This window comes from Stenotrophomonas sp. 62841_Sma, assembly GCF_056482945.1.
The window spans coordinates 4,534,407-4,591,790 of sequence record NZ_CM151224.1 but is presented as its reverse complement, the minus strand read 5'-3'; the positions used below and the strand labels follow the sequence as shown (position 1 = coordinate 4,591,790).

Annotated in this window: 46 protein-coding genes and 1 tRNA gene (2 of these 47 running past the window's edge); 23 read left to right on the top strand and 24 right to left on the bottom strand. The window is 66.8% G+C overall.

Annotation, left to right across the window (positions count from 1 at the left end):
* The 3 genes from ACZK5G_RS21360 to ACZK5G_RS21350 form a co-directional block, all read right to left on the bottom strand.
* Positions 1-429 carry the 5' portion of a gamma carbonic anhydrase family protein gene (locus ACZK5G_RS21360; protein ID WP_478464731.1) on the bottom strand. Its footprint begins 102 nt before the window's first position, so the window shows 429 of its 531 coding nt (coding positions 1-429); it begins with the start codon at positions 427-429; its stop codon lies off the left edge, out of view.
* A 167-nt stretch (positions 430-596) separates the two neighbouring features.
* Complete coding sequence (mnmG, locus tag ACZK5G_RS21355) at positions 597-2,486, bottom strand: tRNA uridine-5-carboxymethylaminomethyl(34) synthesis enzyme MnmG (RefSeq protein ID WP_049400865.1); 1,890 nt, start codon at positions 2,484-2,486, stop codon at positions 597-599.
* A gap of 550 nt (positions 2,487-3,036) precedes the next feature.
* On the bottom strand, positions 3,037-3,522 hold the full coding sequence (locus ACZK5G_RS21350) for a hypothetical protein (RefSeq protein ID WP_019337023.1): 486 nt from the start codon (positions 3,520-3,522) through the stop codon (positions 3,037-3,039).
* A 159-nt stretch (positions 3,523-3,681) separates the two neighbouring features.
* Here ACZK5G_RS21350 and ACZK5G_RS21345 point away from each other — a divergent pair, with 159 nt between their 5' ends.
* Complete coding sequence (locus ACZK5G_RS21345) at positions 3,682-4,644, top strand: pyridoxal-phosphate dependent enzyme (RefSeq protein ID WP_049400864.1); 963 nt, start codon at positions 3,682-3,684, stop codon at positions 4,642-4,644.
* Entirely contained in the window at positions 4,629-5,273 is a 645-nt protein-coding gene (locus ACZK5G_RS21340) for a YdcF family protein (protein WP_032127185.1), read from the top strand. The genes ACZK5G_RS21345 and ACZK5G_RS21340 overlap by 16 nt, the downstream gene beginning before the upstream one ends.
* 256 nt (positions 5,274-5,529) lie before the next feature.
* Here the strand turns inward: ACZK5G_RS21340 and bioC are convergent, their stop codons facing one another.
* The 5 genes from bioC to bioB all read right to left on the bottom strand — a co-directional run bounded on the left by bioC (position 5,530) and on the right by bioB (position 10,367).
* Positions 5,530-6,414 carry a malonyl-ACP O-methyltransferase BioC gene (gene bioC, locus ACZK5G_RS21335; RefSeq protein ID WP_049400863.1) on the bottom strand — a complete coding sequence of 295 codons (885 nt, stop codon included), beginning with the start codon at positions 6,412-6,414 and terminating at the stop codon, positions 5,530-5,532.
* A 12-nt stretch (positions 6,415-6,426) separates the two neighbouring features.
* Entirely contained in the window at positions 6,427-7,206 is a 780-nt protein-coding gene (locus tag ACZK5G_RS21330; protein ID WP_478464729.1) for an SDR family oxidoreductase, read from the bottom strand.
* A gap of 29 nt (positions 7,207-7,235) precedes the next feature.
* Positions 7,236-8,015, bottom strand: coding sequence for a pimeloyl-ACP methyl ester esterase BioH (bioH, locus tag ACZK5G_RS21325; RefSeq protein WP_478464728.1), 780 nt, complete (start codon positions 8,013-8,015; stop codon positions 7,236-7,238).
* Between the two features lie 17 nt (positions 8,016-8,032).
* Positions 8,033-9,256: an 8-amino-7-oxononanoate synthase gene (gene bioF, locus ACZK5G_RS21320; protein WP_478464727.1), complete on the bottom strand. Its 1,224-nt coding sequence runs from the start codon at positions 9,254-9,256 to the stop codon at positions 8,033-8,035.
* A gap of 67 nt (positions 9,257-9,323) precedes the next feature.
* Positions 9,324-10,367 (bottom strand): biotin synthase BioB, encoded by a 1,044-nt coding sequence (gene bioB, locus ACZK5G_RS21315; protein ID WP_478464725.1) that lies wholly within the window; start codon positions 10,365-10,367, stop codon positions 9,324-9,326.
* 243 nt (positions 10,368-10,610) lie between these two features.
* Here bioB and ACZK5G_RS21310 point away from each other — a divergent pair, with 243 nt between their 5' ends.
* The 6 genes from ACZK5G_RS21310 to ACZK5G_RS21285 all read left to right on the top strand — a co-directional run bounded on the left by ACZK5G_RS21310 (position 10,611) and on the right by ACZK5G_RS21285 (position 14,943).
* Complete coding sequence (locus ACZK5G_RS21310) at positions 10,611-10,928, top strand: hypothetical protein (RefSeq protein WP_049400858.1); 318 nt, start codon at positions 10,611-10,613, stop codon at positions 10,926-10,928.
* Positions 10,929-11,070: 142 nt separating this feature from the next.
* Positions 11,071-12,414, top strand: coding sequence for a chloride channel protein (locus tag ACZK5G_RS21305; protein WP_478464723.1), 1,344 nt, complete (start codon positions 11,071-11,073; stop codon positions 12,412-12,414).
* A complete protein-coding gene (locus ACZK5G_RS21300) occupies positions 12,411-13,073 on the top strand; it encodes a hypothetical protein (protein ID WP_478464722.1) in 663 nt (220 codons plus the stop codon). The genes ACZK5G_RS21305 and ACZK5G_RS21300 overlap by 4 nt, the downstream gene beginning before the upstream one ends.
* Positions 13,074-13,170: 97 nt before the next feature.
* Positions 13,171-13,866 (top strand): ComF family protein, encoded by a 696-nt coding sequence (locus ACZK5G_RS21295; protein WP_478464721.1) that lies wholly within the window; start codon positions 13,171-13,173, stop codon positions 13,864-13,866.
* Between the two features lie 58 nt (positions 13,867-13,924).
* Positions 13,925-14,476, top strand: coding sequence for an HdeD family acid-resistance protein (locus tag ACZK5G_RS21290; protein WP_006399985.1), 552 nt, complete (start codon positions 13,925-13,927; stop codon positions 14,474-14,476).
* Entirely contained in the window at positions 14,473-14,943 is a 471-nt protein-coding gene (locus tag ACZK5G_RS21285) for a SecDF P1 head subdomain-containing protein (RefSeq protein ID WP_478464719.1), read from the top strand. The genes ACZK5G_RS21290 and ACZK5G_RS21285 overlap by 4 nt, the downstream gene beginning before the upstream one ends.
* Before the next feature lie 51 nt (positions 14,944-14,994).
* Here the strand turns inward: ACZK5G_RS21285 and ACZK5G_RS21280 are convergent, their stop codons facing one another.
* From ACZK5G_RS21280 to ACZK5G_RS21255, 6 genes are all read right to left on the bottom strand, one after another.
* A complete protein-coding gene (locus ACZK5G_RS21280) occupies positions 14,995-16,773 on the bottom strand; it encodes an MFS transporter (RefSeq protein WP_478464717.1) in 1,779 nt (592 codons plus the stop codon).
* Between the two features lie 152 nt (positions 16,774-16,925).
* On the bottom strand, positions 16,926-18,053 hold the full coding sequence (nagA, locus tag ACZK5G_RS21275) for an N-acetylglucosamine-6-phosphate deacetylase (protein ID WP_293792238.1): 1,128 nt from the start codon (positions 18,051-18,053) through the stop codon (positions 16,926-16,928).
* Entirely contained in the window at positions 18,050-18,826 is a 777-nt protein-coding gene (locus ACZK5G_RS21270) for a DeoR family transcriptional regulator (RefSeq protein WP_014038836.1), read from the bottom strand. The genes nagA and ACZK5G_RS21270 overlap by 4 nt, the downstream gene beginning before the upstream one ends.
* A 34-nt stretch (positions 18,827-18,860) precedes the next feature.
* Complete coding sequence (locus ACZK5G_RS21265; protein WP_478464716.1) at positions 18,861-20,195, bottom strand: D-tagatose-bisphosphate aldolase, class II, non-catalytic subunit; 1,335 nt, start codon at positions 20,193-20,195, stop codon at positions 18,861-18,863.
* A 16-nt stretch (positions 20,196-20,211) separates the two neighbouring features.
* Complete coding sequence (locus ACZK5G_RS21260) at positions 20,212-21,150, bottom strand: ROK family protein (RefSeq protein ID WP_478464715.1); 939 nt, start codon at positions 21,148-21,150, stop codon at positions 20,212-20,214.
* Positions 21,143-22,297, bottom strand: coding sequence for an SIS domain-containing protein (locus ACZK5G_RS21255; protein WP_032127084.1), 1,155 nt, complete (start codon positions 22,295-22,297; stop codon positions 21,143-21,145). Before ACZK5G_RS21255 ends, ACZK5G_RS21260 begins: the two co-directional genes overlap by 8 nt.
* A gap of 322 nt (positions 22,298-22,619) precedes the next feature.
* Here ACZK5G_RS21255 and ACZK5G_RS21250 point away from each other — a divergent pair, with 322 nt between their 5' ends.
* The 7 genes from ACZK5G_RS21250 to ACZK5G_RS21220 all read left to right on the top strand — a co-directional run bounded on the left by ACZK5G_RS21250 (position 22,620) and on the right by ACZK5G_RS21220 (position 37,674).
* Positions 22,620-25,973, top strand: a complete 3,354-nt coding sequence (locus tag ACZK5G_RS21250; RefSeq protein WP_478464714.1) for a TIM-barrel domain-containing protein — start codon at positions 22,620-22,622, stop codon at positions 25,971-25,973.
* A gap of 133 nt (positions 25,974-26,106) precedes the next feature.
* Positions 26,107-29,082 carry a TonB-dependent receptor domain-containing protein gene (locus tag ACZK5G_RS21245; protein WP_478464712.1) on the top strand — a complete coding sequence of 992 codons (2,976 nt, stop codon included), beginning with the start codon at positions 26,107-26,109 and terminating at the stop codon, positions 29,080-29,082.
* A gap of 65 nt (positions 29,083-29,147) precedes the next feature.
* Positions 29,148-30,503 (top strand): Gfo/Idh/MocA family protein, encoded by a 1,356-nt coding sequence (locus tag ACZK5G_RS21240; protein WP_182266865.1) that lies wholly within the window; start codon positions 29,148-29,150, stop codon positions 30,501-30,503.
* A 330-nt stretch (positions 30,504-30,833) separates the two neighbouring features.
* Positions 30,834-35,513: an RHS repeat-associated core domain-containing protein gene (locus tag ACZK5G_RS21235; RefSeq protein WP_478464710.1), complete on the top strand. Its 4,680-nt coding sequence runs from the start codon at positions 30,834-30,836 to the stop codon at positions 35,511-35,513.
* 503 nt (positions 35,514-36,016) lie between these two features.
* Positions 36,017-36,325 (top strand): hypothetical protein, encoded by a 309-nt coding sequence (locus ACZK5G_RS21230; RefSeq protein WP_478464708.1) that lies wholly within the window; start codon positions 36,017-36,019, stop codon positions 36,323-36,325.
* A 468-nt stretch (positions 36,326-36,793) separates the two neighbouring features.
* Complete coding sequence (locus ACZK5G_RS21225; protein ID WP_132810966.1) at positions 36,794-37,228, top strand: hypothetical protein; 435 nt, start codon at positions 36,794-36,796, stop codon at positions 37,226-37,228.
* Positions 37,225-37,674 carry an adhesin gene (locus tag ACZK5G_RS21220; protein ID WP_164080479.1) on the top strand — a complete coding sequence of 150 codons (450 nt, stop codon included), beginning with the start codon at positions 37,225-37,227 and terminating at the stop codon, positions 37,672-37,674. The genes ACZK5G_RS21225 and ACZK5G_RS21220 overlap by 4 nt, the downstream gene beginning before the upstream one ends.
* Positions 37,675-37,771: 97 nt before the next feature.
* Here the strand turns inward: ACZK5G_RS21220 and ACZK5G_RS21215 are convergent, their stop codons facing one another.
* From ACZK5G_RS21215 to ACZK5G_RS21205, 3 genes are all read right to left on the bottom strand, one after another.
* A complete protein-coding gene (locus tag ACZK5G_RS21215; RefSeq protein ID WP_478464706.1) occupies positions 37,772-39,649 on the bottom strand; it encodes an aspartyl protease family protein in 1,878 nt (625 codons plus the stop codon).
* 82 nt (positions 39,650-39,731) lie between these two features.
* Positions 39,732-40,859 carry a helix-turn-helix domain-containing protein gene (locus ACZK5G_RS21210; RefSeq protein ID WP_132810963.1) on the bottom strand — a complete coding sequence of 376 codons (1,128 nt, stop codon included), beginning with the start codon at positions 40,857-40,859 and terminating at the stop codon, positions 39,732-39,734.
* A gap of 72 nt (positions 40,860-40,931) precedes the next feature.
* Positions 40,932-41,008 (bottom strand) — tRNA-Arg (locus ACZK5G_RS21205).
* Between the two features lie 149 nt (positions 41,009-41,157).
* Between ACZK5G_RS21205 and ubiA the strand changes: the two genes are divergently transcribed.
* From ubiA to ACZK5G_RS21190, 3 genes are all read left to right on the top strand, one after another.
* Positions 41,158-42,051 (top strand): 4-hydroxybenzoate octaprenyltransferase, encoded by an 894-nt coding sequence (gene ubiA, locus ACZK5G_RS21200; protein WP_111178112.1) that lies wholly within the window; start codon positions 41,158-41,160, stop codon positions 42,049-42,051.
* Positions 42,052-42,627: 576 nt separating this feature from the next.
* Positions 42,628-44,052: a short-chain fatty acid transporter gene (locus tag ACZK5G_RS21195; protein WP_176510700.1), complete on the top strand. Its 1,425-nt coding sequence runs from the start codon at positions 42,628-42,630 to the stop codon at positions 44,050-44,052.
* 274 nt (positions 44,053-44,326) lie between these two features.
* A complete protein-coding gene (locus tag ACZK5G_RS21190) occupies positions 44,327-44,491 on the top strand; it encodes a hypothetical protein (RefSeq protein WP_180848063.1) in 165 nt (54 codons plus the stop codon).
* Positions 44,492-44,545: 54 nt separating this feature from the next.
* On the opposite strand, the gene ACZK5G_RS21185 is transcribed toward ACZK5G_RS21190, so the two are convergent.
* Positions 44,546-45,172, bottom strand: coding sequence for a YiiX/YebB-like N1pC/P60 family cysteine hydrolase (locus ACZK5G_RS21185; RefSeq protein WP_478464704.1), 627 nt, complete (start codon positions 45,170-45,172; stop codon positions 44,546-44,548).
* 82 nt (positions 45,173-45,254) lie between these two features.
* On the opposite strand from ACZK5G_RS21185, the gene ACZK5G_RS21180 reads away from it, so the two are divergent.
* The 3 genes from ACZK5G_RS21180 to ACZK5G_RS21170 all read left to right on the top strand — a co-directional run bounded on the left by ACZK5G_RS21180 (position 45,255) and on the right by ACZK5G_RS21170 (position 49,088).
* Complete coding sequence (locus ACZK5G_RS21180; RefSeq protein WP_329893942.1) at positions 45,255-45,767, top strand: hypothetical protein; 513 nt, start codon at positions 45,255-45,257, stop codon at positions 45,765-45,767.
* A 73-nt stretch (positions 45,768-45,840) separates the two neighbouring features.
* Positions 45,841-47,679: a M3 family metallopeptidase gene (locus ACZK5G_RS21175; RefSeq protein ID WP_478464702.1), complete on the top strand. Its 1,839-nt coding sequence runs from the start codon at positions 45,841-45,843 to the stop codon at positions 47,677-47,679.
* Positions 47,680-47,747: 68 nt separating this feature from the next.
* Positions 47,748-49,088 carry a TPM domain-containing protein gene (locus ACZK5G_RS21170; RefSeq protein WP_478466543.1) on the top strand — a complete coding sequence of 447 codons (1,341 nt, stop codon included), beginning with the start codon at positions 47,748-47,750 and terminating at the stop codon, positions 49,086-49,088.
* A gap of 1 nt (position 49,089) precedes the next feature.
* Here the strand turns inward: ACZK5G_RS21170 and ACZK5G_RS21165 are convergent, their stop codons facing one another.
* Together ACZK5G_RS21165 and ACZK5G_RS21160 are read right to left on the bottom strand one after the other, a co-directional pair.
* Positions 49,090-49,761: a VOC family protein gene (locus ACZK5G_RS21165; RefSeq protein ID WP_049400830.1), complete on the bottom strand. Its 672-nt coding sequence runs from the start codon at positions 49,759-49,761 to the stop codon at positions 49,090-49,092.
* A 105-nt stretch (positions 49,762-49,866) separates the two neighbouring features.
* Positions 49,867-50,682, bottom strand: a complete 816-nt coding sequence (locus ACZK5G_RS21160; protein ID WP_478464700.1) for an AraC family transcriptional regulator — start codon at positions 50,680-50,682, stop codon at positions 49,867-49,869.
* Between the two features lie 200 nt (positions 50,683-50,882).
* Here ACZK5G_RS21160 and ACZK5G_RS21155 point away from each other — a divergent pair, with 200 nt between their 5' ends.
* Positions 50,883-53,285 (top strand): TonB-dependent receptor plug domain-containing protein, encoded by a 2,403-nt coding sequence (locus ACZK5G_RS21155; RefSeq protein WP_478464699.1) that lies wholly within the window; start codon positions 50,883-50,885, stop codon positions 53,283-53,285.
* Positions 53,285-54,586: an aminotransferase class V-fold PLP-dependent enzyme gene (locus ACZK5G_RS21150; RefSeq protein WP_478464697.1), complete on the top strand. Its 1,302-nt coding sequence runs from the start codon at positions 53,285-53,287 to the stop codon at positions 54,584-54,586. The genes ACZK5G_RS21155 and ACZK5G_RS21150 overlap by 1 nt, the downstream gene beginning before the upstream one ends.
* A gap of 165 nt (positions 54,587-54,751) precedes the next feature.
* Here the strand turns inward: ACZK5G_RS21150 and ACZK5G_RS21145 are convergent, their stop codons facing one another.
* The 4 genes in view from ACZK5G_RS21145 to ACZK5G_RS21130 are tightly spaced (at most 55 nt apart) and all read right to left on the bottom strand, a layout consistent with a single transcriptional unit that may run on beyond the window.
* A complete protein-coding gene (locus ACZK5G_RS21145; RefSeq protein ID WP_478464696.1) occupies positions 54,752-56,266 on the bottom strand; it encodes an aminotransferase-like domain-containing protein in 1,515 nt (504 codons plus the stop codon).
* Between the two features lie 9 nt (positions 56,267-56,275).
* A complete protein-coding gene (locus tag ACZK5G_RS21140) occupies positions 56,276-56,875 on the bottom strand; it encodes a DUF6436 domain-containing protein (protein WP_329914493.1) in 600 nt (199 codons plus the stop codon).
* Positions 56,875-57,153 (bottom strand): hypothetical protein, encoded by a 279-nt coding sequence (locus tag ACZK5G_RS21135; protein WP_005414763.1) that lies wholly within the window; start codon positions 57,151-57,153, stop codon positions 56,875-56,877. Before ACZK5G_RS21135 ends, ACZK5G_RS21140 begins: the two co-directional genes overlap by 1 nt.
* A gap of 55 nt (positions 57,154-57,208) precedes the next feature.
* Positions 57,209-57,384, bottom strand: the final stretch of a protein-coding gene (locus tag ACZK5G_RS21130; protein ID WP_121504200.1) for an aminotransferase-like domain-containing protein. It continues 1,240 nt past the right edge of the window; the window shows 176 of its 1,416 coding nt (coding positions 1,241-1,416); its start codon lies beyond the right edge, outside the window — the gene reads right to left on this strand; it ends in the stop codon at positions 57,209-57,211.

The following is a 57,384-nucleotide window of genomic DNA, read 5'->3' as shown; positions in this document are numbered from 1 at the left end:
GCCGACCCACAGCTCGCCTTCGCCCACCACCTTGCCGGGGCCGATCACCGCACCGGCGCCGACGAAGCCATGGCGCTCCACGCGGGCGCCATCGAGGATGCAGGCGCCCATGCCGATCAGGCTGTAATCGCCGATCGTGCAGGCATGGATGATGCAGCCGTGGCCGACGGTCACGCCTTCGCCGATCAGGGTCGGGTAGCCGGCCTTGTTGTACGGGCTGTGGTGGCTGACGTGGATGATGGTGCCGTCCTGCACGTTCGTGCGTGCACCGATACGCACATGGTTGACGTCGCCGCGGATGACCGTGCCCGGCCACACCGACACGTCATCGGCCAGCTCCACGTCGCCGATGATGGTGCAGGCCGGATCGATGTACACGCGTTCGCCGAGGACGGGCATCTTGTCGCGGAAGGGGCGCAGCGGGTTCATCGAAGTCTCCGGAAATCAGGGCGTTCACGACGATGATACGCGCTCGGCCAATGGCGACCCCGCCGACACCCGCAACTGCCGGGATGCTTCATGCATCCGTGTCGACCAAGGTCGACACCTACCAGAGCTGGTAGCGCCGGGCCATGCCCGGCGAGCAAAGCGGTGCGTTACGCCACGCGTCCCCGGCGTGCGCGCTCCAGGTGCACCAGCAGCAGCGAGATCGCTGCCGGGGTCATGCCCGGAATGCGCTGTGCCTGGCCGATGGTCTGCGGGCGTACGCGCTCCAGCTTCTGCAGCGCTTCGGCCGACAGCCCGCGCACCGTCGCGTAATCGAAGGCTTCAGCGATCGGCGTGGCTTCATGCCGCTGCTGGCGCTCGATCTCCTCGCGCTGCCGGTCCAGGTAGCCGGCGTACTTCACACCAATCTCCACCTGCTCGGCCACCTTGCCGTCGGCCACGGCCGGACCCAGCGACGGCACCTGCATCAGCTTGGCGTAATCCAGCTCGGGGCGCTTGATCAGGTCCAGCACATTGGTCTCGCGACTGACCGCTACGCCCAGCGTCTCGTTCACTTCGCGGCCCAGTGCATTGGCCGGGGTTGCCCACAGCGCACCCAGGCGTGCGCGCTCGGCAGCGACGGCGGCCTGCTTGGTCTCGAACGCACTCCAGCGGCGATCATCCACCAGGCCCATTTCGCGGCCGGTCGGGGTCAGGCGCTGGTCGGCATTGTCCTCGCGCAGCTGCAGGCGGTACTCGGCGCGGCTGGTGAACATGCGGTACGGCTCGTTGGTGCCGTGGGTGATCAGGTCATCCACCAGCACGCCCAGGTAGGCCTCGTCGCGACGCGGGCACCAGCCGTCCAGCCCGCGCACCTGGCGTGCGGCGTTGAGGCCAGCCAGCAGGCCCTGCGCGGCGGCCTCTTCGTAGCCAGTGGTGCCGTTGATCTGGCCAGCGAAGAACAGGCCGTTGACCAGCTTGGTCTCCAGCGAGGCCTTCAGCCCGCGCGGGTCGAAGAAGTCGTACTCGATCGCGTAGCCGGGGCGGGTGATGTGTGCGTTCTCGAAGCCACGGATGCTGCGCACCATCTCCAGCTGCACGTCGAACGGCAGCGAGGTGGAGATGCCGTTGGGATAGATCTCGACGATGCCCAGGCCTTCGGGTTCGACGAAGATCTGGTGGCTGGCCTTCTCGGCGAAGCGCACCACCTTGTCCTCGATGGACGGGCAGTAGCGCGGGCCGATGCCTTCGATCTGGCCGCTGTACAGCGGCGAGCGGTGCAGCGCGTCGCGGATGATCTGATGGGTCTGTTCAGTGGTGTGGGTGATCCAGCAGCTGACCTGCTGCGGATGCTCGTCCACCGAGCCGAGGAAGGACATCACCGGCCGCGGCGAATCGCCGGGCTGCTCGTCCATCACGCTGTAGTCCAGCGAGCGGCCATCGATGCGCGGCGGCGTGCCGGTCTTCAGGCGGTCCACCTGGAACGGGCGCTCGCGCAGCCGCGCGGCCAGCGTGGTGGCCGGCGGGTCGCCCATGCGGCCGGCGGCGTACTGGGTCGGGCCGACATGGATCTTGCCGGCCAGGAAGGTGCCGGCGGTCAGCACCACGGCCTCGGCATCGAAGCGCAGCCCGGTCTGGGTGATGACCCCGCGCACGGCGTCGCCTTCGATGACCAGGTCGTCCACGGCGGCCTGGAACACGGTCAGGTTGGCCTGGCCCTCGACGATGGCGCGGATCGCCATGCGGTACAGGTTGCGGTCGGCCTGGCAGCGGGTGGCGCGCACGGCCGGGCCCTTGGAGGCATTGAGCGTGCGCCACTGGATGCCGGCGCGGTCGGCGGCATGCGCCATCGCACCGCCCAGCGCGTCGATCTCCTTGACCAGGTGGCCCTTGCCGATGCCTCCGATGGCCGGGTTGCAGCTCATCGCACCCACCGTTTCGATGTTGTGGGTCAGCAGCAGGGTGCGCACGCCGGTGCGGGCCGCGGCCAGCGCGGCTTCGGTGCCGGCGTGGCCACCGCCGATGACGATGACGTCGTAACGATGGAAGGACGGGTTCATGGGGGGCTGTTCAGCTGGGGGCGGGCGCGGACCGGGGGCGGCGCCGGGGTGGCGATTTTAGCGCCATTCGGGGCCGGGACGTCGGTGCCGGCCGGCCGGCGTCGAAATCAGCCCTAAAGTTGGCAGGATTTTTGCAGATAACCCAATAGCACCCATCGTGGCTGGCGCCGTAGGCGCCCGTGACCGGAATTGGAACAGGGGCCGGTACAGGCGCACGGTGGGGGAGCAGAGGGCCGGCAGTCGGGGGACTGTCCGGCCCTGTTTTTTTGCGGTTGTCGGGAAGGCGCCATCCACGCATGGCGTGGAGCTACTGACGCTGGGGCCCTCGGCGGTTGGCGACCCAACAAAACAAACGGCCCCGCATTGCGGGGCCGTCTGTCTTCAGAGGTGCCGACATCCGACAGGGCCGGAACAGGGGGGATCCAGATGTTCCTGTCGGATATCGACGTAGAGCTTTTTGCGGCGGCCCGTGTCGTTTTTGTCACTTTGTGACGTGGGCCGTCACTGTCCGCGTAGATTGCGGCTTAGACCGCGTGAAATGCAAGACGGTTCAGCGCTCAACTGTGCGCTGCGTCGCACGATCCATGTTGCGCCAGGGGGAACCGTTCATCCTCGGCGCACTCGGTGCCGGTGCCGGACGGGCCTGCGGCGGGGGCGCCGACGGCTGGGCGTTCGATTGCGGCGGGCGGCGCATGGAGTCCATGTTCCGCCACGGCGAACCCCCGTTGTACGACGGACGCGACGGCGGCGGCGGACGGTGCTCGCCGCCATTGCCCGGACGCGGCGGCGGGCGGTGGTTGTGCGGCGGACGGTAGATCGGGCGCGAGTAATACGGGTTGCCGTAGCCGCCGTAGTAGCCGCCATAGCCACCGTAGTAGGGGCCGTAGTTGTAGGGATAGCCGGCCGGGTAGCGGTATTCCACCGACGGCGCACCGTGGTAGTAGCTGCCGCTGCGGCCGCCGCCGACATAGTCGTAGGTGGTGCAGCCGGTCAGGGCCAGCAACAGGCCACCGGCAAGCATCAGGCGCATTTTCATGGTGGGTCCCCCCAGAGGACGGGTGTGCAGTCAGCTTCGGGCGCCAGCGTTGAATCGGCCCTTAATTCCGCCGGCCAGGATGAATGGAGGCGTAGGGCTGCATGCTGGCATGACCTGTGTCCCGGTCGCCAGCGCGGGGGCATACGTTAATCTTGCGTCATGAGCGATTCACTGTTGCCCCGCGCCGACGACGTCCTGCTTGCTGCCGCGAGGATCGCCCCGCATGCCAGCGTGACCCCGGTGCTGCGCTCGCACACGCTCGATGCGCTGGCCGGGGCACAGCTGGCCTTCAAGGCCGAGCACCTGCAGCGTGGTGGTGCGTTCAAGTTCCGCGGTGCCTGCAACGCGGTGTGGTCGCTGGAGGCTGATTCCGCCAGTGCCGGCGTGGTCACCCACTCCTCTGGCAATCACGGCGCCGCCCTGGCGCTGGCCGCACGTACCCGGGGCATTCCCTGTCACGTGGTGGTGCCGGAAGGTGCGGTGGCGGCCAAGCTGGCCAATATTGCGCGCCATGGCGCCACGCTCTGGCACTGCCCGCCGACCATTGCCGACCGTGAGGCCACCTGCGCCAAGGTGCAGGCCGACACCGGCGCGACCCTGGTGCATCCCTATACGAATCCGGCGGTGATGGCCGGGCAGGGCACCGCCGCCCTGGAACTGCTGCACAGCGACGGCCCGTTCGACGTGCTGGTGGTACCGGTGGGCGGCGGCGGCCTCGCCAGCGGCACTGCGCTGGCGCTGCAGCACGCCAGCCCGCAGACCCGTCTGGTGCTGGCCGAGCCGGCCGGTGCCGACGATACCGCGCGCTCGCTGGCCGCTGGCGAGCGCCAGGACGCGTTCACCCCGGACACGATCTGCGATGGCCTGCGTACCCTGATCGGCGCGCCCAATTTCGAACTGCTGCGCGCGGCCGGTGCCGAGGTGATCGTGGTCGATGACGCGGCGACGATGGCCGCGATGCGCCTGCTGTGGGAGGTGCTCAAGCAGGTGGTCGAGCCGTCCTCGGCCACCGTGCTGGCTGCGGTGCTGGCGCAGCCGCAACGTTTCGCCGGACTGCGCGTGGGCCTGGTGCTGTCCGGCGGCAACGTCGACCTGCCAGCGCTGCGCTGGGGCGCGCCGTGAGCCGCGACCGGCAGCGGCCTCGCACCGGCCTGCTGGGCTGGCTGTGGCGGCTGTTTGTCCTGCTGGTGATCTGGCTGCTGGGCGTGACTGCCTGGATCGTCTGGGTCGGCGAGCGTGACCAGGCCGCCAAGGCCGACGCCATCATCGTGCTGGGTGCGGCCGCCTATGACGCCAAACCGTCACCGGTGTTCGAAGAGCGTATCCGGCATGGGCTGGACCTGTACGAGGCCCAGTACGCGCCGCTGCTGATCTTCACCGGCGGCTACGGTGGCACCGGTGCGCGTTTTTCCGAATCGCAGGTGGCGCGGCGTTATGCGCTGAAACATGGCGTGCCGGACGATGCGATCCTGATCGAAACCGCCTCGCGCAATACCGTGCAGAACCTGGTTGAAGCCAAGCGGCTGATGGACCAGCGCGACCTGCACCGGGTGATCATCGTCAGCGATCCGCTGCACATGGCGCGCGCGCTGCGCCTGAGCAAGGCGCTGGGCATCGATGCGCTGGCCTCGTCCACGCCCAGCACGCGCTTCCGCAGCTTCCACACCAGCTGGCGCTTCCTGGTGCAGGAAATCTACTTCTTCCACCGCGACCTGGTGCGCCCGCCGCTGAGTTCGCCGGCCAATACCTGAGGGTGCCGCTGCGCTCGCCGGGCATGGCCCGGCGCTACCCGGTTCACGTGCCGGCCCATACCCGCCTTTGGTAGGTGCCGACCTTGGTCGGCACACTGCTGGCGGCACCGCGATCTGATGGGGTGTGCCAACCAAGGTTGGCACCTACCAGAGCGATTCGCGTACGGTGTGGCATGCGGTAGTGCCGGCCGCTGGCCGGCAGATGCCCAGCATGGAATCGTGAAGTTGCCCGCCAGCGGCCGGCACTACCGGACGATCAGGTCTGCTTGCGCCGGATCGGAATTGCCGACACCGGCACCGAGGCCACGTCATGCCCGCCTTCGCGGATCGGTGCGCCCGGGTCCGGTGCCCAGGCGTGCGCATAGATCACTTCCCAGCTGCTGGGCAGCTTGCCGTCGGCACGACGCATCGGTTCATACGCCGCTGCCGCAGCGGCGAAACGGCCACGCCCGGTCAGCGTGTGGCGTCGGTCCACCCGTGCATTGGTCGCGCCCATCGCACGCAGTTCGCGCATCAGTGACGGCAGATCGTCGTAGGTCAGGGTGAACAGGTCGCGGTCCAGCACCGGGTCGCGGAAGCCGGCCATCATCAGCGCATCGCCGAACTGGGCGATCTGCGCGAAGCGGCTCACGTGCGGGCGGTCATCGGCGGCGGCGAATGCCTCGTTGAGTTCGATCAGGGTTTCCGGGCCGAAGGTGGAACACACCAGCAGGCCACCTGGCTTGAGGACACGGCGGAACCCGGCAAACACCGCCGGCAGGTCGTCCACCCACTGCAGGCACAGGTTGCTGAAGATCACGTCCACGCTGTTGTCGGCCAGCGGCAGCGCGGCGGCATCACCGCACAGGCGCTGGAACGGCTTCCACCAGCCGGCCTGGCGCTTGGCCTGGTCCAGCATCGGCAGCGCCACGTCCAACGCGATCACCTGCGCCTTCGGCCAGCGCTTCTTCATCAACGCGCTGGCATGGCCGGTGCCGGCACCAATGTCCAGCACCACCTCGGGCTTGCGTGCCTCCAGGTAGTCCAGCGATTCGATCAGCCGCGACTGCACTTCGCGCTGCAGGGCGGCGGCGGCGTCGTAGCTGTTGGCGGCACGGGCGAACGCGCGGCGGACGTGGCGGGCATCGAAGTGGGACGGCATTGCGAAAGTCTCTTAGAACGTACCAGGGTAGGCGCCGCCGTCGATCAGCAGGTTCTGCCCGGTGAGGTAACCGGCCTGTGCACTGCACAGGAAGGCGCAGGCGGCGCCGAATTCGTCGGGTGTGCCGAAGCGGCCGGCGGGGATCTGCTGGCGGCGGCGTTCGGCCACTTCGTCGGCGTCGCCGTCCTTGCCCGCACTGTGGGCGAAGTTGGCGCGCAGGCGGTCGGTGTCGAACTGGCCGGGCAGCAGGTTGTTGATGGTGACGTTGTGGGCCACGGTGCGGCGCGACAGGCCGGCGACGAAACCGGTCAGGCCACTGCGCGCGCCGTTGGACAGCGCCAGGATGTCGATCGGGGCTTTCACCGCCGACGAGGTGATGTTGACGATACGGCCGAAGCCGCGCGCGATCATCGCGTCGACGGTGGCGCGGATCAGCGCGATCGGCGCCAGCATGTTGGCGTCCAGCGCGGCAATCCAGTCGTCGCGCTCGAAGGTGCGGAAATCACCGGGCGGCGGGCCACCGGCGTTATTGACCAGGATGTCCACCTGCGGGCACGCGGCCAGCGCCGCGACGCGGCCGGCTTCGGTGGTGACGTCGGCGGCGACCGCGCGCACCTCGGCGGCACCGGCCAGCGCGCGCAGCTCTTCAGCGGCGGCCTGCAGGGCGGCTTCGCCGCGGGCCACGATCACCACGTTGACGCCTTCACGCACCAGCGCACGCGCGCAGCCCAGGCCCAGCCCCTTGCTTGCGCCGCAGACCAGTGCCCAGCGGCCATTGATACCCAGATCCATGCGTCAATCCTGCGGAATTCGGAAGGCGCTCATTGTCCGCCATCGGCCGGTGACAGGCCGGCAACGAAGTGTTGCAGGGCGGCGGCGACCTCGTCGGCATGGCCGAGGAAGGGCGCGTGGCCACCATGGGCGATGGTCAGGACCTGCGCGCCCGGGGCCAGTGCCGCGGCGGCCTGCATTGCCGCCGGTGAGACCAGCCGGTCGCGTTGGCCGGCGATCCACAGGCTGGGCCTGCCCAGCGTCGGCAGCGCGCCGCGCAGATCGGTGCTTTCCAGCAGGCGCAGGCCCTCCAGCAGCGCGCGTTCGGTGGGTGCACCGCGCTCGACCAGGCGCTGGCGCAGGGTGCGCAGCTCTTCGCGGGCGTGCGCCGAGCCCATCACGTCCAGGGCGAGGAAGCGTTCCAGGGTGCCGGCGAAATCGGTGGCCAGCTCACGCCCGAACTGCTCGAACACGGCCGGTTCCACCGCGTGCGGCCAATCTTCGCCACGTACGAAGCGCGGTGTGGCGGCGATCATCGCCAGCCCACGCACCTTCGGCAGCGTCGCTGCCGCGTGCAGCGCGAACAATCCGCCCAGCGACCAGCCGCACCACACCGCCGGCGGCGTGGCCGCAGCAATGGCATTGACCACGAACGGCAGGCGCAGCGGCGTGGTGTCCTCGCGGCTGTGGCCATGGCCGGGCAGGTCTACCAGGTGCAGGGTGAACTGGTCCGCCAGGCGCTGCACCAGTGGTGCGAACACACCGCCCTGCAGGGCCCAGCCGTGGATCAGAACCAGGTCCGGCCCGCGGCCGGTGACTTCAATATGCATGGGGAACTACACGGAACTCAGGCAAAAGCGGGCAGCGGCGGTGGCGCGGCTTCACGCACGGCCAGGGTCACGCGGTCGCGCGCGCTGGCGATGGCCTCGACCAGGCCGCGCACCTGTTCCGGCGTATGCAGTGCGGACAGGGTGACGCGCAAGCGTGCCTTGCCTTCCGGCACCGTCGGTGGGTGGATCGCGCCGACCAGCCAGCCGGCCTGTTCCAGCGTCGTGGACATCGCCACGGCGGTATGGTCATCGCCGCACAGCAGCGGCTGGATCGGCGTTTCCGAAGCCATCAGGTCCAGGCCGTGGCGACGCGCTTCACTGCGGAACAGCGCGATCAGGTCGGTCAGTTTGGTGCGGCGCCAGTGGTCGCGACGCGCCAGGCGCACTGCTTCCAGTGCAGCAGCGGCCATCGCTGGCGGCACCGCAGTGGTGTAGATGTACGGGCGTGCGGTCTCGGCCAGGTGCTCGATCAGGTCGTCACGGCCCAGCACCAGTGCACCGGAACCGCCCAGTGCCTTGCCCAGCGTGACCAGTTGCAGCGGCACGTCGTCCACGCCCAGCCCGGCGGCGGCCACGGCACCACGGCCATCACCGACCACGCCCACGCCGTGCGCGTCATCGACGTAGAACAGCGCCTGCTGCAGGCGTGCCACAAGCGACAATGCGCGTAGCGGTGCGACGTCGCCATCCATGCTGAAGACACCATCGGTGGCCAGCATCGCCGCGCCATCGGGCGCGTGCTTGAGCTGACGCATCGCGCCTTCCGCATCCAGATGTGGATAGCGGCGCAGGCGTGCACCGGCCAACCGCGTCGCATCGAGCAGGCTGGCGTGGTTGAGCTTGTCCTGCACGCAGACATCGTTCTCTTCGCTCAGCAATGCCTGCTGCACCGCCAGGTTGGCGGCGAAGCCACTGCCGAACAGCAGCGCACGCGGATAGCCCAGCCACTCGGCCACTTCGCGTTCAAGTGCCTCGTGCAGGGCGTGGTGCCCGCAGACCAGGTGCGAGGCACCGGCGCCCGCGCCTTCGCGTGCGGCGGCGTCCTGCAACGCGTTGACCACGCTGAACTGCTGGGCCAGGCCCAGGTAGTCGTTGCTGCAGAAGCCGGTCAGCCACTGGCCGTCCACTTCCAGGCGTACGCCATCACGACGGGTGACCGTGCGCCGCGTGCGGCGACGGCCTTGGGCATCGCGCAGGGCGCGTTGGGCGTGGAGGCGGGCGGTCAGGTCGGGGCGGGCCATGGTGGCTGAATGCGACGACGGGGCGGCTAGGGTAGCGCGTTGCCGCGACGCCTGCTTGCGGCCCGTCTCAGGCCGCGTGAGCGCAGCCACAGCCGGGTGCATCGGCGCTGATATCGGCGTGCACGGTGCCGCCGTGGTCGTGGCCCTCGGCATCCACCTGCACCGCCATCGGTTGCAGGCCCAGGCGTGCGAACAAGGCCAGGTCGCGTTCGCTTTCCGGGTTGCCCGTGGTCAGCAGCTTGTCGCCATAGAAGATCGAATTGGCACCGGTCAGGAAGCACAGCGCCTGCAGTTCGTCGCTCATCGCCTCGCGCCCGGCGGACAACCGCACCATCGAGCGCGGCATGGCGATGCGCGCCACCGCGATCATGCGCACGAACTCGAACGGGTCCAGCTCGGCGCTGCCGTGCAGCGGCGTACCCGCCACCTGCACCAGCTTGTTGATCGGCACCGAATCGGGATGTGCCGGCAGCGTGGCCAGCGCCAGCAGCAGGCCGACGCGCTGCGCGCGCGTCTCGCCCATGCCGACGATGCCGCCGCAGCAGGTCTTCAGACCGGCATCGCGCACGTGCTCCAACGTGTCCAGGCGGTCCTGGTACTGGCGCGTGTGGATGATCGAATCGTAGTAGTCCGGCGCGGTGTCGAGGTTGTGGTTGTAGTAGTCCAGGCCGGCGTCCTTCAGCGCACGTGCCTGTTCGCCACTGAGCATGCCCAGCGTGGCACAGGTCTCCAGGCCCAGTGCCTTCACCCCGGCGATCATTGCCGCCACCTTCGGAATGTCGCGGTCCTTCGGCGAACGCCACGCGGCACCCATGCAGAAGCGCGACGCACCGGCGGCCTTGGCCTGGCGTGCCTTGGCCAGCACCGCATCGGTTTCCATCAGCTTCTGCGCGTTCACCCCGGTGTTGTAGCGCTGCGCCTGCGGGCAGTACGCGCAGTCTTCCGGGCAGCCGCCGGTCTTCACCGACAGCAACGTGGAGACCTGCACCTGCGAGGGGTCGAAATGCTCGCGATGGACCGCTGCGGCGCGGAACAGCAGCTCGGGGAACGGCAGATCGAACAGCGCCTGCAGTTCGTCGTGTTGCCAGTCGTGGCGGATGGCAGCAGCCATGGCGGGACCTTGGGTACGAGTGGAGCGAGGGCGGCAGTGTGGGTGGGGGCGTTCAGGCTGTCAACTTCAGTGTATTGAAAATTGTTTACGGTGCAGTGGTGGCCCGCTTCACCGACTAGCCGGTGACGCAACAACAGGCCGGCACGTGCTGCCGGGACACGCGTTGAAGCTGATCCGGAAAGAGGCGGTGCGCGGGGCCCTGGAGATACACTCAGGCGTGCACATTCAATCGGGTGCGTTGCAATGGACCCTCTCGACAGCTGGTTGCCCATCACCCGCGAAGAACTGGAAGCCCTGATCGCGCGGCAATTGCAGGACTGCTCACCGGGGCATCGAGCCATCTTCGAGTCTCTGCGTGTGCCATTGCGCGCAATGCCACTGCACAGGCTGCGTACCATCGAGTCGGTGTGGGTGGTCGCACATCTACCTGACGGGTTGCTGTACTACGAGGACGTCGAGGAAGGGTTCGAGGTGGGGGCGCCCGGCGAGGATGGTGTACTGCCGGACCGGGGTTGTTCCCAGCTTGCGCTGACCCACGTTCTCCATCGTTTGGCGATCTGAACATCGGGCGTGGCAGATCGTTGCATCTGTCCGGGTTTCGGGTGCGTTTCCGGCAGTACCAGTGCATTTCACCGCATCCTGCAAGGCCTTCAGCCACAGTAGCCGCTGTCCGCCTTCCCCCGCAGCGTCCAGACTGCCCTGCATGACCGATCTTCACCGCCTCCGCGGCCGCATCACCGCGCTGGTTCTCAGCGAGGCCTGGCGTCGCCGTGCCGCGCTCTGGGGCGGCGCTGTGGCCGTGGCGCTGGTGGCCATCCTGTTCGCCAAGGCCAGTGACGCGGCCTTCCATCTGTTCCAGCACATCACCTCGCACTCGCCGTGGTGGGCCCTGCTGCTCACGCCGGGCATCTTCGCGCTGCTGGCCTGGCTGACCTCCGGCGTGCTGAAGCCCACGCGGGGCAGCGGCATTCCGCAGGTCATCGCCGCGTTGGACAAGCCGGATGAGTCGTTCCGCAGGACCAATCTTTCGCCCGCGGTCTCGGCCGGCAAGCTGCTGCTGACCTCGTTGTCGCTGCTCGGCGGCGCGTCCGTTGGCCGTGAAGGCCCGACGGTGCATGTGGGCGCCAGCCTGATGTACCTGTTCGGCCGCTGGTTCGGCTTCAAGGACCCGCGCGAACTCTCGCACTTCCTGCTGGCCGGTGGCGCGGCCGGCATTGCGGCGGCGTTCAACACGCCGCTGGCCGGTATCGTCTTTGCCATCGAGGAGCTCAGCGGCCGTTTCGAGCATCGCTTCTCCGGCACCCTGCTGACCGCGGTGATCGTCGGTGGCGTGGTGTCGCTTGGCCTGCTGGGCAACTACACCTACTTCGGCCATGTAAGCGCACGCCTGCCGCTGGGCCAGGGCTGGCTGGCGATCCTGCTGTGTGGCGTGGTGGCCGGGTTGCTGGGAGGCCTGTTCGCGCGTGCGGTGCTGGCGAGTGCAGCGGGTCGTCCGCGTTGGCTGGGCCAGCTGCGGCAGCGGCATCCCGTCCTGCTGGCTGCAGGCTGCGGCCTGGTGGTGGTGGCGCTGGCGTTGACGTTCGGCGAAGGCGCGTTCGGCACCGGCTACGAGCAAGCGCGCAGCCTGGTGCAGGGGCAGGCGATGGTCGGCCATGAATTCGGTCTGATGAAGCTGCTGGCGAATCTGGCGTCCTACGTGGCGGGTATCCCCGGTGGCCTGTTCTCGCCGGCGCTGGCGGTCGGTGCCGGCCTTGGGCATAACCTGGCGGTACTGATGCCGGGCGTGGATCCGCGAGCATTTGTACTGTTAGGCATGTGCGCCTATCTGACCGGCGTCACCCAGGCACCGCTGACCTCGGCGGTGATTTCGCTGGAGCTGACCGACAGTGGCGACCTGCTGCTGCCGATACTGGCCACGGTGCTGATCGCGCGTGGTGTGTCCGGGTTGGTGTGCCGGGTGCCGATCTATCGTGGTCTGGCGGAGGTGTTGATGATGCCCGTCGTCGCGCCACACTCGCCTTCCAGCGGAAAGGATTTCACGAAGTGAGCTACACCATCGCCCCTGAACAGGTCATCGATTACCCGCCCGAGCGCTTGTGCGAGTTCCATGGCAGCGTGGTCGAGTACATCGACAACCGGGTGTTCATGCTGGATCCGGGGCAACTGGTCGGCGAGCCTGCCGCGCAGGCCTACCGGGAGACCGCAGCCAGGATGTTCACCGCCCTGGGCTGGCAGGGAGATGGCCGCATCGAGCTGTTGTGGCTGCCCGCCTTCGTTTTCCCGCTGTCGGAGCACATGGCGGATGTCGGCGTTGGCGTCTGGCACGTCAAGCAGGACGAAGACGGCATCTCCTACCTGTTGTCGCCGGTGCCGATGCCGTTCGAGGCACTGCACAACACGCCATACTGGAAGGAGGTCCGCCAGGCGGCAGACCGCAGGCGCGGTGCACTGGGCCGAGCGGTGGATGAAGTCCTGCACTATGTATGGGATCCAATAGGCATCCAGGCCAATCCGTACTGCCGTGGCGAGTACGCCGCCTACGCAGATCGCATCGAGTCCCAGCTGCTGCGCGGTGCAGGCGAACAGGAACTGTGTGCGGCCCTTGCCGGCATGGCGCGCAATGAGATGGGCGTCAATCCGGATGAGCACAGGACCCAGCGCGCCGCCGCCGCCCTGGTGGCCTGGCGGGCATCCCTGCGTGACTGACCCGATGAGACGGCCGACGGCACTGCGTCCGCTTTCCTGACCGTCCGGTGTGGTTGCCGGTGATGGTTCCGGCATCGCTGCGCGGGCAGGTTGGGGTATGCCTCTTGCCTACCTCCCTCTACCGGCGGATTGGCCCGCAGCGCTGCTTCGCGTTCTGTTGCCACTGCGGTGTCTGGTCTGCGGCGACCCGGGCCACGATGATCTTGACCTGTGCCGCGCCTGCCTTGCCGACCTGCCGTGGTCCGGTCGCGCCTGCCTGCGCTGCGCATTGCCGCTGCCCGACAACGCGTTGATCGTCTGCGGAACCTGCCGCGAGGAGGTGCCGCCACAGGCCGCCACGCATGCCAGCCTGCTGTACCTGCCGCCTGTGGATCAGCTGCTGGTGCGCTACAAGTTCCATCAGGATCTCGCCGCCGGTCGCCTGCTGGCGCAGTTGATGCAGCGCGCACCGCCGCCGTGGTCATGCCTACCGCTGGTGCCGGTACCGCTGCACCGGCGCCGCCTGCGCCAGCGCGGCTACAACCAGGCGGCAGAACTGTGCCGCCTGCTGCCGATGCCGGTCTGGCAGGGGCTGTACCGGCGGCGGCATACCGCGCCGCAGTCTGAGCGTACGGCCGAACAGCGCAGGGAAAACCTGTTCGATGCGTTCGATGTACGTGGTCCGGTGCCGCCGCGACTGACCGTGGTGGACGATGTGATGACCACCGGCAGCACGGTGATGGAGGTTGCGGAGACACTGCGGTGGGTGGGAGCGGACGAGGTGCGGGTATGGGTCTGCGCGCGGGCGCCGTGATCGCCCTCTTCATCACCAGGGGCTAGGATGAGCCCGGTTCCGGATCGAAGGAGTGGCCATGAATTCCCCCTTGTCTCCCTTGTTGTCGGCGGTTGGGCGCAGCTGGTGGATCCTCCTGCTGTATGGGCTGGTTGCGCTGGGCTTTGGCATCGTCGCCATCGGCTGGCCGCTGTCGGCGGCCATGGCATTGGCATGGACGCTGGGTGTGATGGCCATCGTTGAAGGTGTCATCAGCCTGTTCGCACTGGTCAGCGGCGGCAGCGGTGCCTCGCGTGGCTGGCTGGCGCTGTATGCCATCGCCTCGCTGGGCTTCGGCATCCTGGCAGTGATCAATCCGCTGGCTACCGCCAGCGTGCTGGTGCTTTTCCTGGCAGCGTGGCTGCTGGTGGCAGGTATCTATCGCATCGTGTTCGCGATCCGCGTGCGCAAGCAGATCCAGGGCGAGTGGCTGCTGATTCTCAGTGGCGTGCTGGCGGTGGTGCTGGGCCTGCTGTTCGCTGCCAATCCGTATGCAGGCGTGGCGGTGACCACGCTGTGGATCGGCATCGGCAGCCTGCTGTACGGGCTGTTGCAGGTGCTGGTGGCGTTCAAGCTGCGGAAGCTGAAGTGAGGGCTGCGCTTCCCCTGTTGCTGGGCATGGCGTTGACCCTGACCGGATGCATGCCGGGCGCTACACCCGGTGCGTTGGCAGGTAAGGATCATGCGCCACGCCCCGGCGTGGACGTGCGCCTGAGTGCGGTCGATGCGGCGGGCAAAGGTACGCCGGCGCAGTGGCAGGGCGAGACCCTGGCGCTGCGCGAGCCCCCGATTGCCGGCAGCGCGGATATTGCCGATGTGCGCTATGTGCTGGATGAAGGCAAGCAGCCCGGCCTGCAGATCCGCTATCGGCCGGAGGCGCATCAACGCATCCACGATGGCACCGCGGCCCTGGTGGGCCAGCGTGCAGCGCTCAGCGTGGATGGCCGCGTGCTGATGGTGGCGACGGTGCAGGGGCCGTTCGGCGAATCGATGATGCTGAGCGGGTTGTCCAGCGTTGCCGAGGCGCGGGAGCTGGCGAAGCACATCACTGGCGAATGACGGGCGCGCCATGAACCCGCGCTGCGCGCGGAGGTCGACCCAGGTCGACCGCTACCGGGCGAAGCGGGCTTCGATCTCTTCCAGAGATTTGCCCTTGGTCTCCGGCAGCCAGAACGCGGCCACCAGGAAGAACACGAAGGTGCACGCCGCCCAGAACACGAACATGCTGGCGTAGCCATAGTGGCCCACCGTGGGCAGGAAGATCGCGGCGATAGTGGTCGACACGAACTGGTTGATCAGCAGCGCGATGCTCATGCCATTGGAGCGGATGCGGTTCGGCATCAGCTCGGACAGCGCGAGCCACACGCAGACGCCGGGCCCGACCGCGAAGAACGCGACGAACACCAGGATGCAGGTGGCCACGGCCCAGCCGTGCGCCGGTGGCGGCACCGGGCCGATGCGCGCCTGCTCGATGCGCAGCGGAGCCTGCGCGGCCTTGGCCGGGTCGGCGAACGGATTCAGGTGCAGTTTGCGGAAGAACGCGCCGATCACGCTGTCCGGCTGCACAGTGCCAGCACGCTCGATGCGCAGCTCGCGGTCGGTCAGGTTGTCGCTGCGCAGGGCGCGCACATTGGTGAAGTCGCCGTAGGCGTAGGAGACGGTCAGCTGCATCGTCCGGCCCTGGCTGTCGATGCCATTGCTCAGGCGCTGCCACTGCGCATCATCCAGCACCAGCTGCAGGCCGTCGCCGCTGACCGCCGCCTGCAGCTGCGGCTGCACGTCGGTGCGGCCGCGTTCGGCCTGGAAGAAGAGGGTGGCGGCGGCCAGCAGGGCCACGCAGATGCCGCCACTGCCGAGCATCAGCAGGAACTTGCGGCCCTTGCGGTCGACCAGCAGCAGCGCGACCACGGTCATCACCGCATTGAGCAGCTTGATCGCCACATCGGCACCATTGGCCACCGAGCCGGACAGGCCGGCCTGGTTGAGAATGTTCACCGCGTAGGCCAGCACCGAGTTGATGCCGGTGGCCTGGGTGCAGGCCAGCACTACGCAGGCGAGCAGGAACGGCACCACGTAGCGGCGGCTGAGCAGCGGGTCGCGCTTGCCGCTGCCGCTGCTCGATTCCGGTGCCTGGATCTGTGCAAGCGTCGGCTCCACCTCCGAAGCGGGCAGCACGCGCTGCAGGCTGCGGCGCGCGTCATCGATGCGGCCGCGGCGCACCAGCCAGCGCGGCGATTCGGACAGCCAGAAGATGCCAGCGCAGAACAGCAGGCCCGGTGCCAGGCAGGTCCAGAAGATGGTGCGCCAGGCGTGGTCCTTCACCGCAAACAGCTCCTGCGCCTGCTGCGCGACCGGCAGTGAGCGCACGGCTTCGGCGGCGGCATCCACGGCGTGGGCGTGGTAGAGGCCGATCAGGGCAGCCAGCACCAGGCCAACGGTCAGCAGCAGCTGGAACATGGCCGCGCCGCGCCCGCGTCGCTCGGGGCTGAGCACTTCGGCCAGGTACAGCGGAATCACCACGCCGATCAGGCCGCCACTGATGCCCTGCAGCAGCCGGCCGAGCAGCAGGGGCGTGTAGCCGGAGGCCAGTGCCATGATCGGGATTGAGGCGGTGAACAGCAGCCCGGCCAGCAGCATCGCACCGCGGCGGCCGATCAGGTCGGCAATCATGCCAGCGAACAGCGAGGACAACACACTGCCCAGCAGCACTGCCGCCACGACGAAGCCGAGTTGCTGGCTGCTGAGCTGCCAGGCGTGGCTGGCGGTGGCTTCAAGATAGGGCAGGGCGCCGGCGATGATGCCGATATCGATGCCGTACAGCAGGCCACCGAGGCCGCCGATGAAGAGCAGGTAGCGTACGGGCCAGCGCGGAGCGGTGCTTGCAGTCATCGGCATATCCCAGGAGGCGTTTCGGTGCGGATTGCCTTCGTAGAGTCGAGCTTGCTCGACTGACCGCGCGGGGCGCGGCAGAGCAGTCGAGCAAGCTCGACTCTACAAAGGCGGTGCGTCAGGCATTTCCGGCGTTAAGGAGCGGCGGCACGTCAGGCGTTTGCGGCGTTCAAATCAACTACGCGCCCACCAACCACCACCTGCTGCAGGCGCAGTTCGGCGTCCAGCACCACCAGGTCGGCGCGGGCGTCGGGCGCGATGCGGCCGCGATCGTCCAGGCCCAGGTAGTCCGCCGGGAAGGTGGAAACACGTTGCGAGGCATCGGCCAGCTCCAGGCCGACGCGCACCAGATTGCGCAGCGCCTGGTCCATGGTCAGTGCGCTGCCCGCCAGCGAACCGGTAGCGAGGCGCACGCAGCCGCCACACTTGTGCACGCGCTGCTCGCCCAACGCATACTCGCCATCGGGCATGCCGGTGGCGGCGGTGGCGTCGGTCACTGCGTACAGGCGCGGGATCGCGCGCGCGGCCAGGCGGATCACGCCGGGGTGGATGTGCTGCAGGTCGGGAATGATCTCGGCGTACTGCGCATGCGCCAGTGCCGCCGCCGCAATGCCCGGGCGATAGTGATCGACGCCGGTCATGCCGTTGAACAGATGGGTGAAGCCGGAGGCACCGGCCTGCAGCGCGGCCACGCCTTCCTCGTAGGTGCCAGCACTGTGACCAAGCTGCACGCGGATGCCCATTGCCGAAAGCGCGGGAATCAGCGCGGTGTGCTCGCCGATCTCCGGGGCCAGCGTCATCACCCGGATCGGCGCCAGCGCGTGTAGCTGCTGTACCAGTGCCAGCGTCGCCTCGATCGTGCGGTTGGGCTGCGCACCCAGACGCTGCGGGCTGATGAACGGTCCTTCCAGATGCACACCGACGATGCTGGCGGCGTCTGCATCGGGTGCCGCCATGGTGGCGGCCACGCCCTGCAGCGCGTGCTCGATCTCGTCCAGCCCGGCGGTCATGGTGGTTGCCAGCAACGTGGTGGTACCGAAGCGCAGATGGGTGCGGGCGATGGTGCGTGCAACGTCGCCACCCTGCATCAGGTCCACGCCGGCCGCGCCGTGCACATGCAGGTCGATGAAGCCGGGCAGGATCACCGGCAGCTGCAGGTCGTCAGCGCCGCTGTGGTCATCCACCTGCAGTTGGCGCACCTGCGAATCGAAGTGGACGTGGCCACGCCGCCAACCCAGCGGGGTGAGGATGCGGCCATGCAGGGTGCGGGTGTCGGTCATGCGGTGGGCTCGGCGATGATCACTTCGATGCCCAGCCGCTGCAGCCCCTCACGGGTTGCGTCGTCAATGCCGGCGTCGGTGATGATGGCGTGGATCTGATCCAGCAGGGCGATGCGGTGCAGGCTGACGCGGCCGAACTTGGAGGCGTCGGTCAGCACCACGATACGGCGTGCGCGCTCGACCATGCGGTGGTTGAGGCGGGCTTCGGCTTCATCGTGGGTAGTCAGGCCGAACTGCAGGTCCAGGCCATCCACGCCCAGGAACAGGGTGTCGAAGCTGTACGAGTTGAGGCTGGCTTCGGCCTGGCTGCCCTGCAGCGACAGCGACTGCTGGCGCAGCAGCCCACCGGTCAGCAGCACGGTGATGCCCGCGGCATTGGCCAGTTCCCAGGCGATGTTCAGGCCGTTGGTCATCACCGTCACGTCGCGATGCGCGCGCAGGTGGCGGGCCAGGGTCATCGTGGTCGAGCCGGAGTCGATGATGATGTTGTCGCCGGGCTGCACCAGGCGCGCAGCGCGCGCACCGATCGATTCCTTCAGCGGCAGGTTCAGCGCGTCCTTTTCGTGGATGTCCTGTTCCTGCGGCGGTGTACGAACGAGCGTGGCGCCGCCATGGGTACGGTTGGCCAGGCCCTGCGACTCGAAGTGGGTCAGGTCGGCACGGATGGTCACCGCCGACACGCCGAAGCGCTCGACCAGATCGGCCACCTGCACCGAGCCGTGCTCGATCAGCAGCTGCAGGATCTGTTGCCGGCGGGAGCGGGTGTTGCGCATGGCCATTCTCGGTTTCGCGGGGAAAGGGGGGAGATTAGCCGTTCGCAGCAACGCCGGCAGCCGAGCCCGCGTTCTGCGTGCGGGGGCCGGCCGGGTTGGCGCTGCAGGCGCGGGCGTATTCGCCCAGGCACAGGCCGATACGGTGCTGCACCAGGGCGGTGGGGGTGTTGGCCAGGCGGCCCTCGCGCACGGCGCGGTACTGCTCCGGCAGGTACTGGCTGAGCAGCACCAGCGGCGGCGCATGCTGCTCCAGGTTGGCGAACAGGGTCTGCACCGCCTGCACCAGCGCCGGCTCGCCCCAGTAGTAGCGGCAGCGGTCGCTGAAGGAGTAACTGCGCAGCAGGCGCAGCGCCGCCTCATCGCCCTGGTAATAGGACTGCCAGTACTTCGGCTGCGCCACCATCACCTCGTCCAGCACCTGCGGCAGGCGCGAGCACTGTGCTGCCGGCAGCAGCTCGGCCTCGATTGCGGCCAGCGCGAACAGCGCTTCGCGATAGGCGAACGTCGCCGCCGGGCCGACCTTCAGGATGGCGAAGTGATCGCGCACCAGTGCATGCAGGCCGCTTTCGCGCTGGTAGTCGGTGGAATGCGCTTCGAACACGATGCGCGGCTGCTGTTCGAGGAAGCCGGCCAGCGTGCTGGCGGCTGCGGCATCGTACTCGTGCACGCTGCTGTGGTCGAAGTCCACGCCCGGCTGCACCACCATCGCGATCACGCGCTGCCACGCGTCGCGCAGCTGCGGCGTGTCGAACGCCTGCTGGTGGATGGCCAGGGTCTGTGCGGCGGCGGCCGGCGTGGTTACCTGCAGGCCTTCGGCCAGCGAGGCTTCGCCACCGGGAATCGGCACTTCGGTACCGATCACGTAGACCGGCGGCGGCAGGCCGTGTTCGGCGGCGGTACGTTCGGCGATCTCGGCCAGCTCGGCCGAACGCGCGGCGACGATGGCATCGGGCAGCGGCACCGGGTCATCGGCGCAGGACATGCTGCAGTCCAGGTGGATCTTGTGGAAGCCGGCGGCGACGTAGGCTTCGATCAGCACGCGCGCGTGGGTCATCGCTTCGGCGGCCGGGCGCTTCTGCCAGGCATTCGGGCCGAGGTGGTCACCGCCCAGGATCAGCCGTTCGCGCGGGAAGCCTTCCTCATCGGCCAGCGTGCCCACGTAATCGCGGTACTGCGGCGGGGTCATGCCGGTGTAGCCGCCGAACTGGTCGACCTGGTTGGAGGTGGCCTCGATCAGCAGCACGGTGCCGTGTGCCAGCGCCACGTGCATGGCCGCGCGCAGCACCTGCTCGTTGCTGCAGCAGACGCTGTACAGGCCGACGTTGGCACCGGCGCGGTGGGAGGCAAGCAGGGTCTGCAACGGGGACATGGTCAAGCTCCGGACATCAGGAAAACGAGGGTTGGCAGGCGAGCAGGGCAGCACCACGTGCGCCGCCGGCATCGCCAAAGCGTGGCGGCACGATCGGTGGCACCTGCACGCCCTTGAACAGATGGGCGGCGATGGCGGCGGGCAGGTGCTCGTACAGCGGCGCGTACTGCGAAAGACCGCCGCCGAGCACGATCACGTGCGGGTCCAGCGCCAGCACCAGCGCCGCCAGGCTGTGGCCGAGCAGGTCGCGATGGATGTCCAGCGCCTTGCGTGCGCGGGCATCGCCGGCTTCGGCAAGGGCGATCACCGCGCTGGCGTCGGCGGCGCTGCCACCGAGGTGACGCTCGATCATCGCCACGCCACTGCCGGACACATAGCGCTCCACGCAGCCCTGCAGGCCGCAGGCGCAGTCGATCAGCGGCAGGCCGTGGCGCTGCAGCAGATGACCGGGCACGCTCCAGTGGCCCCATTCGCCGGCCAGGCCGTTGAAGCCGGACAGCAGGCGGCCGTGCAGGCAGAAACCACCACCCGCGCCGGTGCCGAGGATGGCACCGAACATGCTGGGATAGCCGTCAGCGGCACCGCCGTGTGCTTCCGACAGGGCAAAACACTGCAGGTCGTTACCGAAATGCAGCGGCCGCTGCAGGCGCGCCTGCAGGTCGGCCGCCACGCTGTGGCCGGTCAACGCCGGCACGTTCGCGCTGAGCTGGCGGCCGCTGCGGCGGTCGCGCACGCCGGGCAGGGCGATGCCGATCGCCGCATCACTGCGGCCCAGCGCGGCATCGGCCTCGGCGACCAGGGTCACCACCGCCTGCAGGAAACCGTCGTAGTCGCCCTGCGGCGTGGCCACGCGGCGGCGCCAGGTGACCTGCATCGCCGCATCGCACGCCACCAGCTCGATCTTGGTGCCGCCGATGTCGATGCCGTAGCAGGCGTGGGTGATCAGCTCAGCCATGGTGGATGGTGACGCCCTTGACCACGCGGTTGACGGTGCCATCCGGGAACGGATTGTCCGGAGTCAGGCCCAGCGCAGCCGAGCGCTGCAGCGCGAACAGCTGCGCAAAGCCCAGCCACACCGGTGCCAGCCACGGATCATCCAGTGCCGGTACGGTGAGGGTGTACTCGTCGTCCGCACCGATGTCCGAATGCGGGCCGATCGCCAGTACCTGGCCGGCCACGCCATCGCGGCGCAGTTCTTCCAGCAGGTCCTGTTCGTAGCGGCGCGCCAACGGCTGCACGCTGCGCAGCACCACCACCAGGGTGTTGCCGTCCAGCGTCGACTTCGGGCCATGGCGGAAGCCCAGCGGCGTATTGGCCAGCGCCAGCACGCGGCCGGCGGTCAGTTCCAGCACCTTCAGCGCACACTCGCGTGCCAGCGCTTCCAGCGGGCCGCTGCCGAGGTAGATGATGCGGTTGAACGGGCGCTGTGCCAGCGCGGCCACCGGTGCATCCCACTGTGCCTGGCCTTCGCGGGCCAGCGCGGCGATCTGCTTCAGGCGCGCCACGCGCGCATCCCACGGCGAACGATCGAACACGGTTAGCGCGGCCAGCAGCATGCAGGTCAGGCTGCTGGTCATGGCGAAGGCACGGTCGCAGCTGGCCGAGGGCATCAGCAGGGTGCAGGTATCGGCACGGCCGGCGCCACGTCGGGCCAGTTCGCCATCGGCATTGCAGGTGATGTCGAGGAAGCGCGCGTCATCCACGTCGCTGCGCACGCGGTCGACTGCCGCCACGCTCTCCGGGCTGGAACCGCTGCGGCCGAACGAGACCAGCAGGGTCGGGCGGTCGCGCTGCAGGTACAGCGCCGGGTGGGTCAGCAGGCTGGTGGTGTGCACCACGCGCACATCGGCTGGCCACTGCGCGTTGATCGCATCGGCCACCATCTCGGCAATGAAGCCGGAGCTGCCGGCGCCGGTGAACAGCACGCGCTGGTTGGGATCGTTGAGGCTGTCGCCAAGGAAGGCCTGCAGGCGGTCGCGGGCACGCGACAGGTCCTGTGCGAGGGCGTCCCACAGCGCGGGCTGCTGGGCGATTTCGGTAGCGGTATCGGCTCCGCCAAGGCGCTGCCAGGCGGACACATCGGAAAGCAGGGTGACGTCCATTCGGAGGTTCCAGTTGGGCCAGCGCACCATCTGTGTTTTCTTTCGAAATGTCAAATAGCGAAAGTAAAAAGAAAGAAAATGGCGTGGTGACTTTTCCCGCCGTGGAGTGCTCCGAAAAACGAAAGAACCAGCCGAATGCCGTATCGCACAATGCTTAACAGGCGCCTGCAAGCGCTTACACAAAGTATTGCGGCGCAACAACTTTCGTTTCAATGGAATATATCTTCCTTTTTCCTTTCAATTTGTTGACATCTTTCGAATCGCTGCCCTAGAGTCGGCCCAATCGCTTTCGAAACGCCCGGTGAACGGGTTGGGAGTCCGCGTGGAAATCTGCGTTCGTCGCTCGCCGCTGATGCTGGCCCTGTTGCCGGCATTGATGCTGGCGTCCATGCCGGCCCGGGCCGAGCCCGTCGGCAACCTGCGTTCGGTCAGCGCCAGCGCCAGCCGCGACGGCGTGCAGGGCTGGGATCTGCAGACCGACAAGGGCGCGCGCATCCGCATCGAGCTGCCGGCCACCGACATCATCCGCGTGCAGGCCGGCCGCAACGGCAAGCTCACCGGTGCAGGTGACAAGGCCGCACCGATCGTACTGCCGCAGCCCAAGGCGAACGTGCGGGCGCAGCTGGAAGAAGACGCGCAGGAAATCCGCGTGCGCACCGATGCACTGGTGCTGCATGTACAACGGCAGCCGCTGCGCCTGCGCCTGGAACGCCTGGACAATGGCCAGCCCACCGCCCTCTGGCAGGAGCTGCAGCCGCTGGACCTGGATGCCACGCAGAGCGTGCAGGTGCTGTCCTCGCAGGCCGATGAAGGCTATTACGGTGGCGGCCAGCAGAACGGCCGTTACCAGTTCAAGGGCCGCGAGCTGGAAGTGTCCTACTCCGGCGGTTGGGAAGAGGGCGACCGCCCCAGCCCGGCCCCGATGCTGCTGAGCAGCCGCGGCTGGGGCATGCTGCGCAATACCTGGAGCGATGGCAGCTACGATCTGCGCGAGACCGACCAGGCCACGCTGCTGCACCGCGAAGACCGCTTCGATGCCTATTACTTCGTCGGCGCCAATCTGCCGAAGCTGATCGAACGCTACACCCAGCTGACCGGCCGCCCGAACATGGTCGCGCGCTGGGCGCTGTCCTACGGCGATGCTGATTGCTACAACGACGGCGACAACAGCAAGAAGCCCGGCACCGTGCCCGAAGGCTGGAGCGACGGCCCGACCGGCACCACCCCGGATGTGATCGACAGCGTGGCCAAGCAGTACCGCGCCCACGACATGCCCGGTGGCTGGATCCTGCCCAATGATGGTTACGGCTGCGGTTACAAGCAGTTGCCGGAAACGGTGAAGGGCCTGGCCACGTACGGCTTCCGCACCGGCCTGTGGACCGAGAACGGTGTCGACAAGATCGCCTGGGAAGTGGGCAAGGCCGGCAGCCGCGTGCAGAAGCTGGACGTGGCCTGGACCGGCAAGGGCTACCAGTTCGCGATGGACGCCAACCGCCAGGCCTTCAACGGCATCCTCGACAACTCCGATTCGCGCCCGTTCCTGTGGACGGTGATGGGCTGGGCCGGCATCCAGCGCTATGCCGTGGCATGGACCGGCGACCAGAGCAGCAGCTGGGACTACATCCGCTGGCACGTGCCGACCCTGGTCGGGTCGGGCCTGTCCGGCATGGCCTACGCCAGCGGCGACGTCGATGCGATCTTCGGCGGCAGCGCCGAGACCTTCACCCGCGACCTGCAGTGGAAGGCGTTCACCCCGGTGTTGATGGGCATGAGCGGCTGGTCGTCGAACGCACGCAAGCACCCGTGGTGGTACGACGAGCCCTATCGCAGCATCAACCGCGATTACCTGAAGTTGAAGATGCGCCTGACCCCGTACATGTACGGGCTGGTGCACGAGGCCGCGCAGACCGGTGCACCGCCGGTGCGTGGCCTGATGTGGGACAACCCGCGCGATCCGCACGCGCAGGATGAAACCTACAAGTACCAGTTCCTGCTCGGCCGCGACCTGCTGGTGGCGCCGGTGTACCGCAGCCAGGCGGCCAGCCGTGGCTGGCGCCGCGACATCCATCTTCCGGCTGGTGGCTGGATCGACTACTGGGATGGTCGCCGCGTGCAGGCCGCCGCCGATGGCCGCCAGCTCGACCGCCAGGTGGATCTGGCCACGCTGCCGGTGTTCGTGCGTGCCGGTGCGATCCTGCCGATGTACCCGTCGATGCTGTTCGACGGCGAGAAGCCGCTGGATGAAATGACGTTCGATCTGTATCCGCAGGGCGATTCGCAGTACACGCTGTACGAAGACGATGGCAACACCCGCCGCTACCAGCAGGGCGAATCGAGCACGCAGCAGATCCGCGTGCAGGCGCCGGCGCAGGGCAGCGGCCCGGTGCAGGTGCAGATTGATGCCGTGCAGGGCCAGTACAACGGCCAGCTGGCGCAGCGTCGTTATGGCCTGCGCGTGCTCAGCCGCCAGGCGCCGCGTGTGGTGCAGGCCGGTGGCCGCGCGCTGCCGGCGCTGGCCGATGCCGCTGCGTTCAACAACGCCAGTGAAGGCTGGTACTTCGATGCCAAGGAGCGTCGTGGCACGCTGCATGTGCGCACCGCCACACAGGACATCCGCCAGCCGCTGCAGCTGGACTTCGCAGTCGCTGCTGTCGTGGCCGACGATGCCTATCCGGCCGCGCCGGTGCTGGGCCGCGAACTGCCGGCCGACAGCCTGCTGGTGGTCAACCGCCCGGCCGAAGAACCCGGCCATGCGCTGGAAAATGCCTTCGATGATGATCCGGGCACCTGGTTCCGCAGCGTGCGCAACCAGGCCGTGCGCACCGGTGCGCATGAGTGGGTGATCGGCTTCGGCGAGCGGAAGATGATCGACGGCATCGACATCGCGCCGCGCAACGACAAGAACTGGAAGCACGGCCAGGTCCGCGACTACGAGGTGTACCTGGGTGACAGCAATGGCGAGTGGGGCGAGCCGATCGCCCGCGGCCGCCTGCAGCTGAAGGAAGGCGTGCAGCGCATCGACTTCCCGGCCCACGCCGGCCGCCTGCTGCGTTTCCGCGTGCTGAGCGTGCAGAACCCCGAAGGCGACGGCGCCAGCAGCACCGACCCGATGGTGACCGCCGCACAGGGCAGCGCCCGCGCGTTCGATGCATTGCAGCCGCGCGATGTCGGCCCGATCGCCTTGTCCACCTTCCACATTCTTGAACACCAGGAACCGGAGCGACCGGCCCGGCAGCACTATCTCTCCGAGCTGCCGGTGCCGGCCGCGCTGGCCAGCCAGCTGCGCACCGACCAGTCGTTCCGTGGCGATGCCGGCATGCGCATGAACGGCCTGCAGTTCCGTCGTGGCCTGGGCGTCGGCGCCAACAGCCGCATCGACCTGCGCCTGCAGGGAGGCTGGCACCTGCTGCGCGCCGACCTCGGCATCGACGACGCCTGCCGCACTGCCGGTGGCCTGCAGTTCCAGGTCTGGGGTGACAACCGCCTGCTGTACGACAGCGGCCTGGTGAAGGCGCCCGGCGTGGTCAAGCCGGAGCTGGACATCCGTGGCCTTTCCACCCTGAGCCTGCGCACGCTGGGTGCGCAGGGCAGCCAACCCGCCCAGGTCTGTGCCAACTGGGCCAACGCCGTGCTGATCGGCCAGGAGGGCGACTCCGCCAGCATCGTCGCCCCATGACCCCTACGTAACACCGCTCCTCCCCCCGCCCATTCCGACTACGGCCCTCATGGCCGTGGCCCGGGAGCGTTTTGCCCGCCGAACGCCCACGCGCTCACTTTTTGCGCCGCACCCCTGCCAGGAGAGAACCCCGATGTTGCCCGCACGCCACCACCGCCCCCCCTGTCGTTCGATCGCTCCGCTGTCGCTGGCCATTGCCGGCGTGCTGTTGTCGGTCGCCGTTCCTGCCTTCGCCCAGGAGAGCAAGGACAAGGCCACCGACCTGGCCCGCATCGAGGTCACCGGCTCCAACATCCGCCGCACCGACGTTGAAACCGCGTCGCCGGTGCAGGTGATCAGCAAGCAGGACATCCAGAACATGGGTGCGCGCACGCTGCTGCAGGTGCTCGACAACCTGCCGGCCGCTCGCCCGGCGCAGCAGGACGCGCGTTCGCTGTTCACCGGCTCCGATGGTGCCTCGCAGGCCAACCTGCGTGGCCTCGGCGCACAGGGCACGCTGGTGCTGCTGAACGGCCGTCGCCTGTCGTACTACGGTGCGCCGGCCGGCTTCCAGACCCAGTTCGTCAACATCGATGCGATCCCGGCTGCGGCCATCGAGCGCATGGAAGTGCTGACCGACGGCGCCTCGGCGGTGTACGGCACCGACGCAGTGGCCGGCGTGATCAACGTGATCACCAAGCGAAATTTCCAGGGTGCCGAGGTCAGCTTCACCAACGACACCTCCTCGCGCATCGATTCCTACGGCGAGCACCAGGCCAGCATCACTGCCGGCTTCGGTGACCTGACCGAGAACCGCTTCAACATCTACGGCGCGGTCAACATGTACCGCCGCGACGCGATTCCGCTCAGCGATTTCTACGACAAGCGCCCCGACCAGTACTACGTCAACAATCCGAACTATCTCAACAACCTGCGCCTGGGCGTGGGCAGCAAGCCGGGCGAGTTCAACCCGGGCAGCTACTTCGCCTTCGATCCGGTCACCGGCCGTCGCGTGCAGGAAGCTGCGCCGGGCTGCAAGAACGTGCTGACCAGTGAAGCGGCCGGCCCGCGTTGCGTCTGGGAAACCTGGATGAACAACGAGATCGATGCCGGCGCCAAGTCCGAGCGCAACACCGCCTACCTCAACGGCACCTTCCTGGTGGGCGACAGCACCGAGATCTTCGCCGAGGCGACCTACACCGACATCGACCTGCGCGCCAACGGCGGCACGCCGCGCACCTACGGCACCACCACCGGCAACCCGACCAGCTGGTTCTCGCGCAACACCGGCAACAACGTCAACCAGTTCCTGTACCCGTTCCTGGGCCCGAACAACGAGTACAACCACGCCAGCCCGGAAATGAAGGCGATGATGGGCGGTGTGGTCGGCCTGAATTACCTGCTGCAGGATGCCGGCCCGAACTACTTCGGCCAGCGCAACACCGACAAGAGCTACCGCGTGCTGGCCGGTGCGCGTGGCAACCGGGGTGACTGGAACTGGGAGACCGCGTTCGCCAGCGCCGGTACGCACTCCACCACGTACCAGACGATCAACGTCAACATCAAGGGCTTCGAGAAGGCGTTCGGCCCGTACTCGATAGATCCGGGCACCGGCCGCGTGATCATCTCCGACCACCCGGCGTACAAGTTCGGCGAGATCAGCGAAGCCAACGCTGCCTTGATCCGTGAAGCGTTCCCGACCTTCGATATCCAGTCGTGGACCCGCCTGCACACCCTGGACGGCAAGATCGAAGGCCCGTTGTTCCAGCTGCCGGCTGGTGAGATGCGTGCCGCGTTCGGCTTCAATGCCAGCCGTGAGACCTTCTATACCCCGGGCAACGCCGATGCGGCCAACGGCCTGATCACCCAGCAGGGCGGCTCCTGGTTCGACGGCAAGCGCAACACCTACGCGCTGTTCGCCGAGACCGTGGCGCCGATCACCGACAAGCTGGAACTGGACGCGGCGGTACGCGTGGACAAGTACCCGAACTTCAGCGCCAACGTCGCGCCGAAGATCGGCTTCAAGTACCAGGCGTTCGACCAGCTGATGCTGCGCGGTACCTACTCGACCGGTTTCCGTGCACCGAGCCTGGCCGAATCCGGCAACGGCGGCGTGTTCGCGCAGCTCGGCGGCTACCGTGACGAGCTGCGCTGCAACGAGACCAACGCCATTGCCAACCTGCTGCTGAAGTCGCAGCGGCCGGGCGATGTCGATCTGGGCAAGACCCTGCTGAACGTCGATTGCAGTCGCACCGTGGCACGCATGACCCAGCCGAACAAGGACCTGAAGCCGGAGAAGGCGAAGATCGCCACCCTCGGCTTCGTCTACGAGCCGGCAACCTGGCTGTCGGTGTCGGCCGACTACTGGTTCATCTACCGCGACAATGAAATCGTCGCGCCGGACTACCGCCGCATGGAAGACATCATCTCCTCGTCGCGTTCGCCGATCACCGACAGCGACCGGGCCAACCTGGCGCAGCTGGCGGCGATGTGTGCCGACCCGGCCAGTGGCGTGAGCTGCCCGTCGGTGCTGCCGGGCTATTCCGCCGGCAACGTGGCCAGCGTGGTGGGCCAGTACAAGAACCGCGGCAAGACCCTGATCGACGGCTTCGACATCGATGCGCGCAGCCGCTTCTCGCTGGGTGACTGGGGCAACCTGAACATCGGTCTGGCTGCCACCATCGCCAACCGCAACCGCTTCTACATGGACGAAGCGAGCGGCTGGTACTACGGCGACGTGGTGGGCTACTACAACAACCCGCGCCTGCGTGCCACGCTCAACGCCGACTGGACCTACAAGCAGGTCACCACAAGCATGTTCGTCAACTATGTGGGCGGCACCAAGTGGGCCACCGACCAGGTCGACGAAAAGAGCAACAACAAGGAAACCTGCACCGGCGGCTACCTGGCCCTGCAGAAGAGCAAGTGCGACGGTGCACCGTCGTGGTGGACCGCCAACATGAGCGTCACCTGGCGCCCGGATGATGCGTGGAATCTGAGCTTCACGGTCAAGAACCTGTTCAACCGCCTGCCGTTCTACGACCCGAACAGCTTCCTGGGTGACTCCAGTGACTACGCAACGATCTTCGGTCGTGGTTACAGTGTGACCATCGGCTACCGGTTCAAGTAATTCCGTTTGCGTGACCTGGCGTGCCGGCTTCGGTCGGCACGCTGCCAAGAGGAGAGATGTTTGCCATGAAGCGTAGGGAATTCATCGCGGCCAGCGCCGCTGTCGCCGCCAGCAGCCTGCTGCCGCAGACCCCGGCCTGGGCACGCGGGCGCAAGGTGCGCCTGGCCATGATCGGCACCGGCATGCGTGGCCTGGTGCTGCTGAAGGAACTGGTGCGCCGCGACGACGTTGAGGTGGTCGCCGTCTGCGATATCGAGCCGATCATGCTCGGCCGCGCCGTGGAGATGGTCAGCAAGGCCGGCAAGCCGGCACCGAAGACCTATGGCCAGGACCGCGACACCAATGCCTGGAAGCGCCTGCTGGAACAGAAGGGCATCGATGGCGTGATCATCGCCACGCCGTGGGAGTACCACGCGCCGATGGCGATTGCCGCAATGCAGGCTGGCGTGGCCGTGGGCTGCGAAGTGGTGGCCGGCATCACCCTGCAGGACCACTGGGACGTGTTGAAGACCCAGCTCAGCACCGGCACCCCGTACATGCTGCTGGAGAACGTCTGCTACCGCCGTGACGTGATGGCCGCGCTGCAGATGGTGCGCCAGGGCCTGTTCGGTGAGCTGGTGCACCTGCAGGCCGGCTACCAGCACGACCTGCGCGGCGTTAAGTTCAATTCCGGTGACCCGAACCAGCCCTACGACAGCGGCGTGGAGTTCGGTCCCAAGGGCTGGAGCGAAGCCCGCTGGCGCACCGAGCATTCGGTGGAGCGCAATGGCGAGCTCTACCCCAGCCACGGCATCGGCCCGTGCGCGATGTACACCGGCATCAACCGCGGTAATCGCTTCACCCACATCAACGCCTTTGCGACCAAGGCGCGCGGCCTGCACGAATACACCGTGGCCAAGAGTGGCGGCACCACCCATCCCAGCACCAAGGTGAAGTTCAAGCTGGGCGACATCGTGACCACCACGCTGGCCTGCGAGAACGGCGAGACCATCCTGCTGCAGCACGATACCTCGCTGCCGCGCCCGTACTCGATGGGCTTCCGCGTGCAGGGCACCAAGGGCCTGTGGATGGATGTGAACCATTCGATCCACATCGAAGGCCGCAGCCCGCCGCACCAGTGGGAAGAGTTCAAGAAGTACCAGGACGAGTATGAGCACCCGCTGTGGAAGCAGAATGCCGAGACCGCTTCCAGCGCTGGTCATGGTGGCATGGACTGGTTCGTCATCCATGCGTTCGTGGAAGCGCTGAAGGCCAAGGCACCGATGCCGATCGACATCTATGACGCGGTGACCTGGAGCGCGATCACCCCGCTGAGCGAGCAGTCGATCGCCAACAGCTTCCAGACGCTGGAATTCCCGGACTTCACTGCAGGTGCGTGGAAGCAGCGTAAGCCGATCTTCGCGTTCGACGGGAAGTATTGATTCGCTCTTGTAGAGTCGAGCCATGCTCGACTGTTTTGAACACAACGCCGGGCCATGCCCGGCGTTGCTGTTCGTGTGGGCATTGGCCCCTGTAGAGCCGAGCCCGTGCTCGGCTGCCCATCTGATCGGCCGACCTGTATCAGAAAACTCTGAAATCCGACCCATTCCACAGTTTCTGACTTGAATGTGTAAATCACATCGGAGATAACGTCCCCCGTGCGGTCAGGCCGCATTCCGGACCAGGGACGATCCGAAGCATGACGTGGTGAGGCAACCGCCCCACGTTCTCGTTCCCGCCGGTGCTGTGTTCGTCCAGGAAGGAGAACAGGGATGTTGGAACGACTGAAGACCATTTCGTGTGCCGCATTGGCGATGATCGCTCTGGGGAGCTTGGCTCCTTGGGCTGCGCAGGCGCAGGAGGTGCAGAAGAAGTGGGAGAGCTACCTGTCGATGGGCCAGCCGCGAGCCACCGAGGCAGCGGTGCAGAAAGACATCAAGGCGTTCTTTGCTCACTACGAGGACGACAAGCCGTTCGTCTGGGAGGTCAAGCGGCAGCGCGTGCAGGCAAGCAAGGTCGTCTACGACTACCGTGCGAAGCCCGAAGCGATCGTCACCACCGATTGGGTCTACACATACTCCGATCAGGAATACGCATCCGAAGCCGAGGCGCGTAATGTGATCCTGGCCCTCCGCGTGAGTGACCCACAGTGTCCAGCCACCACACTGTCGGAAGAGGAGTGGGTCGAGTTTCCGGGACTCGGGCAAGGCGACGACGGAAGCATCACGCACGAGGACAAGAAATTCCATTACACGCAACACAGATCCCTTGGCGGACCGTGTTCTGCGGTTCAGGGCTGGGAGTATGTACGCCGGGACAGAACCGCCCTATGCCCGAATCGGTCCGGCATGCTGTGGAACGATGCTATCCAGATGTGCTCGCTGGTACAGCAGGATGAGCCGCCGATGGCGCCCTTGCTGTCGTACACAAGCACGCCACTGCCGCCACAGCAGTGTCCGGTCGGCAACCCCTGTGATCCCACCACGGGCGACAAATCCCAGCCAGAGCTCGATTTTGATCTTGGATGGGTGAGCTTCGGCCGTCACTATCATTCGCTCTCCAGTACGGCGGGAGGTGCGTTGGGTACGGGCTGGACCCATTCCCACAATCTGCGGCTTACCGCAGGCGTAGACGATTCCACCTTCCCTCCCAGCCCCGAACTGAAAGTAGGGCTGATCGGCGCCGATGGCGGGCAGACAGCATTCCAGAAAGTGGGAGCAAGCTACGAAGCCATGGACGGAAGCGGCGATCGCGCAGTCCAGCAGGGCACCAACTGGCAACTTTCACGTGCTGGAGAGCGCATCCTGTTCGACGCTGCTGGCCTGATGCAGCACCGCGATTTCGAGGACGGAACCACGCTTTTGTACGCGTACGACAACCGAAGTCGCCTGCTCAGCATCACCCATTCAACCGGCCGGCGTGTGGATGTCCAGTACCTCGTGCCGGGCGACGATTCACTGATCTCGGCGCTGGTGATCGCGGGCCAGCCTGTGGTGAGCTACGCCTATTCACCGGCCGGCGAGCTGACCACTGCGACCTATGCAGACGGCGCCAGCCGTACATACCACTATGAGGACACACGTTTCCCGGGCTACCTGACGGGCGTGACCGCCGAAGACACCCGGCGCTACAGCTGGTTCGGCTATGACGCCAAGGGGCGGGTCACCTGCAGCCGCCATTCCGGCGATTGCAGCCAGCCCGACGTGGGCATTGATGGCGTGCGCCTGGAGTACACCCCGGCAGGCACCACCATCGTCACCGACGCGCTGGGCAAGCAGAGTACGTACGCATTGACCGCCAGTGGCAGCAGTGGCCTTCCGCGCAAGGTCAATGGCATCACTGAGAGCAATGGCAGCATCAGCCGCACCTATCTGCCCGAGGGCACCGATTTCCGGCGTCGCCTGCAGTCGGCAACAGACCGCCGTGCCGTCGTCACCCAGTACGCCTATGCGGAGGCCAGCGATGCTGCCGCAGGCGCCGTCAGCGTGACCACCACCACCGAAGCGGCCGGCACTCCGGATCAGCGCGTCAGCGAGACGCGCGTGGCGATGGACAGCAATCGGCTGGTGCAGCAGACCGTCGGCAACCGTGAGATCCGCATCGCGCGCAATGCGCGCCTCCAGCCGACCACCATCACCGTGCGCGACATGGTGACCGGTGACACCCGCGTCACCACGCAGACCTACTGTGAGGCCGAGGGCCCGGAGTGCCCGCTGGTGGGACTGCTGCGTAGCGTGGATGGCCCGCGAAGCGATGTGGCGGATGTCTCCACCTATGCCTACTACACTGCGGACGACGCGGGATGCTCGGCCAATGGTGTCTGCAGTTATCGCAAGGGCGACCTGCGCAGTGTGACCAACTCGCTCGGCCAGACCGTCGAGACATTAACTTACGATGCGCTCGGACGGCCGTTGTCGGTGAAGGACGGCAACGGCGTGGTCACCGACTACACCTACCATGCCCGCGGCTGGCCAACCTCGGTCACCGTGCGCGGCGCGACCACTGCCGAGAATCGGGTCACCCAGATCAGCTACTGGCCGACCGGCCAGGTGCAACAGGTCACCGAGCCTGACGGCAGCAGCGTTACCTATGTCTACGACGCCGCCCAGCGGTTGACGGACATCGCGGACAGTGCGGGCAACACCATTCACTATGCGTTGGACAACGCCGGCAACCGCCTCAAGGAAGACACGCTGGACACCGGCGGCACCCTGCGTCGCACCCTGGCACGGACGTTCAACACGCTCGGCCAGCTGACCGCGCTGAAGGACGCGGGCAACCACGCTACCGGCTTTGCCTACGATGCCAACGGCAACCCGCAGACCGTGACCGACGCCCTGCAGCGCGTGACCAGCCAGCACTACGACCCGCTCAACCGACTGGCCCAGACCCTGCAGGACGTGGGTGGCGTGGCGGCGGAGATCCGCAGCCAGTACAACGCGCTGGACCAGGTGACCCAGGTCACCGACCCGAAGGGCCTCCAAACCACATACGCCTATAACGGCTTCGGTGACCTCACCGGCCAGGTCAGCCCGGACAGTGGCGCCAGCAGCTTCACCGTCGATGCGGCAGGCAACCGCAAGACGGCCACCGATGCGCGCGGCGTCACCGCCACCTATCACTACGATGCACTCAACCGGCTGATCGGCATCGCCTATCCGGACCCCAATCTGGACGTGGGCTACAGCTACGACGTGGCGCCCGCTGCGTGTACTGCCGACGAGCGCTTTGCCAAGGGGCGCCTGGGGCAGGTGCTGCACGCCAATGGCAGCACCCAGTACTGCCATGACCGCTTCGGTCAGGTCACCCGCAAGGTGCAGACGCTCAATGGGGTGGCCAGTACCCTGCGCTATGCCTACAGCAAGTCGGGCCGCCTGACGGCGTTGACGTACCCCGATGGCAGTGTGGCCGACTACGTGCGCGATACCCTGGGGCGCATCAGCCAGATCGGACTGACCCGGCCCGGCCAAGCCCGCCAGATCGTGGTGAACAACGTGACCTACGCGGCCTTCGGCCCGGTGACCGGTTGGACCTATGGCAACGGCCGCCAGCTACAGCGTCCGCTGGATCTGGACTACCGCCCGCAAGCGGTGCATGACCCGGCCGCAGGCGGCCTGTCGCTGGGCTACGGCTATGATCCGGTCGGTTCGATCACCGAGCTGAAGAACGGCACTGGCTCGACGGTGCTGGCCAAGTACGCCTACGACGCGCTGGGTCGCCTGACCCAGACCCAGGACGGCGCGACCGGCACGCCGATTGAAACCTATGCCTACGACGCCACCGGCAATCGCACCGCGCTGACCACCTCGGCAGGCGCCGCCAGCTACACCTACCCCGCAACCAGCCACCGGCTGACCGCCGTGGACGGCGAAGCGCGCAACCATGACGCGGTGGGCAACACCACCAGCATCGGCGGCAAGACGTTCATCTACAACGATGCCAACCGCATGAACGCGGTGAAGCAGGGCAATGCCGTACTGGAAATCTACGGTTACAACCACCGCGGTGAACGCGTGCTGCGTACTCCAGCCGGTGGCGCAGCTCAGATCACGCTGTACGATGAGGCCGGGCAGTGGCTGGGCAACTACTCGGCCACGGGCCAGGCGCAGCAGCAGGCCATCTGGCTGGATAATTACCCGGTGGCGCTGATCAATGTGCCGGCTACCGGCGTGCCTGAACTGGCCTACGTGCAGCCGGATCATCTGGGCACACCGCGCGTGGTGATCGATCCGGTGCGCGATGTCGCGATCTGGGAGTGGAGCAACAAGAGCGAGGTGTTCGGTAACCAGATTCCGAGTGCCGATCCCGATGGCGATGGTGTGGCGTTCGAGCTGGCGCTGCGCTTCCCGGGCCAGCAGGCGACGGGTGCGAGTGAGCTGTTCTACAACTATCAGCGGGAATACAACCCGGTGGTGGGACGCTATTCGCAGAGCGATCCCATTGGATTCAGGGGTGGGTACTCGCTGTATTCTTATGTCGATGGTGATCCACTATCCAACGAGGATTCCATGGGCCTGAAAGGTGGAAGGCCGCCAAGTCTTGCGCGACAGGGTGGCGGCAACTCCGCTCAAAGGAGAGTTGCAGCGCGCGCCCAGCGTCAGGCAATCGAGTCAAACTCACATACCAATCCAATTTACTCGCGCGGGCTTTCGCCCGAGGAAGTGGGGTCGTTGGAGAACGCTGCTAGCCTCGTAAGTGAGCATGACTATACTCAGTATTGTGCGGTTGAAGTCTGTAGAAAGGATCAAAATCAGTGCACAAGTGGTGACGTCATGAGGGGTGGGTTTCCATCGAATCCCACCGTTGCCCAGGTCCATTCAAGAGGGTGTCAGTGTCTAGCCCCCTATTATTCTAATCCCTCGCATCCTCTGCTATCTAATCCTGAGGCGGATCCTCTTGATCTGATTGATCTGGTTCGAGACTCCATAATAAACTGGCGGTCGCGGAGGTAGCTAAATGATTTTGCGAGCATTCGGAGTTGTGGTTGGGCTTGTTACGATAGCGTTTGGCCTGGCAGTAATTGGAGGTGCATTGGTTGGGACTGGGCCTTGCCGAGTGAACTGTGATCTATACATGTCGATTATTCGACTTGTAGGGCAGGCACATTACAATAGAATAATTGGGGTGGTGTGGATCATCGGTGGCGCCATGTTTATTGTTGCTTCGATGTTGATTGGAAAGAGAAAAGCTCCCCTTCGCCGAGGCGGAAAGAAGGCGCGGTTGTAAGGGGTTCAAGTAGAGTCAGCATCGTTCAGTGCGAATGAATTGAAAGTCGTTCGACTGCTCTTCTGCTCGTGGCTTAGCTTCAGAGCGGGGTAAGGATGAGAGTTGTTCTGCCTTCGGCAACGTGGCTGCAGTCTGGAACGCAAAGTAGCCATGATGTCGAGCGACTGATGACCTCGGTAAAGCAGTCCGCTACCCCGTCTGGATGGAACTCGACAAGGAAGTTCTTCGAATGTCATTGGAATCAGTTTTCGAAGCCCTTTGCTTGCTCGCTATCGCAACGTTGTTGATGGCATTCGTTTCGCGGATTTTTCTGGTTTGGGAGCTAAAGAGAAATTCGCCTGAACTATGGGAATCTCTTGGCAGGCCTGCGATCCTGGAGCGAGATCATTTCTTGACCAAGTACCCGATCTGCGGATGGACGCGGGTGTACAACGGCGCATCAGGAGCGCGCAGGTTGTTGCTCTTGGTGTTCTGGGTCTCGTTCCTTGTATATTTTATATTGCTGATTCCCCTGATCGTGATCTGGATTATGCAGTGATCAAATCCTCTTCCGTTGGTCTGAAGTCATTGCCCTAAGCTCTGTCTATCTGACCAAGTAAGCCCAGCTCAGCTCAGCTCGGACGGCACGCCGATTGAAACCTATGCGAATACCTATCCGGTGGCGCTGATCAACGTGCTGGGCACTGGCGTGCCGGAACTGGCCTACGTCCAGCCGGATCATCTGGGTACGCCGCGCGTGGTGATCGATCCCGTGGGGCAGGTAGGTACTCTCGAGCGCTGCGCGATGCGCTGCGCGAGTAGAGCGATCAAGCGGGAGGCAAGGCGCATGAACTCGGATAGGGGGGAACCCCCTGGTTCCGAATGATGCCTGCCCTCGTCATGGGAGGTGCCACGCCAGCTTTGGGAACATGGCCATCTGCTTTGGTCTGACAGCAATGTTGTTCACGGCTTCCGCAGTCCTCCACAAAAGAACGCGATCGGCCTGCACGCCTCGGAGAGGTGCAAGATGGAAGCCAGGAAGATTCTTCGGTACGGGCTGGCCTGCGCGGTGTCGTGTGGAGCACTCTGGCTGTTCCTGCACTTTGCGGGCAGGACGCTTTACGCCTTCGACTCACATCATGCCTTCTTCTGGCTGTATTCCATCAGTCTTCTGTTGCTGGGAGTGGGCGCGCGGGTTCCCGCCGGTGGCCGCCTGACGATCAGGCGGCTTGCCAAGGGAGCTGGCTTGGGGCTGCTCGCGGGCCTTCTGGCTCAGGTCGTGGTGCTTGTAATGGAGGCCTATAGATTCAGCGGGTTCAGGTCATCGCTGCTCTGGCAGGTACCGGTTTCGCTGACGGTGATGAGCGTCGTGCTGCTCACGCCACTCTGGGGCGTAGTGCTGGTTGCCCTCACCGCCGCATGCCGCCGCGACAGCGACCCACATCAGGCTTCAAGCCCATGAAGCGCCTGACTGCCTTTTGCCTTGTGGTTGCACTGGCATCCTGTGCGGCGCATCCGAATCGCATCACGAAGTGTCCGCAGGCCTATCTCACCTACATCGGCACCGAGAGAGTCGACGGACTGACCTACGGGCGTTTCCGAATCACCCACAATGCTGATCAACCGCTTCAACTGTGGGTGGATGAAAGACGCAGGTTGAACGCAAGAACTGCTCGCGCAGAGATGAGGCGTACGGGCGAGGATGCCTGGCGGCCTTACAACGTGATCCTTGAGGAAATCACGCCGGGAGCAATCGGGCTGTCGATCGGGCAGGGTGAACAGCAGAGCGTTCTGTTCGATGGTGATGGCGTGTTCCTGTCCGGCCAATCCAGCGCGGACGCGGAGTACTCCATCGTGGTACGGGATATAGCCGGTTGCGAACATCGCTCCGCGTCGTTCATTCCCTGACGTTCCCGCCGGTGTGCGAGATTCTCGATCACCCTCGTTCAGCGGTACCCGCCGCATGGGCAGCGGGTGCCCCCACGGCGATTGCACCAGCGCGATCTCAATCTGCATGCCAATCCGCAGCCACCCGGTCCGCCAGCACCAGCTCGGTATCCGCCTGCCGGCCATCGCGCAGATAATGGATGCCCACACGCGTCCCACCCGGGCGCTCACGCAGCAGCGCACGCCAGTGCGCCAGTCTCCGCGTGGCAATCGGCTCACCTGAAATCATGACGATGCGATCATCCCTGCGTAATCCGGCGCGTGCACCGGCACTGGTTGGCGCCACATCGGCCACACGCAGTGCAGCGCCCTCGGACTGAAGCCACAACCCGCTGCGATCGAAGGCATCGGGCTGCGTGCTTTCGGCGTTGGGCACTAGGTACAGACGCTTGGCATCGTAGTCGATGCCCATGGAGAACCGCCGCAACACCCCGCCACCGAGAATCGCGCCATAGTCGGACAGGGCCAGCGCCCCCTTGTTGGTGCTGGACAGGTCGCCGACCAGGCCGTTGACTTCAATGCTGCCCATGCGCAGCACACCCAGCCGTGCCGGTCGCGCGCGGCCCGGCCCACCCAGACCCCATCCCAGCACCGCCTCCTCACTGGCGTGGTATTTCTCAAGCAGGCCATGCGCACGCACGAACGGGCTGCTCAGGCTCAGCGAATTGCGTGACCCGGTGTCCAGCCACAGCCGCAGCGGAATGCCGTCAAGCTCGCCATTCAGTACCGGTGCGCGGTCGTCCTGTTCGAACGGCAGCACCACCGCGCTGGCGGGCGGCTGGTAGTGGCCCGGTCGGGTGAAGCTGAGCACGCGCGCGCCATAGTCGAAGGTGGTGACGAAGCGCAGGAAGGTCTCGTAGCCGATGAAGCCATCGTGTGGCACGCCCATCGAGTTGATCTGCTGGCCCAGGTCGATGATGTGGAACACCGGGTTTGCAAGGTGCGCGCCACCGATGCGCAGGTGGCGGGCCTGTGCCAGGCCCAGGTCGCTGGCGTTGTCGCCGGCACCATGCACGCTCAGGCGGCCCGCTGTTGTCAGCCCCAGGCGCTTGGCGGCCGTGGGTGTCAGCAGGTTGATGGCGCCGGTGTCGACCAGGAAGCGTGCCGGCTGGCCATCCACCTCGGCCTCGATATAGACGTGGTTGTTGATCAGGTCGAACGGAACGCGGGTGGTGCCGCTGGCATCCTCGATGTAGCTGTCGGCGGCCATCGCCGGTGGCGCATACCGTGCGTCCGGCATCGGGCTGTTCACCCGATAGCGCTGCACCCGCACGTCGCTGCGCAATCGTGGATCGGCACTGCCCTGGGCATCGAGGGTGTCGGTGATGATGCGGTGGGGCAGCATCAGACCTTCCACGGCCCGGTAGTCTTCCAGTGCGATGGCGGTGGGTGTGCGCGCGGATGCAATGACCACGCGGCCGAGCAGGCCGCTGTCTCTGTCGAACCAGAGCTCGATCGGGTCGGCGCCCTCCGGGGTAGTGGCCAGGACGGTATAGCGCCGGCCGTCCAGCGTGTCGGCGCGGGGCGGGGCAAAGCGGGCGGCCGGATAGGCGCTGGACCAGTAGGTGCGCGTGACCAGCCAGGATTGCGTTCGCGCTGTCCGGCGCGGCACAGTGCCGTCCAGCAGGCCGACCTCACCACCGTAGTCGCGCCGCCAGGACAGTTGCCCATCAAACCCCTGCGCGACGATGAAGTCCCCCAGCTGCGCCTGTTCGGCATAGCGCCCGGCGCGCAGATCCTGGTTGAGCTCCCACCGCCCGTGCAGACCGCCCAGCGACTGCTCGCCCTCAGCCTGCAGGTGCTGTGCAGCCTGCCAGCGCTCGCCGCCACTGGCTGCGCGGGCCCTGGCCAGCACATCGGCAGCATCCACCCCTGCGGCGTGTAAAGGAACCGCCAGCATCCACAGCAGGCCACACAACATCCGTCGCAAACGCATCGCTTCACCTCCTTCGTTGGGTCCGAAGGTGATGGCAGCGCAGGGACGGGGGATATTCGACCGGGCGTGAAGGATTGGACGTTCAGTCGGACGTGGTGCGACGGCGCCGGTACTCGCTGGGTGTCTGCCCGGTGGCGCGCTTGAACGCACTGTTGAAGGTCGACTTGCTGCCGAAGCCGGCAGCGAGGCCGATGTCCAGCACGCTGCGGAGGTCGGACGGATCGGACAGGCACGTTCTCGCTGCAGCCACACGGAAGCCGGTCACGAACTCGGAAAAGTTCTGGCCCAGGCCCTGGTTGAGCGCCTGCGAGACCTGGTTGGATGACCAGCCGCTGCGCTGGCTGAGGGACTGGAGATCCAGCCCGGGCGCCTCATGCAGGCGTTCGTCCTGCATCAATGCAGTCAGCGCGCTGGCAATGGCCGCGCACTGCGTTGCATCGATGCCCGAGCGTTCGTAGCGTGCGCGGGGCGTATCCTCGGCGGATGCAGGCATGTCCATCAGGACGGGTGCCGAAGTGACCACACGTGCACGCAGCTGCTGGCGTACGGCCTGGCACGCCAGCAGGTACATACCTGCCGTGGTCACCAGGCTGAGCCCGATGCTGGCCAACAGCGGGGCGGCATCCGGCGGCCACCGGTTCATCGCGCTGGCCAGCCAGCAGCCCGCCATCACGATCGCCAGCCCGCGCAGTCCGCTGCGTTGGATGGCGGTTCCGCGCGGAGCCGAAGGCGTGCGCAGTGACAGCCACAGCGTGGCCAGCAGGTAGGGCGTGCCCTGCAGCAGCCAGCCATGGAAGCTGAGCTGGAACAGCGCCTTGCCGAGCGGCGAGGGTTCGAAAGGCGCAACAGCATTCAACAGGGAAATGACGAACGCGAGCATGGCCGGCAGCAGATGCGCCAGCGGCAGCAACGAAGTGTGGTCCGGCGCAGGGGACAGCAGCGCACGTGCGTGGCCGTACAGCAGCGGACCGAGCAGATAGACCAGCGGCACCTCGATGACCCGCAGCCAGCGCACCGCATCGGCCGACAGCCAGGCCTGGCCACCCAGCAGCACTAGCCCGGACAGGCTGGCGGTAGCAAAACAGGCGAAGAACGCAGTGAGCAGCAGATTGCCACGCCCCGTGCGGCCGACGCTTACGCCGGTGGACAATGCGGCCAGGCCGAGAATCGCAGCGCCTGCCGCCAGCTGCAGCAGATCCGATGGCGTCATGCCTGCAGTGTTGATGAAGCACGCGGCAACGTCCAGCGCGGGCTGGCAGCGTGCAGGCAGCAAGGGGGAAGATGGCGCGCCCGGAGGGATTCGAACCCCCGACCAATGGCTTCGGAAGCCACTACTCTATCCGGCTGAGCTACGGGCGCGTTGTAGAACCGCCGCGCCATCGACCAGTGCCGGGGCGGGCATCGCATCGCCATGGAGCGGTGCGGGACCGGCATTCTATCCAGTTTCGCCGAACAAATCTCCCCCCATGGGCAAAGCCCTGCCAGAGGCGCAGGAGTATCCTATCGCCATGGCTGATACCCCCCTTATTTCGCCGCAGTCGCCGGCGACGCCGCGTTGGCGGCATTACTGGAGTCTGATGCGCGCTGATCGCCCGATCGGCACGTTGCTGCTGCTGTGGCCCACCTGGTGGGCGTTGTGGCTGGCTGCGGGCGGCCTGCCGCCGCTATGGACGCTGTTCGTGTTCACTGCCGGCGTGTGGCTGACCCGTTCGGCCGGTTGCGTCATCAACGACTACGCCGACCGCTGGCTCGACCCGCATGTGGAGCGCACCAAGGCCCGTCCGCTGGCCACCGGCGCAATCAGCGGCCGTGCCGCGCTGGCACTGTTCGCGGTGCTGATGCTGGTGGCCTTCGGCCTGGTGCTGACCCTGAACGGGCTGACCATCGGCCTGAGCTTCATCGGCGTGTTCCTGGCCGCCAGCTACCCGTACCTGAAGCGCTATACCCATCTGCCGCAGGTCTACCTGGGCATGTCGTTCGGCTGGGGTATCCCGATGGCGTTCGCTGCGGTGCAGGGCGAGGTGCCGATGCTGGGCTGGCTGCTGTATGCCGGCAACATCCTGTGGTCCACCGCCTACGACACCTGGTATGCCATGGTCGACCGCGAGGACGATCTGAAGATGGGCTCGCATTCCACCGCGATCCTGTTCGGTGATCTCGACCTGGTCATCCAGGGCGTGCTGTACGCGCTGTTCCTGGCCACGATGGCGCTGGTCGGCGTGCGCGGCGGGCTGGGTGGGTACTACCTGGCCGGCGTGGCGGTGGCCACCGTTCTGGTGGTGTACGAGTTCTGGATCTGCCGAAACCGCGAGCGCGGCCCGTGCTTCAAGGCGTTCCTGCACAACAACTGGGTGGGCGCCGCGCTGTTCGCCGGCATCGCCGTGGACCTGGCGCTGCGTTGAGCCCAAGGTGAGGTAGAGCCGGCCGCTGGCCGGCTGTACCCGTATGCGGTCCCGAGGTTGCCGGCCAGCGGCCGGCACTACCGCCTTCCACCACCTGGGATGATGCTTGGATCTGGTAGAGCCGGCCGCTGGCCGGCTGCACCCGTGCGCGATCCCGAGGTTGCCGGCCAGCGGCCGGCACTACCGCCTTCCATCACCTGGGATGATGCTTGGATCTGGTAGAGCCGGCCGCTGGCCGGCTGCACCCGTATGCAGTCCCGAGGTTGCCGGCCAGCGGCCGGCACTACCGCCTTCCACCACCTGCGATGATGCTTGGATCTGGTAGAGCCGGCCGCTGGCCGGCTGCACCCGTGTGCGATCCCGAGGTTGCCGGCCAGCGGCCGGCACTACCATCCCGCCACCTACGACGATCCTTGAGTTTGGTAGAGCCGGCCGCTGGCCGGCTGCACCCGTGCGCGATCCCGAAGTTGCCGGCCAGCGGCCGGCACTACCATCCCGCCACCTACGACCAATAGGTGGCAGACAGCCCGCACCCCACCGCCCAGAATCGATCCATCGAACCTGGGAGGGTAGGCGATGGCCTCGACGGCAGCAGTACAGGACGGCTGGATGGCGCGCGCTGCGCTGCGCTCGGCCGCCTGGGCGGAAAAGTGGTTCCCCGATGCGTACGTGTTCGCGGTGCTGGGCGTGGTCATCGTCGCGCTGGCCGCGATGGGCTTCGGCTCGACCCCGCAGGCCACCGCCAGCGCCTTCGGTGATGGCTTCTGGAGCCTGATTCCCTTCACCATGCAGATGGCCTTCGTGGTCATCGGTGGCTACGCCGTGGCCACTGCACCGGTGGTCGCACGCTTCATCGATTTCCTCGCCCGTGTGCCGCGCACCGGCCGTGGTGCGGTGGTGTACGTGGGCCTGGTCAGCATGCTGGCCTCGCTGCTCAGCTGGGGCTTCTCGCTGGTGTTCGGCGGCCTGCTGGTGCGCGCGTTGGCGCGCCGTACCGAACTGCGCATGGACTACCGCGCGGCTGGTGCTTCGGCCTATCTCGGTCTGGGTGCGGTGTGGGCGATGGGGCTGAGTTCCTCGGCCGCGCAGCTGCAGGCCAATCCGGCCAGCATGCCGCCAGGGCTGGTCGAGATCACCGGCGTTCTGCCGTTCACCGAAACCATCTTCCTGTGGCAGTCGATCGCGCTGACCTCGGTGCTGATCCTGGTTTCGCTGCTGATCGCCTGGCTGACCGCACCGGCTGCCGGCAGTGCGCGTACCGCTGAGGATTTCCCCGGCGCCGCGCAGGCCGAGCCGGAACCGCTGCAGCGCCGCACGCGCCCGGGTGAGTGGCTGGAATACAGCCCGCTGCTGACTGTGCTGCTCTCGTTGCTGGCGTTCGGCTGGCTGTTCAACGAGTTCGCCAACAAGCCGGTGGTCACCGCCATCGCCAACCTCAATACCTATAATTTCATGTTCATTTCGCTGGGTCTGCTGCTGCACTGGCGGCCGCGCAGCTTCCTCAACGCGGTGGCCAAGGCCGTGCCCAGCACCACCGGCGTGTTGATCCAGTTCCCGCTGTACGGTGGTATCGCGATGATCCTCACCCATGCTGCCGGCGGCGATGGGCAGACACTGGCGCACCGCCTGTCGAGCCTGTTCGTGCACGTGGCCAGCACCGATACCTTCGCGCTGGTGATGGGCGTCTATTCGGCGGTGCTGGGCTTCTTCGTGCCCTCCGGTGGCGGCAAGTGGATCATCGAGGCGCCGTACGTGATGCAGGCCGCCAATGAACTGAAGGCACACCTGGGCTGGGCGGTGCAGGTCTACAACGCAGCCGAAGCGCTGCCGAACCTGATCAACCCGTTCTGGATGCTGCCGCTGCTGGGTGTGCTGGGCCTGAAGGCACGCGACATCGTCGGCTTCACCTTCATCCAGCTGCTGGTGCACATTCCGCTGGTGCTGGGCCTGCTGTGGCTGCTGGGCATGACCCTGGCGTATGTGCCACCGGTGATGCCCTGAAAGCAGGGTTGGCCTCCCTGCGTGAGCCGGGACGCCAGCCTCGTTCAGCGCGTGTTTCCGGCGGCGAACGCCATGAATGCGCGGACCCGCGCCGCCTGCATGAGCACATGCCGAACCTGCATGAATCCTTCAGCCGCTTGTGCTGCAAGGGGCTCTGCGCGTTCATTCACAGGCGTACACACAGGTGTAGCCGTCCGCCAACGCGCGATTAACTCTTCGCTGCAGACGATGGCCGCGTCCACCGCATTCCGCGCGTGGCTTTCGGAGAACGGACATGGCACAGCAGAACCAGAACCCGAACCAGAAGCAGCAAGGCCAGCAGAACCAGCAGGATCAGCAGCAGGGGCGTCGTGACCAACAGCAACAGCAGCAACAACAGCAGGATCAGCAGCGCAAAGAGCGCAACCAGCAGCAGGGCGGCCACGACGAAGAAGAATGACCGCGCCGCGCATGCGGAGTGACCGGTGAAGCCCCGCCTTGCGCGGGGCTTCGCTTATTCCAGCCCCCCGATGCGCTGCAGCACCGGCGCCGCCGACATGTCGTTCGGATTGGTGCCAGGCTGATCCTGCGGCACCTCCATGCCCATGCCGCGGTACAGATCAATCCAGTGCTGGGCGATCTGCCCGGTCTGCGGATTGCGGAAGTTCATCGGCTGCAACGCGAATACATGGTGCGCACGAAACGCACGTTCGATGAAGTCGGAACAGTAGTAGCTGTCCTCGTTCAACACATACGACGTGTTGTACGGCTTGCCCAGCATCGTGCGCGCGGTGGCGACCGCATCCTTGATCGCCGCCTGCTGCGGCGCGCGCAGGCGATAGACCACGATCTGCCGCTGCTTGGCGCGCGCCTCCTGGCGGAATTCGACCAGCGATTGCCGGCGCGATCCTTTCTCGTCTGCATGCAATACCTCCCAGCCCTTCGGCGCGGAAGCGACCAGCGCGACGTGATCGAAGCTGGGCGCGCCCTGCTTGCCGGTGGCATCGTCGATGGCCGCACTGAGACCGCTGCGGCCGGCGGTGACGAACAGCAGGTCGCCTTCCTGGACATCGACGGCCCTCGCCACCGCCGGCCACAGGGCGGGCAGCAGCAGGCCGATCAGGAGCAGGAGGCGATGCATGAGGACTCTCAGACAAGCGGAATGCCTGAATTGTAGGGTGCGCGGTAGCATGGAGCGACCGGACCGGATTCAGGATGTGCCCATGTGTCGATACCGTTCTGCCGCAGTGCTGATGCTTGCCTGTGGCGCGGTGCTGGCAGCCTGCGCGCCAGTGCCGCAGGCACCGCAGACCGCGACCGAAGCCTCACCTGCCGCAGCGGCGCCGGCGACCACCGTCGCCGAGCCAACAGCTGTGGCTGCACGCAGTGAGTGCCCCTACCCGGAATTCGATACGTTCCTGAAGCATTTCGGCAACGAGATCGCGCTGCAGGAAAAGACCACCGCCGATCCGCTGCTGGACAGCTACATCGATGCAGAGGCCGAGCCGGAACCGCGCAAGGTGGAAAGCCGGCTGGCGCGGGCCGATGTCGAGTGGCCGGTGATGCCTGATCCCGCCGCACTGGCCGGGCAGGGCCGCGAAATGCAGGTCAGCCTCCTGGCCGATGGACAGCGGCAGGTGCAGATCCGTACGCCGGACAGCAGCGACCAGCAGACCTATACCTTTGCGCAGGCGCCGTGCTGGACGCTGGTCAAGCGTGAGGATGAGTCGATCTGATGGCTGATCCGGCACAGGCGCGGCGGGCCAGCGGCTGCTAGGCTCGATCCCTGGTCCAGGCAGGGAGACGCCGATGCAGGCTTTCAGGAAGCGCACCACCACCGCCGCCATTGCCGCCGTATTGGCGATAGTCCCGTTCAGCGGCGCGCAGGCACAGTCGGTGCATGCCGATGACCGCACCTACTTCGCCAGCGCCGCGTCCGAACAGACCGCGCGCGACGCGTTGGGCAAGCGCGTCGAGGCCCTGCAGCAGGCGTCCACCCTCGCACCGGCGGAACGCTTCCAGCAGGCCGAGGCACTGGAGGCGCAGTGCCTGCGGCATCTCGGCTACCTGCATCTGCAGTCCGCCCGCAACGCGCGCGATCTTCGCCCGGCACAGGCGATGGAGCAGGCAGCGGGGCTGTGCAGCCGCATCGCTCGCAGTGGTCGCGCCGCACTGCGCGAGGCGCCCGCAGATGCGGCGTGGGCAGCACCGTATGGCTTCCTGCGCACTCGGGCGCTGAAGGAGGCTGCCACCCCGGCCAACGCCGCGCTTGATGAGGCCGTGGAGGCACTGGCCGATCCGGCGCTGGACAGCTTCGCGCGCCTGCGCGGGCAGATCCTGCGCAGCGCCGAGTATCCGCAGATCGAGCACGGCGGTCGTCACTGGGACACCGGACGCGACAAGCAGCTGCTGGCCCAGCAGCCCGACCGCGCCCTGCGCGAGGCCGGCTGGAAGGGCTACTGGCAGGGGCTGCACTCGCGCCGTGAGCCGATGGCCTCGGTGCTGCTGGGGCTGGTGCAGGTGAATGACGCCGCCGCACGCCTGCAGGGCGACGGCTCGGCGCCGGCATATGGCTACCAGCGCATGGGCCTGGATACTGCCGCAGTGGATGCAACGCTGGTGGCGATCGAACGGCACGCTGGGGACCGCCGTGCCTACCAGGACATGCTGCTGCGCCACGCTGCGCGATCCGGCATCGACGCGCCGCAGATCTGGGATACCACCGTGCCCGATGCCGGCTATACGCCACCAGTGCTGACGTTGGCGCAGCTGCGTGACAACGCCGCCGATGCCATGCAGCACCTGGGGCCGGCGTACGTCGCCGAACTGCGCGCGCTGCTCGATCCCGCCAACCAGCGCATGGATCTGGCCACCGAACGTGGTGACCGCAGCCAGGACGCGTTCCCGGTGAGCGCTCCCGGTGTGCCGGCAATGCTGTTCGTTGGCCTGCGCCGTGGTGATCTGGAAAGCGACGTCGAGATCGCCCATGAAGCCGGTCATGCCGTGCACGGCGAGTGGATGCAGCGCGGTCATGCGTCGCCGCTGCAGCGCAATGGCAGCCAGTGGCTGACCGAGGCGTTCGCGATCTACAACGAGCTGCGCTTCCGCGACCAGCTGTACCAGCAGGCAGAAGATCCGCGCGCCAAAGCCTATTACCTGAAATCGCTGCTGGACGACATGGTGCTGCAGCTGTTCACCTCTTCCGAGGAAGCGCAGCTGGAGCAGTCGATCTATCGGGGCGTGGCCGCCGGCACGCTGGGCACCGCCGATGACCTGGACGCGCTGACCGGGCAGGTGCTGGCGCGCTTCGGCCAGCAACCGGAGCGCTACCCGCAGCTGCGCAACACCTGGATCGGTAAGCGCCTGATGTATGAAGACCCGAACTATCTGGTGAACTACCTGTATGCGGGGCTGCTGGCCGTGCAGCTGTACGTGCAGGACCAGCGCGACCCCGAAGGGTTCCGTGAGCGCTATCTTGCCGTGCTTGGCGAGGGCTTCGACCGCGCGCCGAGCGAGCAGGTGGCGCAACTGCTGGGGCACGCGCCTGACTGGGCGGCCCTGGTGGATGCCGATCTGCAGGTGTTCAACCAGACGGCGGCGCAGCTGCAGGCGCTGCATGCGCAGATCGAGGCAGGGCAGGGTACGTGAACCCGGCGCGCCCCTTGCAGCAGGCGGCCGCCACCGTGTGGCTGCTGTTGCTGCTGTGCCTGCTGCCGATGGCAGCGCTGGCGGCAATCCCGGTCCCGGCGCTGGACGATCCCGTGGTGGACACTGCCAACGCGCTGTCCGTTGAAACCCGCGCCACCCTGCGCAGGCAGGCGCTGCAGCTGCAAGCGCGGAAAGGTGCACAGCTGCAGGTGCTGGTGGTACCCAGCGTGGGCAGCGAAGGCATCGAGGCCTATGCACAGCGGGTGTTCGATCAGTGGCAGCTGGGGCGCGCCGGTGTCGACGATGGTGTGCTGCTGTTGGTGGCGGTGCAGGACCGCCGCGTACGCATCCAGACCGGCTATGGCCTGGAAGGAGCGCTACCGGACGCGTACGCCGCTCGCATCATCGACAACGCGATCGTGCCGCGCTTCCGTGAGGGCGATGTCGACCAGGGCGTGCTCGATGGCACGACGATCATGGTGGCGCTGATCGATGGCGAGGACCTGCCGGCATGGGAAGAACCGTCGGCCAGCAATGTGCTGCCTGCGGACTGGCGACGCGCAGACTCGGTGGTGGCGTTGACCCTGCTGGCCGGTTTCCTGGCCGGGCTGTGGCGCTCGCCGCCGCCCCTCCCGCCGGCGAAGACCGAGGACGATTTCAGCGGCAGCCGTCGGGAGCGGCGGCGCAAGGCACTGGCCGCCAATGCATCGGCACCAAAACCAACCTGGCCGACCTTGCCGGCCTGGGGGCGCCCGATGCTGGTGACCGCTGTTGTGGGTGCGGGCATGCTCTCCGTGGCGCTGCTGCTGCCACGCCATGTGCTGCCGGGCCTGTGCTTCGTGCTGGCTCTGGGTGTGCCGGTGGCGACCCTGCTGGGCTGGTGCTGGCGCCGCAGCCGAGGTGTGCGCATCGTGCTGTGCGGGATGCTGATGCTCAGCGTGCTCTTCCTTGTGCAGGCGCTGCTGCGTGGCCAGCTGCCACCGAGCCTGGCCCGGCACCTGCTGCTGCAGGCCGCCGCGGGCGTTGTCACCCTGATGGTGTTCCTGCTGGTGCAGGCCTGCCGAACACGCTGGAAGAAGAACCGCAGCAGCTTCATCGTCCGCATGACGGTGCTGGTGCTGTTGACCCTCGGCTATGCCGCGGGCGCGTTGCTGGCGATCCATCGTGCCGAAGGTGACGATCCACGATTGCTGGCGATGATCGTGTCCGGGGTGTGTGGCGTACTGCTGTACTTCGTGTGGTTGTTCACCATGCTGCCGGGCGAGCGCGCACGCGGCCGGGCTTCATCATCCCGCGAACGCACGTCGTCCCGTTCGTCGTCCTCGTCGAGTTCGTCGTCGAGCAGCTCCAGCAGCTGGTCTGGAGGCGGCGGCCGCAGCGGCGGCGGCGGCGCGTCCGGCAGCTGGTAGTTCAGGTCGCCTGTACCCTCCAGCCGAGCGCGGCGTCCTCCACAACACCCGGGCCGGCCACGTCGCCGACCTGCAGCTGCAAGCCGCGCGCGTTCGGCAGGTCCTTCTGCTCGGGGAACCAGCGTCGATCCGCAGCGACCACGATCAGCAGGCCCTCGTCGTCGCCCATCGGCGCGAACTGCGGCGAAGGCGGGCTGATCGGTTGCAGGCCGAACCGCAGGCTGGACTGTTCGCGCACAGCGTCGACATCGTGGCTGGGCAGGCCGACTTCGCTCAGGCAGGTCAGTTCGCTGCCGTGGAACGCACCTTCGCGCGCGCTGGCCGGCAAACGGCGGCGGCCGATCAGTTCCAGGATCAGGCCGTCAGGGCCAGTGAAGTACACCGACTGCGACTGCCAGCTGCTCTCCAGCGCGAAGTAGTCAAGTCCCGCCGGATTGCGTTGCAGCGGCGTGCGCTCACGCAACCAGGTCATCGCCTCGCTGAAGCGGTTGTCCGGTACGTTGAAGGCCAGGTGCACGCCACCGACCGGATGATCAGCTGCCGGCTGCAGTTCGATCGTGCTCCAGCCGATGTGCACATGATTGCCGACCACGCGCTGCTGCAGCACGTCGTGGAAATATGCAGCGATGGTGGTGACGTCGGACACCGGGAGGGTGAGGTGAAGCAGGCGCATGATCGATCCTCCGTGGAGCGCATGCACCGAGTGTAGACCTGGCGGGATTGCGTGGGTGTCACCGCGGGCGCAACGATTCGTTGCGGTGGGTGCCGCGCTCGAAGATCACTCCACTGGCAGCCAGATTTCCACGCCGCCGTTGCCGCTGTGCTCATCGAAACGCATGTCGTAGCGTTCCAGATCGGGGGCATCGGCAAGGCTGAGCCCGGAGCCGGGCAGGTAGTGATCCAGCAGCCAGAACCAGGTCGAGCGGATGGTCGAGATGTGCCCGCCGTGCCAGGCCACCAGGTAGCGGCGCGGCGGAATGTCCACGCGTTGCCAGTGCGCAGGGACGCTCGGCACCGCGCTGGCCGGCAGCGCGGCGACGTAGTCGAAGCCGCCGTCGTCATCGCTGTTGCAGCACACGCCGAAGCTGATCGGCGCCGGCGCCGGCCATTCCCGGTTGAGCTGTGCCCACTGCCCGGGAATCGCACCGCCGCTATCGCGGGTATGCCGCATGCCGATACCCGCGACCTGGAAAGCAGGGGTATCGAGCAGGCGCGGCGCTTCACCGCAGGCAGCCGGCGCATCGTCCACGCGGATCGCCTGCACCAGCGCCAGTCCATCGGTACCTTGTTCGCGTACCTGCTCCGGGGTCTGCCCGAACTGTTCGCTGAAGGCGCGGGTGAACGCGGCATGGGTGGTGTAGCCCGCGCCCAGTGCCACCTGCAGGATGTCGCCCGCCCCGTTGGCCAGCCGCTGCGCGGCAGCGGTCAGGCGCCGTCCCCGCAGATAACGCACCACCGAGGTGCCGGTACGGGCCTGGAACAGGCGTGACAGATGGAACGGCGAAAGCCCCGCTGCGGCGGCAATATCGGCCAGTGCCAATGGCCGGTCCGCATGGGTTTCGATGTACCACAACGCCTTGCCTGCCGCGCTCATCCTGCCGTTCCCCGAATCCAATGCCGGCACAGTAGCGGATCGGCAGGCGCCGCGTTTAGCAGTTCTTGCGCTGCAGCGGCATCAAGCTGTCGCACTGACGTCATGGCTCCTTCACAGATCGCGCCGAGACTGCGCGCCTTGTCCAGGCCTGCGATATCCCTGCAGGTGCTGGCCCTGTCGCGTCCTCCCGGAGCCCTGCCGTGCATCGTTCGAAGCTTTCGCGTTCCATCCTCCTCGCCCTTTCCATGGCCAGCGCAGGAGGCGCGATCGCAGCGCAGGCCGATGCGGTCGATGCCCCGGCGGGCAGCCGTGCGGCGCCCACCCAGCTCGACGCGATGCTGGTCACCGGCACCCGCGCCTCCAACCGCACCCAGTTCGAAACGTTGGCGCCGGTGGACGTGTTCACCAAGGAAGACATCAAGTCCGTTGAATCCACCGACCTGAAGGACGTGCTGGCGCAGCTGGTGCCGTCGTTCGTGGTGCAGCGCCTGCCGATGGCGGATGGTCAGGTGTTCGTGCGCCCGGCCACGCTGCGTGGCCTGTCGCCGGATCAGACGTTGGTGCTGGTCAACGGTCGTCGCTTCCACCGCAGCGCGCTGCTCGGCAACCGTGGCGCGCAGGCGGCCGACCTGGCACAGATTCCGACCAGTGCGATCAAGCGCATCGAAGTGCTGCGCGATGGTGCGTCGGCGCAGTACGGCTCGGATGCCATTGCCGGCGTCATCAACATCATTCTGGAGGATGGCCCCGGTACCGAGATCACCGCCGGCTATTCGCAGTATGCGCAGGGCGATGGCGCCTCGCGCGATTTCAGCGCACGCACCGGCTGGTCGCTGGGTGACTATGGCAGCCTGGTGCTGTTCGCCGAATCGTCCAACTCCGACGCCACCTCCCGCACCCGCCAGCGCCCGGATGCGATCGCCTTCCAGGCCGCGCATCCGGATCTGGACGTGCCCAACCCGGTACAGCGCTGGGGCCAGCCGGAACTGGAAAGCCGCCGTGTCGGCTTCAACGTGAAGGCCAATGCCAGCGACACGCTGGAGTTGTATGCGTTCGGCCTGTACAGCCACAGCGATGGCGTCAGCGATTTCAACTGGCGCAATCCGGACACCACCACCGGTGCCTACCGCACCACGGCGATCTTCCCCGGCTGGAACCTGCGTTCGATCTATCCAGTGGGGTTCAGCCCGCAGTACGGCAACGTCCAGAACGACCTGCAACTGGTCGGTGGCCTGCGTGGCGAGATCACCCCGAAGCTGCGCTGGGATGTCAGCGCGTCGTATGGCCGCAACGCCATCGACTACAGCCTGAAGAATTCGATCAACGCCTCGCTCGGCCCGGCCAGCCCGACCGCATTCGATCTCGGCCGCCTGACCCAGACCGAGAAGAACGCCAACGCCGACTTCAACTACGAGTGGGATGTGGCTGCGCTGTCCAAGCCGATCAACGTAGCCTTCGGTGGCGAGTTCCGCCAGGAGACCTACCAGGTGCGTGCCGGTGATCCGGCTTCGTACGCAGTGGGCCCGGGCGCTGCCGCTGGCCTGGAAGCCAACTCCAACGGTGCGCCGGGCTTCTCGGCCAGCCAGGCTGGGCAGTGGAGCCAGCGCAGCAAGGCCGCCTACGTGGATATGGAAGTGCCGCTGGGCGAGCGCTGGAGCATCGGTGCGGCCAGCCGCTACGAGGATTTCTCCAGCTTCGGCAGCACGCTGGACGGCAAGCTCTCGGCGCGTTTCGCGATCACCCCGGACGTGGCCCTGCGCGGCACGGTGTCCACCGGCTTCCGCGCACCGACACCGGCGCAGCTCAATACCACCAGCACCACCCAGGGCCTGGATACGCGTACGCTGCAGATCTTCACCAGTGGCCGCCTGTCACCGAACGACCCGCTGGCGCAGATGCTCGGCGCCAGGCCGCTGAAGCCGGAAGAATCGCGTACCGCGTCGCTGGGCCTGACCTGGCGCACCGACCTGGGACTGTCCGGCTCGGTGGATGTCTACCAGATCAAGCTCACCGACCGCTTCAGCCAGTCGGCCAGCTTCGCCATTCCGGCCGGCACGCCGAATCCGCTGGGCTATACCTCGGTGAACTACTTCACCAACGACTTCGATACCACCACCACCGGCGTGGACGTGGTCGGCAACTACCTGCGCGACCTCGGCGCCGGCCGCATGACGCTGACCCTGGCCTACAACTACAACCGTACGCGGGTGGACAACGGCAGCACCTCGGTGGCCACCAACGAAACCCAGCGCGTGCTGTTCGAAGACCGCCTGCCCGAGCACAAGGGCAGCCTGACCGGCAGCTGGGACATCGGTGCCTGGTCGTTGATGGCGCGCATGCGCTACTACGGTGCCTGGACCGACGCCAGCGGCAATGCGGTGGGCGACATCTACCAGCGCTTCGGCGCGATGAGCTTCCTCGACCTCGCCGTGGGGTACCGCATCAACGAGCACCACAGCCTGCGCGTGGGTGCCGACAACGTGCTCGACCGCTATCCGGATGAGGCGGTCTTCCAGGCCAGCCGCGGCCTGGTTTACTCGCGCAACGCACCGTACGACACCGATGGCGCCAACCTGTACGCGCAGTACCGGTTGAGCTTCTGATGGACCGTACCCGCCGCTCCCTGCTGCGTGCCGGCACCTTGCTGCCCGCCGCAGCCGCATTGTCGTCACTGCCCGCCATGGCCGCCGCGCGTTACGCTGCGCCCATGCAGATTCCCGCAACGACCGTGGCGCCGGACGTGCTGGCCCGCGATGAAGGCTATTGGGCCTCCGTGGCCAGCCACTTCGACATCACCGATGAAGTGAACCACCTGGAGAACGGCTACTGGGGTGCAATGGGCCGCGAGACGCTGGCGAGCTACCAGCGCCACACCGCTGAAGTGAACCGTGGCAACGCCTGGTACGGCCGTCGTGAGTTCCCGGCGCAGTACACGGCGGTGCAGCGGCAGGTGGCCGAGCTGCTGGGCGTGGGTGCCGACGAGATTGCACTGACCCGCGGCGCCACCGAGGCGATGCTGGCCCTGATTGGCGGCTACAACCGTCTGCAGCCCGGCGACCAGGTGCTGTATGCCGACATCGACTACGACAGCATGATCGGCGCGATGCGCTGGCTGCAGCAGCGTCGCGGCGTGCAGGTCGAGCGTATCGCGCTACCGGCCGTGCCCGACCACGCGCAGATCCTGCAGGCCTACGAGGCCGCATTCGCGCGGCTGCCACGCCTGAAGCTGGTGCTGCTGACCCAGGTCAGCCATCGCCATGGGCTGGTGCTGCCGGTGGCCGAGATCGCCGAACGTGCGCGTGCACGTGGTATCGACGTGATCGTCGATGCGGCGCATGGGTTCGGCCAGATCGACTACGCGGTGCCGCAGCTCAAGGCTGATTTCGTCGGCATCAATCTGCACAAGTGGATCGGTGCGCCGGTCGGCGTCGGCGCGATGTACGTGCGCAAGGGCCGTGTGGCCGATCTTGACCCGTACATGGGGGAGACCGACGACGGCCGCGTGGGCAGCCGCGTGCATACCGGTACGGTCAACTTCGCCGCCTACCTGGCGCTGCCGGAAGCGATTTTCCTGCACCAGCGTATCGGCGTAGCCAACAAGCAGGCGCGCCTGCGTTACCTGCGCGAGCGCTGGACGGTACCGGCGCGGCAGATGGCACATATCGAAGTGCTGTCCTCACCGGATCCGGCGTTGGCGAGTGCATTGGCCAGCTTCCGCCTGCGCGGGCGTACCAGCGTGGCCGACAACATCGCGCTGCAGAAGCGCCTGCTGGATGAGCATCGCGTGTTCACTACTCATCGCGACGGGTTGGAGTCCGGCGCGTGCGTGCGGGTGACACCGTCGGTGTTCACCCGGCCTGAGCAGATGGATGCGTTGGTGCAGGCGCTGGACGCCCTGGCCTGACCCTGCTTTGGTGGGTGCCAACCTTGGTTGGCACATTCCGTCCGTGCCGGGGAATCTTCCGCCGGGCATGGCCCGGCGCTACCGCATCCCGGGCGCCGCGCATCCACGCATGGCGTGGATTTACGGCTCTGGTAGGTGCCAACCTTGGTTGGCACTTCCTTGCGCCTACCGCTCGATGGCCGGCAACGCATCCGACAACAACAACCGGTCGATCCTCCGCAGCGCACTTTCCAGCTGCCGACGATCCGCCGCCAGTCCCAGCGACAGCCGCACGCCACTCTGATGCAATACCCCCGGCGGGCAGAACGCCGATGACGGCGCAATCGCCAGCCCCTGCAGCTGTGCGGTACGCACCAGCGTGGCATCGGTCCACGGCGCGGGTATCCGGCACCACGCATGCAGGCCCTCTGCCCGCTGCAGCAGCGATGGCGCCAGCAGGTAGCGCGCCATGCGCATGCGCTCGCGCGCCTCGGTGCGCACCTGCGCCAGCAGTGACTGCGCCGAACCATCCAGCAGCAGCTGGCTGGCCAACGCCGAGACCAGCGGATGGCCCATCAACCGCGTCGCCCGCAGTGCGGCCGTCATCGCCTCGGCATGCGCGGCGCTCGGGCAACGCACGAAGGCGGTGCGCAGGCCGGGGCTGATCACCTTCGACAGTGTCGCCACGTAGAACACATGACGCGGTGCCAGCGTTGCCAGTGGTATCGGCGCCTCCTCGGCGAGGTGCCAGTACGGATCGTCTTCGATCGCAAGCAGGCCTTCGCTTTCCAGCACGCGCGCCAGCGCTTCGCGCCGATGCAGCGGCAGGGTCAGTGCGGTCGGGTTCTGGCAGGTGGGATTGAGATAGACCAGCCGCGCACCGCTACTACGCGCCTGCCGCAGCAGCGCCTCGGGGCACATGCCGTGCTCGTCGCTGTCCACCGGCAGCAAGCGCCGACCCAGTGCGGCGGCCGCCTGCAGCAGGCCCGGATAGACCAGCGCATCGCACAGGATCGCGTCGTCGTCGCGTCCCTGGCTGACCAGGATCGACGCCAGCGCCACCTGTGCACCCTCGGTCAGCAGCAGGCAGGCATCGTCCACCTTTCCCAGCATCGGCTGCAGCCAGCGCGCCGCTGCGTGGCGGTCGGTCGGGTTACCGCCGCCCAGGTGATAGGTCATCAGGTTCGGTGCGTTGCTGCGCGCAAGCACGGCGGCGGCACCGCGGCGCAGCGTCTCGGCCAGCGCATCGGCATCGGGCACCGGTGGCACGTTCATGCTCAGGTCCACCACCTGGTCGAAGCCGGCCTTGGGCGGTGCGATGAAACTGCCCTGTGGTCCACGCGCTTCGATCAGGCCACGCTTGCGTGCTTCATCGAAGGCGCGGGTGACCGTTGTCAGGTCGATACCGAGCTGCTGCGCCAACGCGCGTTGCGAAGGCAGGCGCTGTCCCGGTGCGAGACCACCGCGGCGCACCGTGCGTTCCAGCGAGTTGACGATGCGCAGGTAGATCGGCCCGCTGTGCGCGAGTACGTCCTGCACCCATTCGCGGGCTGCGACATCCGGTCGCGGCATGTACGGAGCATGTCGGGGCGTATCGTTGCTTCCAACGGCGGGAGCCTGTCCATAACCATCGGTCGGTTCGGACAGGTGACCGCCGTTGTTGTTTGCGGCGGCCACGCCGGCCAGCGTCAGTGATGTCATTGCGCGTCCTCAGCGCTTGGCCTGCCAGGGGCAGTAGCAGCCCACGGCAAGCAGTCCTTTCGGGCGCACGGTCTCGCCGCGCACCAGTCTGTCCAGCAGCGGTTCGACGAAGCTGTTGGCCGAGTTGCAGACCATGCCGATGCTGTACGGTCCTGCGTAGGCGAGGTGGCCCTGGCGATCCCAGATGGCTACGGCGGGGCTGGCCGGAATGTGTTCGATGCCGTCGATGGTCGGCAGGTTGATCACCTTGTTGCGCAGTGGCTCGGGCAGCTCGCCCTGCGTACCCGGGCGGCGGATGGCATAGAAGTCGATGCCGGCGCGGCGGTACATGCTGATCAGGTAGCTCAGGTGCGCACCGGTCTCGCGGTTGCACACGCCGCAGGCCGGGTCCCATAAATGCACCACGCGGATGCGGCCGGTATCACCGGCCAGATCGGCCGGCAGGCGCAGCTGCGAATCGTCGAAGACGATGGCCTGTTCGGTGAAGGTGGACTGCGCGCTGTAGCCGAAGTACTGCCACAGCGCAGCTGCCACGCCGGCCATGAACAGGCAGGCGAGGGCGATCATCGTCGGCAGCAGCCAGCGGCGACGCGGCGCGGCTGCGCCCATCAGGAATCTTCCCGGCCGAACTTGTGCACGTACTGCTTGCGCATCTCGCGGCAGGAATCGGCCTGCGCGCGGCGCTGGATCTCGCTACGCGACGGATCCTCGCTGCGCTGCACGCACTGCTCGATGGCGTGGCGTTCGGCGGCCTGCACATCCACGGTCTGCGGCTGCAGGCAGACCCAGGCCAGCGCGGCCAGCATCAGCACCACAAAGCCGCCGCACCCGGCCATCACCAGGTGGAACTTCAGTTTCTCGGCGCGCATCGATGCACGTCCCTTCATCCATACATTGCATACAAAATATCATCTTGTATGGATAAAGCGCCATGCGCCCCGTTCAGACGATGGCGTTGTGGCGTGCCTCGGGGGCCTCGGACAGGATCTCGTTCAGCTTGGCGAGTGCCCCGGCCAGCGCGCCCTGGTCGACCGCGCCGCCCAACGACAGGCGGATCGCATTGCCCGGTGGCGGTTCTTCCACGCTGAAGGCATCGGAGCTGGCAATGCCCAGCCCCT

Excerpts from the sequence above, each read along its gene's own strand:
- mnmG (WP_049400865.1), bottom strand. The coding sequence starts at position 2,486 with ATGAACCCGTCCTTCCATCGTTACGACGTCATCGTCATCGGCGGTGGC.
- ACZK5G_RS21350 (WP_019337023.1), bottom strand. The coding sequence starts at position 3,522 with ATGAAAATGCGCCTGATGCTTGCCGGTGGCCTGTTGCTGGCCCTGACC.
- ACZK5G_RS21345 (WP_049400864.1), top strand. The coding sequence starts at position 3,682 with ATGAGCGATTCACTGTTGCCCCGCGCCGACGACGTCCTGCTTGCTGCC.
- bioC (WP_049400863.1), bottom strand. The coding sequence starts at position 6,414 with ATGCCGTCCCACTTCGATGCCCGCCACGTCCGCCGCGCGTTCGCCCGT.
- ACZK5G_RS21330 (WP_478464729.1), bottom strand. The coding sequence starts at position 7,206 with ATGGATCTGGGTATCAATGGCCGCTGGGCACTGGTCTGCGGCGCAAGC.
- bioH (WP_478464728.1), bottom strand. The coding sequence starts at position 8,015 with ATGCATATTGAAGTCACCGGCCGCGGGCCGGACCTGGTTCTGATCCAC.
- bioF (WP_478464727.1), bottom strand. The coding sequence starts at position 9,256 with ATGGCCCGCCCCGACCTGACCGCCCGCCTCCACGCCCAACGCGCCCTG.
- bioB (WP_478464725.1), bottom strand. The coding sequence starts at position 10,367 with ATGGCTGCTGCCATCCGCCACGACTGGCAACACGACGAACTGCAGGCG.
- ACZK5G_RS21310 (WP_049400858.1), top strand. The coding sequence starts at position 10,611 with ATGGACCCTCTCGACAGCTGGTTGCCCATCACCCGCGAAGAACTGGAA.
- ACZK5G_RS21305 (WP_478464723.1), top strand. The coding sequence starts at position 11,071 with ATGACCGATCTTCACCGCCTCCGCGGCCGCATCACCGCGCTGGTTCTC.
- ACZK5G_RS21295 (WP_478464721.1), top strand. The coding sequence starts at position 13,171 with ATGCCTCTTGCCTACCTCCCTCTACCGGCGGATTGGCCCGCAGCGCTG.
- ACZK5G_RS21290 (WP_006399985.1), top strand. The coding sequence starts at position 13,925 with ATGAATTCCCCCTTGTCTCCCTTGTTGTCGGCGGTTGGGCGCAGCTGG.
- ACZK5G_RS21280 (WP_478464717.1), bottom strand. The coding sequence starts at position 16,773 with ATGACTGCAAGCACCGCTCCGCGCTGGCCCGTACGCTACCTGCTCTTC.
- nagA (WP_293792238.1), bottom strand. The coding sequence starts at position 18,053 with ATGACCGACACCCGCACCCTGCATGGCCGCATCCTCACCCCGCTGGGT.
- ACZK5G_RS21270 (WP_014038836.1), bottom strand. The coding sequence starts at position 18,826 with ATGCGCAACACCCGCTCCCGCCGGCAACAGATCCTGCAGCTGCTGATC.
- ACZK5G_RS21265 (WP_478464716.1), bottom strand. The coding sequence starts at position 20,195 with ATGTCCCCGTTGCAGACCCTGCTTGCCTCCCACCGCGCCGGTGCCAAC.
- ACZK5G_RS21260 (WP_478464715.1), bottom strand. The coding sequence starts at position 21,150 with ATGGCTGAGCTGATCACCCACGCCTGCTACGGCATCGACATCGGCGGC.
- ACZK5G_RS21255 (WP_032127084.1), bottom strand. The coding sequence starts at position 22,297 with ATGGACGTCACCCTGCTTTCCGATGTGTCCGCCTGGCAGCGCCTTGGC.
- ACZK5G_RS21245 (WP_478464712.1), top strand. The coding sequence starts at position 26,107 with ATGTTGCCCGCACGCCACCACCGCCCCCCCTGTCGTTCGATCGCTCCG.
- ACZK5G_RS21240 (WP_182266865.1), top strand. The coding sequence starts at position 29,148 with ATGAAGCGTAGGGAATTCATCGCGGCCAGCGCCGCTGTCGCCGCCAGC.
- ACZK5G_RS21235 (WP_478464710.1), top strand. The coding sequence starts at position 30,834 with ATGTTGGAACGACTGAAGACCATTTCGTGTGCCGCATTGGCGATGATC.
- ACZK5G_RS21230 (WP_478464708.1), top strand. The coding sequence starts at position 36,017 with ATGTCATTGGAATCAGTTTTCGAAGCCCTTTGCTTGCTCGCTATCGCA.
- ACZK5G_RS21225 (WP_132810966.1), top strand. The coding sequence starts at position 36,794 with ATGGAAGCCAGGAAGATTCTTCGGTACGGGCTGGCCTGCGCGGTGTCG.
- ACZK5G_RS21220 (WP_164080479.1), top strand. The coding sequence starts at position 37,225 with ATGAAGCGCCTGACTGCCTTTTGCCTTGTGGTTGCACTGGCATCCTGT.
- ACZK5G_RS21215 (WP_478464706.1), bottom strand. The coding sequence starts at position 39,649 with ATGCGTTTGCGACGGATGTTGTGTGGCCTGCTGTGGATGCTGGCGGTT.
- ACZK5G_RS21210 (WP_132810963.1), bottom strand. The coding sequence starts at position 40,859 with ATGACGCCATCGGATCTGCTGCAGCTGGCGGCAGGCGCTGCGATTCTC.
- ubiA (WP_111178112.1), top strand. The coding sequence starts at position 41,158 with ATGGCTGATACCCCCCTTATTTCGCCGCAGTCGCCGGCGACGCCGCGT.
- ACZK5G_RS21195 (WP_176510700.1), top strand. The coding sequence starts at position 42,628 with ATGGCCTCGACGGCAGCAGTACAGGACGGCTGGATGGCGCGCGCTGCG.
- ACZK5G_RS21190 (WP_180848063.1), top strand. The coding sequence starts at position 44,327 with ATGGCACAGCAGAACCAGAACCCGAACCAGAAGCAGCAAGGCCAGCAG.
- ACZK5G_RS21185 (WP_478464704.1), bottom strand. The coding sequence starts at position 45,172 with ATGCATCGCCTCCTGCTCCTGATCGGCCTGCTGCTGCCCGCCCTGTGG.
- ACZK5G_RS21180 (WP_329893942.1), top strand. The coding sequence starts at position 45,255 with ATGTGTCGATACCGTTCTGCCGCAGTGCTGATGCTTGCCTGTGGCGCG.
- ACZK5G_RS21175 (WP_478464702.1), top strand. The coding sequence starts at position 45,841 with ATGCAGGCTTTCAGGAAGCGCACCACCACCGCCGCCATTGCCGCCGTA.
- ACZK5G_RS21170 (WP_478466543.1), top strand. The coding sequence starts at position 47,748 with ATGGCAGCGCTGGCGGCAATCCCGGTCCCGGCGCTGGACGATCCCGTG.
- ACZK5G_RS21165 (WP_049400830.1), bottom strand. The coding sequence starts at position 49,761 with ATGCGCCTGCTTCACCTCACCCTCCCGGTGTCCGACGTCACCACCATC.
- ACZK5G_RS21160 (WP_478464700.1), bottom strand. The coding sequence starts at position 50,682 with ATGAGCGCGGCAGGCAAGGCGTTGTGGTACATCGAAACCCATGCGGAC.
- ACZK5G_RS21150 (WP_478464697.1), top strand. The coding sequence starts at position 53,285 with ATGGACCGTACCCGCCGCTCCCTGCTGCGTGCCGGCACCTTGCTGCCC.
- ACZK5G_RS21145 (WP_478464696.1), bottom strand. The coding sequence starts at position 56,266 with ATGACATCACTGACGCTGGCCGGCGTGGCCGCCGCAAACAACAACGGC.
- ACZK5G_RS21140 (WP_329914493.1), bottom strand. The coding sequence starts at position 56,875 with ATGGGCGCAGCCGCGCCGCGTCGCCGCTGGCTGCTGCCGACGATGATC.
- ACZK5G_RS21135 (WP_005414763.1), bottom strand. The coding sequence starts at position 57,153 with ATGAAGGGACGTGCATCGATGCGCGCCGAGAAACTGAAGTTCCACCTG.